A 57013-nucleotide genomic window follows, 5' to 3' on the forward strand; every position below is an offset into this window, starting at 1 on the left:
GGAGGGCACCGTCATCCGTTCCTGGCTGCTCGACCTCGCGGTCAACGCCCTGGACGACGACGAGCACCTCGACAAGCTGCGCGGCTTCGCCGAGGACTCCGGCGAGGGCCGCTGGACCGTGGAAGCGGCCATCGACAACGCCGTGCCGCTGCCCGCGATCACCGCGTCGCTGTTCGCGCGCTTCGCCTCCCGCCAGGACGACTCGCCGCAGATGAAGATGATCGCGGCACTGCGCAACCAGTTCGGCGGCCACGCCGTCGAGTCGGCGAAGTAACGGCCATGGGCGACCTCCTCCTGGTCCGCCACGGTGAGACGGAGTGGAGCGTGTCGGGACAGCACACCAGCTGGACCGACCTGCCCCTCACCCATCACGGCGAGCAGCAGGCCAAGTCCCTGGCCCCGCTGCTCGCCGGGCAGACCTTCGCCCGTGTGCTGACCAGCCCCCTCGAACGGGCCGTGCGCACCGCGGAACTCGCCGGTCTGACCGACTCCGTGGTCCACCCCGACCTGCACGAATGGGACTACGGCGGCTACGAGGGCGTGACGACGCGTGAGATCCATCGCACCCGCCCCGACTGGTACCTGTGGACCGACGGCGTGCCGCCGGGCCCGGAGGGCCACCCGGGCGAGTCGCCCGAGGAGGTGGGGCTGCGCGCCGACCGCGTGCTGTCGTGCGTGGACGCGGCGCTCGGCAACCGCAGCGGTGACGTGGTCCTGGTGGCCCACGCCCACTTCCTGCGGGTGCTGGCGGCCCGCCGTCTCGGGCTCCCCGCGGGCGACGGACGCCTGTTCCAGCTTGCGACGGGCACGGTCAGCCGGCTCTCCACCGAGCACGGCCGCCCGGTGATCGCCCAGTGGAACGCCTCGGGGACCTCCGTGTAGGTTCCCCGGTCCGCAGCGGCCACCGCGGCCTTCGGCCCGGGCTACAACACGTCACCGAACTCGCTCAACACCCCGGGTGGTGCAAGTGCGTTGACGTAGTGGCCCGGGCCGTGGTCGTCGAAGGAGTACTTGAACGGGATGGTGCGGGTGAGCGCGAGCCGGGTGGCGAAGAAGGCCAGCGGGGCCACCACGGCGAGCCCCGCGAGGCTGTCCATCTGGGGGTAGTGCAGACCCGGTTCGGTGTTCTCGCTCCAGCCGTGCTGCCGGGTCCGCAGCAGCGGGCCCACCGACCGCCGTATCCCGTCGGCCGTACGCAGTGTCAACTCGCCCAGACGGGCGCCGGGTTGGCGTATCGGGTTGTTCATCAGGGTGCGCAGCAGATCGCCGGGGAGCGAGACCGCCTCGATCGCCAGGTCGGCGGCGAAGGTGAGGGAGGCGTCCATCGGGCCGCGCGGCCTGCGGTAGTGGAACTCCCGGCCGAACGGCGCGTAGGGGCCGACCGGCCGCGGGGGCAGCGCCGGGACGACGTCACGGTCGAAGATGTAGCGGAGCATGCGGTCCCGGAGCAGATGCCCGCCGTGCGGGACGACCGCCTCCTCGCAGGCCTGGGCGAACTCCGGTCCGCCCACCATGGGTTGTCCGAAGGTGTAGACGGCCCTGAGCTTCTCGGCGATGGGCCGGTAGCGCGGTTCGTGGGTGAGGACCACGCCCATCAGGGCGGCCATCGCGCCGCCCAGGCTGTGTCCGGTGATGTAGAGCGCCTCCAGGCCGTCCCCGCGTGCGCCCTCCACGCCGGGGACGACCGACTCGCCGCGCAGCGCCCGGCGCAGCGCCTCGACGACCAGATGGCGGGTGGCGCGGATGTTGCGGTAGAAGCCGGCGTGGACGTCGTAGCGCCGGTTGTTCATTTCCACGGAGAGCATCTCCGGCCGTACGTCGGCGTCGGTCAGGATGCTGATGATGTCCTCGGGCTGGGTGCCGCGGTAGCAGAGGATCGCCACCCGGCGGTCCCTGTCCTGGACGAGGTAGGCGGCCGAGGCGATGTACATGGCGTCCACGCGCTGCTCGAACACCTGGCAGTGGTTCTCCTCCAGGCCCAGCCGCGACATGATCATGGCCATGGTGCCCGGGTCGCCGCGCTGCGCGAATCCCGCGTACGAGTAGGCGGCGCAGGTCGCGAGGGTGTGCGGCACGATGCCGTCGGGGTCGGGCTGGTCCTTGTCCTGGAGCAGCCGTTCCACCAGGTCGGGATGGACCGGGAAGCCGCTCCGGTCCGGCTCGGCATCGGTGTCGTGCTTGTACGGGCGCAGCTCGGCGAAGCTCGGCCCCTTGGCGGACTGGTCGTCCCGCATGATCGTCCTCCCCCGGATCATCGCGGACGCCGCCGGCGGCTAGCCACGCGGCGGCGGGTGGTGAGCACACCACCACCGGATGCCACCGTCAACCGGCGTCGCGGCCCGCACCCGGCGCTCCCCGGCCAGTCCGCCGGCAGCCGGATGGGGCTCCTGTGGAGCGGGGTCGCTCGCGGGGCGCACGCCGGATCGCAACGGATGTTCCAATCCCGCGTTGACGTGCCCGCATGCCGCTGTTCGCAGGGTTGTCCGTGGAACGCGCGGAGGGTGCGCACATCGGCGGGAACCACCGCTGTCCGCGTTCCGGGGCGCCGACTAGCGTGCTGCCCCCTGTCCCGTACGCATCCGTACGAAGGAAACGACCGATGGCCGAGACCGGGCAGCACGAACAACAGTACGAGCGGTATGAAGGCGGCAGCCCCGAGGCGGAGCGGCTGGTCTTCGATCGGCTCGCCCGCGAACTGATGGAGGTGCAGGTCAAGAACCGGCGGGCTGGGGGCGGCGGGGTCAGCCGCGCCTTCCACGCCAAGGCGCCGGTGGGCGTGGAGAACGCGCGGCTGCGCTTCCACGACGATCTGCCCGCGGCCCTGCGGGTGGGGTTCGCGCAGCCGGGCGCGGAGTATCCGGCGACGGTACGGCTGTCCAACGCGAGCGGCATCCGGCAGGGTGACGGCTCGCCCGATCTGCGTGGCGCGGCGGTGCGCGTGCAGGTGTCGGACGGCGAGAGCCACGACCTCCTCGCGACCAGCTATCCGGTCTCGCACGCCCGCAACGCGCGGGAGTTCGTCGCCTTCGCCAAGGCGATGGCGGGCGCAAGCAGCCCGCTCCAGAAGGCCTTCGGGCTCCTGGTGAAACTGCCGCTGGCCGTGGGCCTCGGCACCGCGACCCGGATGCGCCGCAATGTGCAGGCCGCGACCCGGCACACCGTCAATTCCCTTGCCAACGAGACCTTCTGGAGCCGCGGCGCGATCCTGTGGGGCGAGGCCGGCCCCGTGCGCTATCTGCTCCGCCCGACGCCCGGCACCCCGGTGGCGCCCGCGCAGGATCGCAAGGACCCGGAGTTCCTGCACCACGAGATGGCCCGGCGGCTGGCCAAGGCGGATGTGTCCTACGACCTGTGCGTGCAGCGCTTCGTGGACGAACGGCGTACGCCCGTCGAGGACGCCTCGATGGAGTGGCAGGACGGCGTCGCCCCCGCGGTGCCGATCGCCCGGCTCACCCTGCCCGCCCAGGACCTGGACTCGGCGGACGCCCGCGCGGTCGCCCGGCGGATCGAGGACCTCACCTTCAACCCCTGGTACACGACGGAGGACTTCCGCCCGCTCGGCAACATCAACCGGGCGCGCAAGGCCGGCTACCAGGCGGGCAGCGCGCACCGGCTCGGGCTGCGCTTCGTCACCCAGGAGCCGTTGCAGAACCGGCTGCTGGGCCCGCCGGTGGGCGCCGCTCTCACGCTGCTGAACCGCTATGTGCCCTGGCACAGGCTGCCGTTGCAGCTGAGCCTGCTGAACCTGGTGTTCCTGCGCAAGGTGCTGCGCCGGCTGAACCTGATCGACACCGAACCGCGCGAGGCGCCGCCGAAGGCCCAGCCGGTGCCGGAGCCCGTCCCGGAGCGGCTGCGCTCGGAACGCTCCTTCGACGGGACGTACAACGACCTGTCCGACCCGGGGATGGGCGCCGTCGGCGCGGCCTTCGGACGCAACCTGAAGCCGCAGTACCGTCCCGACCTCTTCGACACACCCAGCCCGGTGACGGTCAGCCGCCAGCTCCTGTACCGCGAGAGCTTCGTGCCCGCGACCTCCCTCAATGTTCTGGCGGCCGCCTGGATCCAGTTCCAGGTGCACGACTGGGTCAACCACCGCCGCCACAAGCCCGGTGAGCGCAGCGTCGAGGTGCCGCTGCCCCCGGGCAGCGGCCAGTGGCACAACACACCCGGCGGCCCCGCCGAGAACGTGATGCGCTTCGCCGAGAACGAGGGCATCGAACTGCCCGGCGACCGCCCGCCGATCCTCTTCGGCAACACCGCCTCGCACTGGTGGGACGGTTCCGAGGTGTACGGCGAGGACGAGCAGACCGCGCGGTTCCTGCGGGAGCCGGACGGCGGCGCCCGACTCCGGCTGGAGGACGGCTTCCTGCCCGGCGGCCAGAACGGCATTCCGCTCACCGGCTTCAACGACAGTTGGTGGATGGGCCTGAGCGCCATGCACTCGCTGTTCGCGCGCGAGCACAACGCCGTCTGCGACGCGCTGCGCGAGGAGTACTCCTCGATGAGCGAGGAGCGGATCTACCACACGGCCCGGCTGGTCGTGTCCGCCCTCATCGCGAAGATCCACACGGTGGAGTGGACCCCGGCGATCCTCGCCACCGAGGCCATCGACATCGGACTGCACACCAACTGGCAGGGCCCGCCGCAGAACTGGATCAACAAGCTGGGGCTGTGGCTCCTCGACGCCCACTCGCTGACCGGCATCCCGAAGACGCTGCCGGACCACCAGGCCGCGCCGTACTCGCTGACCGAGGACTTCGTCACCGTCTACCGGATGCACCCGCTGATCCCGGACGACTTCGAGCTGCGTGAGCACCACTTCGGGCAGCGCACCGAGACCGTCGGCTTCCTGGACATCCAGGGCGGCACGGCGGAGGCACAGATCCGCAAGACGGGCCTCGCCAACACGCTGTACTCGTTCGGCATCGCCCACCCGGGAGCCATCACCCTGCACAACTACCCGCGCTCACTGCAGCACTTCGAGCGCGACGGCGAGATCATCGATCTGTCGGTCGTGGACCTCGTACGGACCAGGCGGCGTGGTGTCCCGCGCTACAACGACTTCCGCGAAGGCCTGCACAAGCAGCGCATCCGGTCCTTCGAGGAGTTGACGGAGAACGCGGAGACGGTCGCCCGGCTCAAGGAGGTCTACGGCTCGGTCGACGAGATCGACACCGTGGTCGGGCTGTTCGCGGAGAACCCGCCGACCGGCTTCGGCTTCAGCGACACCGCGTTCCGTATCTTCATCCTGATGGCCAGCCGCCGACTGCAGAGCGACCGCTTCCTGACCGTCGACTACCGGCCCGAGGTCTACACCCCGCTCGGCATCGACTGGGTCGAGAAGGGCGGCATGAACTCGGTCGTTCTGCGGCACTGCCCGGAGCTCGCGGCCCTGCTGCCGCGCGGTGCGAGCGCCTTCGCGCCGTGGCGGACGGTGCGGCCGAGCACCAATGGAGGCTCGGATGCCGTCAGTTGACGGCTCGTCAGGCAGCCCCGGTCTCGACGACCTGCTGACGCGCCCCCTTCTGGAGACCCTCTGGCACCGCCGTACGCACCGGGTCAGCCGGGGTGCGTCGGTGCCCGCCGGGTCGATGAGCTACCGGTCCCCGCACGAGCACCAGCCCCTGTCGGAACTCGAGGAGGCGGTGCTGATCGCGCTGACCGGCTCCACGGGGCTGACGATGCCCGACCGGCCCTTCGAGGACCCGCGCAACGGCAAGCCCATCATGGCCAAGCCCAACCTGACCATGACGGGCCGCACCGCGGGCAGTCCGGACAACGCGCAGGGCACGCACTTCTTCGTCATCAACGACAGCGGCACGTACTTCCTGCGCAAGCTCCCGCCCGCGCCGCACGAGCCCTTCGACGCCGAGACCCTCCTCGCCCGGGCCCGCGAGTCGAAGGTGCGGGTCCTGGATCACCGGCTGGACGTCGCCGAGGGGCTGCGCGACTTCCCCGCGTACCTCGACTCCAACCGGTTCCTGTCCAACCTGCCCGGCACCACGGTGTTCCTGCCGGTGGTCGACCTCTCGCACCAGTACATCAACGCGCTGATGTACCTGCTCACCCAGCCGGACGGCGCGCGGCCCACGCTCGTCGACGACCGCAACCTCTACCGTCCGGCCGGCGTGAAGAAGTGGGTCAGGAACGGCTTCCTGAACGGGGACCTGAAGCTCCCCCTCGGGGCGCTCGGACCCATGCGCACCCAGATCGAGGCGGACCTGCTGCTGCAGAACCTGATGCTCACGGCCGAAGCGATGGGCCTGGGCGCCTGGATCCATGCCTCGATCAACCCGCAAATCGCCCTGGGCGACCCGAAGTTCACCCGCGTCTACGGCAGGATGCTCGGCTTCACCTTCGTCACCCCACGCTGGCGCCTCGCCGACCTGTGGCGCTGGCACGTCCCGCTGCCGCGGTACGCGACGCTGCGCTCGCACCCGGTGGGGCTCACCTCGCCCGAGGGTGAGGCGCTGATCGCGGCGGCCTGTCCGCCCGCGCACCGGTCGATGTCGGAAGCGGTGGACGCGGTCATCTCGGCCAAGTTCGACACCGGTGGCACCTACGCGGACAAGGACGTCTTCGCGCGGATCTACAAGGAGGACTACGGACAGCGCTTCCTCGCCGAGGCCGGCGAGTACGACGAGCGCGTCATCGACTGCGCCCGGGACATCTGCGAGTACGTCATCCGCACGCACCGCCGCTTCCCGGCGCACACGGACGCCATCCACGTCCCCGGCATCTGGCTCCAGGCCCACCATGTCGAGGACGAGTACTACGACCGCTTCTTCCTCAACGGCCGGACCGGCGCGCAGCGCAGGCACGCCGAGCTCTGGGATCAACAGGGGCGGTGATCAGAACAGCGGCGGCACCAGGCAGTCGATGAGGTAGGGGCCGGGTTCGGCAAGAGCCCGGCCCAGCAGGTGGCTGAACTCCTCGGCCGTGGTGGCCTGTTCGGCCGGTACACCGAGGCCGCGGGCGATGCCGACGAAGCCCAGGTCGGGCTGGGACAGGTCCAGCAGTTCGCCGGCGCGTGTCCCGCCGGATGCGGCGCCGACGGACTGCAGCTCCAGGTTGAGGACCGAGTACGCGCGGTTGTCGAACAGGACTACGGTGACGTCGAGTTCCTCACGGGCCATGGTCCACAGCGCCTGGATCGTGTACATCGCGCTGCCGTCCGCCTCCAGCGCGAGCACCGGCCTGTCCGGTGCGGCGAGGGCCGCGCCGACGGCCGCGGGCAGGCCCTGCCCGATGGCGCCGCCGGTGAGGGTCAGCCAGTCGTGCGGTGGTGCGCCCGCGGTGGCGCCGGGCAGCCACAGCCCGGAGGTGTTCGCCTCGTCGACGACCACCGCTCCTTCGGGGAGCAGCGTGCCGATCGCCGCGGCGGCGGACTCGGCGGTGAGCGCACCCGTAGGCAGCTCGGGCCTGATCGGCGCCTGCGGGATCGGGGTGATGGCGTCGTACGTCGCCGCCAGTGCCTCCAGCGCGGCCGTCACGTCCTCCGATCCGGCTGCCAGCGACCGCACCGCGCAGCCGTCCGGCACCAGCCGGCTCGGCTGCCCGGGGTAGGCGAAGAAGGAGACCGGTTCGGCGGCGCCGGCCAGCAACAGGTGCCGTACGCCGGAGAGTTGGGCGGCGGCGTCGGATCCGCGATAGGCGAGCCGTTCGACCGGCGGCAGCCCGGCGCCGCGCTCCAGGCGGGCCGGGAAGGTCTCGCACAGGAGCCGGGCGCCGGTGGCCGCGGCGACGCGGGCGGCTGCCATCAGCCCGGCGCCGCGGGTGGCCGCGCCACCGAGGAGAAGGGCGGCGGGCTCCCGGGAGCGCAGCGCCCGGGCGGCCCCGCTCACCGCGTCCGGGGACACGGCTCCGGTGCGCGGTGCGATCGGCCCGGCCCCGCCCTTGCCGGCCTCCGACCAGGAGACGTCGGCGGGAACCACCAGCGTGGACACGCAGCCCGGCAGGCCGTACGCCGCGGCCACCGCCTCCGCGAGGTCGCCCGCCAGGTCACCGGCACGACAGGTGCGCCGGGTCCAGCCGGAGACCGTGCGCGCGAGCGCGGTGATGTCGGACTCCAGGGGCGCGTCGAGGCGTTTGTGGTGCAGGGCGTGGTCGCCGACGATGTTGAGGACGGGGGTGCGGGCGCGGCGCGCGTTGTGCAGGTTGGGCAGGCCGCCCGCGAGTCCTGGGCCGAGGTGCAGAAGGGTACAGGCAGGCTTCTCCGCCATACGCCCGTAGCCGTCGGCGGCGCCGGTGGCCACGCCCTCGAAGAGGCAGAGCACGGGCCGCAGCCGTGGCGCGCCGTCGAGTGCGGACACGAAGTGCATCTCGGAGGTGCCCGGGTTGGCGAAGCACACGTCGACGCCCGCGTCCACGAGGCCTTCGACGAGGATCTGCGCTCCGTTGGGCATGACGGTCCGCCTCTGCGCTCGGTTGCTGTGCTCTTCGGCTGCGCTCGGGCTGCCAGTCTCACGGGTTCGGGAAGGGGCGTCAGCCGGGATTTCGGACAGCCGGACGGGTTTTCCGGTCGAGATCCATTGACATGAACCTGCGCGCACGGCCACCCTTCCTGATTGAACGTGCACGATCCGACGTCATTTCGAGCACTTGCAAACACCACACTGCCGGTTTGAGTGGAGATGCGTACCGTGCGAAGACTCCGACACCGTTCCTGGGCCATGGCGGGGCTGGCGACCGCCCTGGCCGTGACCGTGCTCAGCGCTCCGGCCCGGCCGGCCCTCGCGGCGACCCCGCCGAGCGCCGTCCTCGACGACACCCACCAGAGCGTCACCTGGCAGAGCCCCCAGTACGCGAAGGGCACGCTGGGCGGCACCGAGAGCTGTCCGTCGGCGGCCGACGATCCGGAGAACAAGGTCTGCGACCGCTTCGACGTGAACGTCTCGGTACCGCAGGGGTACTGGGCGGACAATCCCGAGGGCGGCGTACCGATCTCGATCGAGTGGCAGACCCCCACCGACGACTTCGACCTGTACGTCTACGACGCCGCCGGCAAGCAGGTCGCCGACAGCGCGGGAACCGCCGACCCGGAGGCCACGGTGATCCCGCGGGCGTCCGGGACCTACCACGTGCTGGTGGTGCCGTACGACGTGCACGACAGCGCGTACACGGGGAAGGTGTATCTGCCGCAGACCACCGACGCGGGCGACCTGACGTCCTTCGCCGGCAAGGACGGCAGCTACACGATCACCGCCGGGCAGCTCAAGGCCAGGGCCGACTTCCTGACGGATGGTCAACTACGGCTCCAGGCAGATCCGTCCGGCTCCTTCACCGATCCGGCGGGCTCGGCGATCGTCCGCGGGCAGCCCGCGCCGCAGACGCACACGACGTCCTTCGACGCGGGCGCCTACTACGGAATCCGCTCCCCCGGCGCAGTGCTGCGCGTGTACAAGAAGCCGCTGCGCTTCGGCCTCTACCGGGCGGACAACCGCACACCGGTCTGGCAGGAGGACAAGCCCCTGCGCTGGTCCACCAACGGTATGCGGCAGAGCCTGGCGCGCGGCGCGGACGAGCAGTTCTTCGGCGGCGGCGAGCAGAACGGCAGCTTCTCGCACCGGGACCGGACCATGTACGTGGCGAACAACTTCAACTGGAACGAGGGCGGTTACAACAACTCGCAGCCCTTCTACCTCTCCAGCGCGGGCTACGGCGTCTTCCGCAACACCTTCGCGCCCGGCGTGTACGACTTCGGCGCCCCGGTGCGGACCGGTCAGCAGGAACGGCGGCTGGACGCGTACTACTTCACCGGCGACGCGAAGAAGGTGATCGGCAAGTACACCGCACTGGTGGGCAAGCCGTTCATGCCGCCGGTGTACGGCCTCGAACCGGGTGACTCCGACTGCTACCTGCACAACGCCAACCGCGGCGAACGGCACACCCTCGACGCGCTGAAGATCGCCGACGGCTACACCGAGCACGACATGCCGCTCGGCTGGATGCTGGTCAACGACGGCTACGGCTGCGGCTACGAGAACCTGGAACAGACCGCCAAGGGCCTCCAGGACCACCACGCCCAGCTCGGCCTGTGGACCCAGGACGGCATCGACAAGCTCGCCGACCAGGTGAAGGCCGGCCAGCGCGTGGCCAAGCTGGACGTGGCCTGGGTCGGCAACGGCTACAAGTTCGCGCTCGACGCCTGCGACAAGGCCAAGGCGGGCATCGAGGACAACAGCGACGCACGCGGATTCGTCTGGCTGCCGGTGTCCTGGGCGGGCGCCCAGCGCTGCGGCGTCCTGTGGAGCGGCGACCAGAAGCTGTCGTGGGACTACATCCGCTGGCAGATCCCGACGTACGCCGGAGCCACCATGTCCGGCATCGCCTACAACACCGGCGACGTGGGCTCGATCTACCGCCACGACCCCAAGATGTACGCCCGTGACCTCCAGTGGAAGGCGTTCCTGCCGGCCATCATGACGATGGACGGCTGGGCCTCCGACATCACCACGGGCAAGCCCGCCGACCAGCAGCCCTGGCTGGACGGCGACCCCTACACCGGCATCAACCGCAAGTACCTTCAGCTCAAGGAGCGCCTGCTCCCGTACATGTACACGCTGTCCGCCGAGGCGGCGAAGACCGGGGTCGGCGCGGTGCGCCCGCTGTGGCTGGAGTACCCGGACGACCCGAACACCCTTGGTGCGCAAGCGAAGTACGAGTTCCTCACGGGCTCCGACTTCCTCGTCGCCCCCGTGTACCAGGACTCCGACACCCGTGACGGCATCTACCTCCCGAAGGGCACCTGGACCGACTACTGGACGGGCCGCACGTACACCGGTCCGACGACGGTCAACGGCTACCACGCCCCGCTCGACACCCTCCCCCTCTTCGTGAGGTCCGGAGCGATCGTCCCCATGTGGCCCAAGGGAACGACCAGTTGGCAGACCCGCGACCGCCACGAGCTGGACTGGGACCTGTACCCGCAGGGCGACAGCGACTACACGCTGTACGAGGACGACGGGGTGACCCGGCAGTTCACGGCGGGCGCGTCGGCGACGCAGCGCGTGACCGTGCACGCGGCCTCGACCGCCACCGAGGTGAACGTGGGGGCGAGCAAGGGCAGTTACCAGGGCAAGCCCACCGAGCGGGCGTACCGCTTCACCGTGCACGGCGAGACTGCGCCACGCCAGGTGCTTCTCGACGGGCGACCCCTGCCGAGCTCCGCGTGGTCCTACGACGCGGACAGCAAGGTCACGACGGTCTCGACACCGAGCCTGGGGCTCGACCGGGCGTTCAGCCTGCGGCTCATGCGGTAATGCCTGGTGGGGGGGGGCAGTTGGGCTGCCCGCCCCCACTGGTTGACAGCGCGTACGGCGTCACGTCAGAGTCCGACGTGATGGAGATCAACGACCTGACGCCGGCCGAGCGACGTGTGTGGGAGGCCTTCCCGCGGAGCGAGTCCGTGGACTTCCGTGCGTCCGACGACGAGGACGCGGCACAGGCCGGCGACTGGGGACCGGAACGGACCCTGCGTGCCACGGCGTTGCGGGCGATCCTCCTCAACGCACCGCACGAGGACGGGGAGATCCCGGGCCTCAAGGTCGCGGGCGCCCGGATCTCCGGGGACCTGAACCTCATGTACGCGGTGATCGACAGCCCCATCCGGCTGAGCCACTGCTTCTTCCACGAGGCTCCCAATTTCTACGGCTCACGGCTGCGCCAGCTCAACCTGAGCAAATCCGTGCTGCCGGGGCTGCACTTCGGCAGCGCGCGGATCGACGGCGTGCTGAGGATGACGGACTGCCGGATGCGGGGGCCTGTTCGGCTCGGGGGTACGCAGATAGCCGGGGCGTTGTTCATGGACCGGGCGGCGTTCGCCTCGCCCTCCGGGCCCGACGAGGAGCCCGCTCTCCAGCTCAACCAGGCCGCCATCGGCGACGATCTCTGGGCTCCCGGCATGCGTTCACAGGGCCAGGTGCGCCTCGACGGTGCCACTGTTGCGGGATCCATGAATCTCGAAGGCACGGAGTTCCGCAATCCCGCGGGTGATGCGTTCAGTGCGGAAACACTCAGCGTGGGTGCCGATGTACGAGCGCGAGAGCTACGGGCACACGGGCGGGTCGATCTGCGGGGCGCCCGCATACCGGGCCGGCTCGATCTCATGCGCGCGCACCTGTCGAACCCGGGCGGCACCGCGCTGCGGGCGAGCAGCTGCACCATCGGGGAGCTCTGGCTGCCCCAGGCCGATCCCATCGTCGGTTCGGTCAATCTGCGCCGTGCGCACATGGAACGCGTACATGTGGCACCGGAGACCCTGCCCGACAGGCTGCGCATCGACGGCTTCACGTACACCGTGCTGGCCCCGCACGAACCCGCCGAACGCCGACTGCCCATGTTGGAGCGGGATGGCAACACCTACGCCCCCTATGCCTACGAGCAGTTGACCGCCGCCTACCGCAGGATCGGCGACGACGACGCCGCCCGCAAGGTGCAACTCGCCAAGCAGCGCCGCCACCGCGCCACCCTGACCTGGTACGCCCGTGCCTGGGGCCACCTCCAGGACGCCACCGTCGGCTACGGCTTCCGCCCGCTGCGTGCGGCCGTCTGGCTGCTGTCCCTGCTCGCGGTCGGGTCGATCGCGTACGGACTGCACCACCCGCCCCCGGTCAAGGCGGACGAGGCCCCGGACTTCAGCCCCGTCTTCTACACCCTCGACCTGCTGTTGCCGATCATCGACTTCGGCCAGGAGCACGCCTTCTCGCCGGAAGGCTGGTACCAGGGACTCTCGTACGTCCTGATCATCACGGGCTGGGTGCTGGCCTCGACGATCGTGGCCGGTGTGACCCGCGCCGTCAGCCGCCAGTAAGTCCCGTCAGCGGCGGGGCCGTTGCGCGTGCTGGGCAGCCAGCCGCACCGGCGCGTTCTGTGCTCCGTAGCCGCGGTAGCCGCCGTCGCGCTGGACCAGTTCGAAGAAGAGCCGGCCGACGGTCTCCGTATAGCAGTGGCGGAACTCGCCGTCCGTGTCGCGGTCGTAGAGGATGCCGAGGTCGCGGTACGTCTCCAACTCACCGTCGGCGAACTCGAAACGGGCGGCGAGGTCGTCGTAGTAGTTCGCGGGCACCGGCAGGAGGCGGCCCCCGGACGCACGGAAACTGCGGGCGGCGGCGACCACGTCGTGCGTGGCGAGGGCGATGTGCTGGGCGCGGGCACCGTCGTCGGTGGGGGCCGGGCCGACGCCGAGGGCGATGCGGACACTGCCGTCGACGTTGGTGACTGCGCGGCTGCGGTGCAGGCCGTACGGGTCGGCGACGTCCACGCTCTCCTGGGCGCTCAGGCCGAGCACGCTGTGGTGGAAGAGGGCGGCCTCGTCGAACTGGTGCCAGGGCTGGGTGAGCGCCAGGTGGTCGATGCGGTGCACGGTGGCATGCAGGTCCGGCCGGGGTGTCACCGACTCGAAGTCGCCTGTCCAGCCGGGGAGTTCGGGATGTTCACCGGCGCAGAAGAAGAGCTCGGTGCCGTCGGGCGCGGCCACCGCGTCGAGCGGCGCGTCCTCGGGGGCGCGGCGCCGGGGCAGGACCGGAGCGAGCAGCGACTCGGCGCGGCGGGCCGCACCCGCCGGGTCGGGTGACTCCAGGCCGACGGCGGCGAGCGCGGTGCCGTCGCGCCGGGCGGCGGGCCCGGTGTTGAGGAGGATGCGCGCCTCGCCCTGCTGCCACAGGTCGACCGGCTTGCTGCGGTGGCGGGCGGTGCGGGTGAAGCCGAGCGCGCCGAGGAGCGCGGAGACGGGTTCGACGTCGGGGGTGACGAGTTCGGCGAAGGCGACGCCGGTGGGCACGACGGGAGCGGGCAGCGCGGCGAGCCCTGTCTCCTCCTGGAGCACGAGGAGGGAGCGCCGGGCGTCGACGGCGGTCGGGCCGGCCTCGGCCTGCCGGAACACGTCGTTGAAGACCTCAAGGGAGAGGGGTCCTTGATATCCGGCGCGCACCACGTGCCCGAGGAGCCCGGCGAGGTCGAAGCCGCCCTGGCCGGGGAAACAACGGTAGTGGCGGCTCCACTGGAGGACGTCCATCGCCATCAGGGGGGCGTCGGCCAGCTGCAGGAAGAAGATCTTCTCGCCGGGGATGTCCTCGATGCCCTTGGGGTCCGAGCCGCGCGCGAGGATGTGGAAGCTGTCCAGACAGGTGCCGAGCGCGGGATGGTCCGCTGCCTCGACGATGCTCCACGCATGGTCGTACGTGCTCACATGACGCCCCCAGGCGAGCGCCTCGTAGGCTATGCGGATGCCGAAGTCCTGGGCCAGTTCGGCCAGTTGGCGGAGTTGCCCGGCGGCCAGGGCGTCGTCGTCGACGGCGAGCGGCGAGACGCTGGAGCAGACGAGGACGGTGTCGGCGCCGAGGCGTCCCATCAGCTCGAACTTGTGCCGCGCGCGCCGCAGGTTGTGGGCGAACACGTCGTCGGGGACGGCCTCGATGTCGCGCATCGGCTGGTAGAGGTCGATGGTCAGACCGAGGTCGGCGGTGCGGGCGCGGATGTCCTCGGGCGTGAGGGGGCTGGCGAGCAGATCGTTCTCGAAGATCTCGACGCCGTCGAAGCCGGCCCGTGCCGCGGCCGTGAGCTTCTCGGTCAGGGATCCACTGAGCGAGACGGTGGCGATGGACGTACGCACGTCGGTACCTCTCTCTGCTGCGAAAGCCGATTCGAGGCCTGCCCCGAAGGCTGCTGCGAAAGCTGACTCAAGGGCTGCTTCGAGGCCTGCTTCGATGAGTTCTTCAAGGGCTACTTGGCCGCTACGGCACCGGCCAGCTCGGCGATGTCCCTGAGCATCCACGCGCTGTCGGGCTCCCGGCCGGTGAAGAGCCGGAACGCGTCGGCGGCCTGGAAGACAGCCATGCCGCCGCCGTCGAGGGTCGCGCAGCCGAGCGCGCGGGCGGTGCTCAGCAGTGCGGTCTCCAGCGGGCGGTAGACCACCTCGGCGATCCACAGGCCGGGGTGCAGCAGCTCGGCCGGGAACGGGAGCCCGGGATGGGCTGCCATTCCCGTGGGCGTGGCGTGCACAAGACCGTCGGCGCGGGCCAGCAGGGCGGGAAGGGCGTCCGGTGTCGCCGCGGCGGCGCGGCCCTCGCCGAAGTGCCGGTTCAGGGATGCGGCGAGGTCGGCCGCGCGGTCGGGCATCGCGTCGACGACGGTGACCTGCCCGGCGCCGAGGGTGAGGGTGGCGTGGGCGACGGCCGCGCCCGCACCGCCCGCGCCCAACTGCACGACCCGCTCCAGCGGGGCGTCGGGCAGGCCTCGCGCGAAGGAGGCCGCGAACCCGGTGACGTCCGTGTTGTGACCGATGGCGCGGCCGCCCTCGAAGACGACGGTGTTGACCGCACCGAGCGCCTCGGCCCCCGGGGCAAGCTCGTCCAGGTGGCCGATGACCAGCTGCTTGCAGGGATGCGTGATGTTCAGTCCGTCGAACCCCAGGTCACGGGCGGCGCGCACAAGATCGCCCACCGCCTCGGGGCCGACGCCGAGCGCGTCGATGTCGATCAGCCGGTACACATAGCGCACGCCCTGCCGGTCCGCCTCCCGCTCGTGCAGGGCGGGACTCAGCGAGGGTCCGATGCCGGAGCCGATGAGCCCGACGAGATACGAGTCCTTGGCCACGGAGGACCTCCTGAACGGCCTGGCGGCCTGAGCGGCTGACTAATGTACGAACTAGTACGTTAGCTATATCAGCACCTCTGGCCTCACGGGAAGCCCCCACCGGCCTCCCCGCGACCCGGCGAACCGCCGGCCGGGCCTGCTTCTACAATCGCGGCACTGCCCCCTCCCGCTCGAAGGAACCCGATGACCAGCGTCGAAGAACCGGCACGACCAGGCGGGCGCATCCGTGACGCCGTCCGCACCAAGGCCGAGATCCTCGACGTGGCCACCAAGGAGTTCGCACGCGCCGGGTACACCGGGGCCCGCGTCGACGAGATCGCCGCCCTCACCAGCACCACGAAGCGGATGATCTATTACTACTTCGGCGGCAAGGAGCAGCTGTTCACGGCTGTCCTGGAGCGCGCGTACTCCGTGATCCGGGAGGCCGAGCAGGAGCTTGACGTCGAGCACCTGGACCCGGTGGCGGCCATCCGCCGGCTCGCCGAGCTCACCTTCGACCACCACGAGGCGCACCCCGACTTCATCCGCCTGGTGAGCATCGAGAACATCCACGGGGCCGAGCACATCGCCTCCTCGGAGGAGCTCGGCAGGATCGGCTCGCCGGCGATCGAGGTGATCCGCCGGATCCTGGAGACAGGCCGCGCCTCGGGCCTGTTCACGGCCGACGTCGATGCCGTGGACCTGCACGCGATGATCAGCGCCTTCTGCTTCTTCCGGGTCTCCAACCGGCACACCTTCGGCGCCCTGTTCGGCCGCGACCTGACGGCCACCGACCAGCGCGAGCACTACCGGAACATGCTCGGCGACATGGTCATCGCCTATCTGACGGCCGACCGCGCGACGGACTGAGCACACACCGCGGACCGCGCCGGGGGACTCGGCGGACGCCGCACGGCCGCCTCGCGGCCGCGCGCGGCACGGTCGAGATCGTTCAGCGCGACCTCTTGACACCCGGGAAACGTGGGCGCAACATCCGTACCCAGCGCTACTAACTATCCAGTGCGTTAATTAGCCGGGCACCACCCGGCGCGGCCGTCCCGTCACCCCCAGGGATCCGGCACTTCTCCCCCGCCGCTCACTCCACTTATGTTGGAGTTCCCCCGTAGGAGCAACGCCGTGTCTGTCCCCTCCTCCCCGCTCGACGCGCCACCCGGCCAGCCCAGAAAGGCCGCGACGGCTGCCTGGATCGGCAGCGCCCTGGAGTACTACGACTTCTTCATCTACGGCAGCGCCGCGGCCCTGATCTTCCCGAAGGTCTTCTTCGACGAGTCGGACCCGGCCACCGCGACCCTGCTGTCGCTGGCCACCTTCGGTGTCGCCTACGCCGCCCGGCCGGTCGGCGCGCTGTTCCTCGGCCACTTCGGTGACCGGCTCGGCCGCAAGAAGATCATGGTCTTCACGCTGATACTGATGGGCCTGTCGACGTTCCTCATCGGCTGTCTGCCGACCCGCGCGCAGGTCGGCGGCCTCGCCCCGGTGCTGCTGGTCATCTGCCGCGTCCTGCAGGGCATCTCGGCCGCCGGCGAGCAGGCCAGCGCCAACTCGATGACGCTGGAGCACGCACCGCCGAACCGGCGCGGCTACTTCACCAGCTTCACCCTCAGCGGCACCCAGGGCGGCCAGCTCCTGGCGACCCTGGTCTTCCTGGCCGTCGCACAGCTGCCCGACGACCAGCTGCTCTCCTGGGGCTGGCGCGTCCCGTTCTGGGCGAGCATCGCGGTCACCGTCGTCGGCTTCGTCATCCGCCGCACCCTCCAGGAGACCCCGGCCTTCACCCAGCAGGCCGCGACCGAGGGCGTGCCCCGGCTGCCGCTCGCCACCCTGATGCGCGACCACTGGGCGGACGTACTGCGGGTCGTCGCGGGCGCCCTCATCGCCTCCGTCAGCACGATCTTCACCGTGTGGGCGCTGGCGTACGGCACCAGTGACTCGGTCGGCATGTCCCGCAGCCAGATGCTGTGGGTCGGCGCCCTCGCCAACCTCGTCGCGCTCGCCGCGATCCCGCTGTGGGCCTCGCTGTCGGACCGCATCGGCCGCCGCCCGGTCTACCTGATCGGCGCCGCGGGCAGCGCGCTCGCGATGTTCCTCTACCTGTGGGCCGTCTCCACGGGCTCGTACGCGCTGACCCTCCCGCTCGGCATCCTCGCCTTCGGCATCGTCTACAGCGCGGCGAACGGTGTCTGGCCCTCCTTCTACGGCGAGATGTTCTCCACCCGCGTCCGCCTCTCGGGCATGGCGATCGGCACGCAGATCGGCTTCGCCGTCGCCGGGTTCGCGGTCACCTTCGCCGCGCAGATCGCCGGCTCGGACGGCACCGGCTGGTCGGCGGTCGCCCTGTTCACCGCGGCCCTGTGCGTCCCGCCGGTCATCGCCGTCCTCTCGGCCCGCGAGACCCACAAGATGCCGACGGAGCAGCTCGGCGAGCGGATCGTGCCGGAGGCGTCGCAGCCGGAGACGGTGACGGCCTGATCGCGTAGTTCCGTAGACCCGTAGACCTTTGGGTTTACGGGTCTACGGCTGCTGCTGGTCCGCGGGTGCTGCTGGTCTACGGCTGAGGGTGGCGCGGTTGGTACAGCGCGACCTCGCCGCCGCCCGGCAGCCGGAAGCCGGTCACCCGGCCCCACCGGGCCTCCTCGACGGGACGGGTGAACTCCACGCCCTTGCCGGTGAGTTCGGCGGTCGTCGCGTCGAGGTCGTCGCACATCAGCATCAGCTCGTGCGTCGGCTCGCCCTCTGTCGGATGGCAGGCGACCTCCGTCGGCGGCGCCTTGAAGATGAGCCAGCCGTGTCCGGCATCGACGTGCGGCCACTCCAGAACGTCCCGGAGGAAGGCGCGGTCCGCCTCGGTGTCGCGGGAGTAGATCACGATGTGTGCGCCATTGATCACGCGCGGAGGCTAGTGCGGGACGGGGCGGTCGGCAAGCACCGACCGCCCCGCGTGGCACGCACCCACGCCCGGCACACCGCCATACGACGGGTCAGCGGGCAGGATCGAGAAGGATCTTGCGGACGCCGTCGGCGCGGTTGTTGAAGAGCTCGTACGCCGCCGGGCCCTCGGAGAGGCCGAAGCGGTGCGAGACCACGGACTCCGGGGTGATCCGGCCCGCCTGGGCGAGGGCGATCAGGGCGGGGAGTTCGTAGTGGACCGAGCACAGTCCGATGGCGAACTCCAGCTCCTTGATCTGGGCCAGTCCCATGTGGAAGGGGAAGTCCTTCGTCTGGCTGACGCCGATGACACTGACCCGCCCGGCCTGCCGGACGGACTTGAGGGCGAGTTGGATGGTGGCGTCCGCCCCCACGGCCTCGACCACGGCGTCCGGCCCCCGGCCGCCGGTCATCTCGCGGATGGCCGTACGCGCGTCCTCGCCCTCGACCGGCTCGACGCCCAGACCCGCGGCGAAGGCCCGGCGCTCCGCGACCAGGTCCGCGCCCAGCACCCGGGCGGCGCCCATCGCGAACGCGGACTGGGCGGCCATGAGTCCGACCGGGCCGAGGCCGATGACCAGGACGGTCTCACCGGGCTGGATACGGGCGCGGCGGCAGCCGTACCAGGCCGTGGGCGCGTTGTCCGTGAGGACCACGGCCGCCTCGTCGGAGATGCCCTCGGGCAGGTGCACCAGGTTGATGTCGGCGTAGGGCACCGCGAGGGCCTGGGCCTGGCTGCCCGGGAGCCCGGGGCTCACGCCGTAGCAGAGGTCCGTGCTGGACTTGGCGCGCTCGCACCGGGCGGTGTACCCGGCCGCGCAGGACCGGCACAGGGTGCAGCCCGCCGAGGCGGGCACGAGCACCCGGTCGCCGGGCTTGAAGCGGGTGACCTGGCCGCCCGTCTCGACGACCACGCCGACGCATTCGTGCCCCGGGGTGTAGCCCACCTCGGGGCTGAACGGATTGCCACCGTAGATGTGCAGGTCACTGCCGCAGATACCGGCGGTGGTGACCTGGATGACCGCGTCCGTCGGGTGGGTGACGGCCGGGTCGGGGACGTCGCCGTAGCGGACGTCGTGACGGCCGTGGTAAGTCAGCGCCTTCACTGGATTCCTCGCCTCCCCGCTGCTCTACGCGTCCGCGATCCGGAGCACGAGCTTGCCGTGGTTCTCCCCGCGGAACAGTCGCATCAGGGTGTCGGGGAAATCCGTCACCGAACCGGACACCACGTCCTCCAGTGACGTCAGACGGCCCTCCGTCAGCCACGTGGCGAGCTGGGCAACGCCCTCGGGGTAGCGGTCGGCGTAGTCGAAGACCACCATGCCCGTCATGGTGGCGCGGTTGACCAGCAGCGAGAGGTAGTTGGCGGGGCCCTTCGGCTCGGTGCTGTTGTACTGGGAGATGGCCCCGCAGATCACGACGCGGGCGCCGCGCGCCAGTCGGCCCAGCACCGCGTCCAGGACGTCGCCGCCGACGTTGTCGAAGTACACGTCGACCCCGTCGGGGGCGTGCTCGCGCAGCGCCTTGCGGATGTCCTGGCTCCGGTAGTCGATCGCGGCGTCGAACCCGAACTCCTCGACCACCATGCGGCACTTGCGCTCGCCGCCGGCGATGCCGATGACGCGGCAGCCCAGGATCTTGGCGATCTGGCCGACGATGCTGCCGACGGCTCCGGCCGCCCCGGAGACGACGACGGTCTGGCCGGGCTCGGGTCGCCCGATGTCGATCAGCCCGAAGTAGGCCGTCATTCCCGACATGCCGAGTGTGCCGAGATACGTCGGCAGCGGCGCCCTCTCCGGGTCGACCTTGGTGACTCCGCGCCCGTCGGAGACGCAGTACTCCTGCACTCCGAACGTGCCCGACACCTGGTCGCCGACCTCGAAGCCGGGGTGCCGGGAGGCGATCACCTCGCCCACGGCGCCGGCCCGCATGACCTCGCCGATCTCCACCGGGCGGATGTAGGACCTGCCCGCGTTCATCCAGCCGCGCATCGCCGGGTCGATCGACAGGTAGCGCACCCGCACCAGGAACTCGCCGTCACCCGGCTCGCCGACCGGCTCCTCGACGTGCTCCCAGTCGGTGGGGCGCGGCTCGCCCACGGGACGTGCGGCCAGGCGCACCTGGCGGTTGGCAGTGGTCATGTCCGGCGGCTCCTGCGGTCGGCGGTGGATCGGGGCGGCGGGACCGCCCGGCGGGCTGCCCGTCGCCGCGTACCGACGCGGCATCCGGCATACCGGCCAGTCGGTACGACGCCGTGAGCGTACGGCGCCGCCCTGTCCGGGGCAAGAGGGTCGGACTCTTCGGCCGCGCGCGACATTCACCTCACGGCCGGTTGGTGGTACGACGTCATCGGGCCACGCTCCGCGCACACCGGCCGGGTCAGGGGCGGCCGACGTGCGCGGAGCACTCCCCGACCCGGGCGATCAGCGCCGCGCGAGGCCGTACGCGCGCTCCACGTGGAGGCGCAGCACGAGGCGCTTGTCGCGGACCATCGCGGCCCGGTAGTCGTCCCAGTCGGGGTGCTCGCCCCTGACGTCACGGTAGAGCCGGATCAGCGCCTCGACGGTCGCGTCGTAGGGGTCCGCGGCGACCGGCGTGAGCTCGGCGGTGCCCTCCGCGACCGTGTAGGCCCACCGGTCCTCGCTGGTCACGTGGTACGACGCCCGTGCGTCCCGGCGCAGATTGCGGGTCTTGGCGCGGTCGTCCGTGAGCGAGACCCGGATGATCCGCCCGTCGGGGTAGTAGGCGTGGTTGACGTTCGACAGCTGAGGCCGTCCGTCCTGCTTGAGGGTGACGAGCACTCCGCCGTCGTACTCGGAGAGCAGCTTGAGCAGTGCGTCCTGTGTCACGTCATCAGCCATGCCATGGCAACGCGCAGGGGTGGCGAGGCATTCCGAAGACGGCCCGTAGACAGTGTCTACTGCCACCTGGTAGACAGTGTCTATGACTGAAGAGGAGGCGGGACTGCGGTCCCGTCTGATCGAGGCCGGTGTGGACCTGGTGGCCCAGGAGGGCGCGCAGGCGCTGTCCCTGCGGGAGATCGCCCGGCGGGCCGGGGTGTCCCACGGGGCGCCGCGCCGCTACTTCCCCACGCACCTGGAGCTGCTGTCCGCCATCGCACGCAGGGGCTTCGCCGACCTGGGCGCCCGAGCGGCGCAGGCGATCGGCGACGGCGCTGCAAGCCCCCGCGCCCAGCTCACCGCGCTGGCCGGGGTCTACCTGGACTTCGCACGCACCCAGCGCGGAATGTACGAGCTGATGTTCCGTCATGATCTGCTGGAGAGCGGTCAGTTGGGCCTGCGGGAGACGAGTCTGCCGCTCTTCGGGGTATTGGTGGACCTGGTCGGCCGGACCCGGCCCCGGGCCGACGCCCCGCTCGTGGCGGGTGCCCTGTGGGCGAACCTGCACGGGATCGCCCAGCTGTGGGGCTGGGGCAGCCTCCAACTCGCCACCGGAGTCGACGACTTCGCACCCCTGCTGCGTTCCGTGCTGGACGCGCACCTCGGACCGGAGGAACGGTGAAAGTACGGATACATCGCCCCGTGACCCTCGCGAGCAGCGTCGTCGGCGCCATGGTCGTCGCACTGGACGGGACCGTGCTGACCGTCGCGCAGCCCACGTTGCAACGGGATCTGCACGCCTCGTTCGCGCAGGTCCAGTGGACGAGCACCGCCTATCTCATCGCAGTGGCAAGCCTGTTGGTGTTCGCGGGCCGACTCGGTGACCGGTACGGCCATCATCAGCTCTTCGCCGTGGGCATGCTGGGCTTCGGCGCCACGTCGGCCGGCATCGGGGTGGCGCCCGGCATCGGCTGGGTGATCGGACTGCGGGTCGCCCAGGGCGTGTTCGGGGCGCTGCTGCAACCGGCCACCCTCGGTATGCTGCGCGCCGCGTTCCCGCCCGACAGGCTGGGAATGCCCATCGCACTGCGCACCAGCGCCATCGGTCTCGCGGCGGCCACCGGGCCCGTCGTCGGCGGGGTCCTGGTCACCCAACTCGGCTGGCGGGCCGTGTTCTTCCTCAACGTCTTGCCCGCGCTCGTCATGGGCGTCCTGGCGCTCGCCGTGCGCACCCCGCCACCCGGCACGTCCTCGGGAGCCGGGAGCCGGCTCGACGTGCCCGGGGCCTGTCTGCTCGCGCTGGCCCTCGTCTGCCTGGTGCACACGCTGGTCGAGGCGCCGCGGACGGGCTGGACGGCGGCGACCGCGTGGGGCCTGGCCGGTTTCGCCGCCGCGGGAGCGGTCTTCGTCCGTCACGAACGGCGTACCGCCCAGCCGCTCGTGCCGCCCGACGTGCTCGGATCGCGGGCCGTCGGCGCGGCGCTCGCCGTCCTGGTGACCGCCTCGGCGTCCTTGTCCGGCGCCCTGTTCGTCGGCGTGTACTACCTCCAGGACGTCCGTGGGCTGGATCCCTTCGGCAGCAGCTTGCGGGCGCTGCCGCTGGCCGTCGCGATGGTCGCGGCCGCTCCGCTCGCCGCCGTGCTGATGCGCCGCTTCGGGCCGCGCCGGACGACCGGGGCGGCGATGTCGCACCTCGTCGTCGGCATGCTGGTGCTGTCCCGACTGGACCGGGCGTCCTCGGACGCGGCGGTCGGCGGCGGATTCCTGCTCCTGGGCGCCGGTTTCGGCACCGCCATGGTCACCGCGACGGCCGTCGTCGTACGACAGGTGTCCGCGGCATCGGCCGGGGTGGCGGGTGGCCTCCAGCAGACCGCGATGAATGTCGGACCGACGCTGGGCGTGGCAGTGGCGACCACCTTGATGACGTTCACGAGCGTCACCATGGGCCCCGCGCTGACGGTGCTCGCGGCGGTGTCCGCGATCGGCGCTGTGTTCACCCTGCGGCTGCCGGGGCACTCCGAGGTCGTACCCGCTCCTCACCTTCCGAGCGGGGCCGAATCACGCGTGCGTACGGGAGCATGAAGGGCAAGATCGTCACGACCGGGACGGCGAGATCCGAGATCGCCGCGACGGTCCTGTCCAGGAGCCGCAGTCCGGAGGAGAGCCATGGGACATCTGCGACAAGAGGTCGAGCCGGGCGAGGCAGGTCTTGATCCTAAGGCGCTCGCCCGCCTCGACGCGCACTTCGCTCATCTGGTCGACGACGGCCGGCTGCCCGGCTACCTCGTGGCTCTCTCCCGTCACGGCCGCGTCGCCCACCTCACCACGTACGGCCGGCGCGATCGCGAGGCGGGACTCCCCGTCGAGATCGACACGCTGTGGCGGATGTACTCGATGACCAAGCCGGTGACGTCGGTCGCCGCGCTGATGCTCCTCGAAGAGGGCCACTTCCGTCTGACGGACCCCGTCGCGCGCTTCCTCCCCGCGTTCGCCGACCCGCGGGTCTACGTCAGCGGGTCGGGCCGGGACACGAGGACCCGTCCGGCCGCCCAACCCCTTCTGATACAGCACCTGTTGACCCATACGGCGGGTCTGACCTTCGGCTTCTACCACTCCCACCCGGTGGACGCCCTCTACCGGGACGCCGGCCTGGAGTCGTCGGTGCCGGAGGGCGCGAACCTCGCCGAGACCTGCGAGGTGTACGCGTCGCTGCCGTTGCAGTTCGAGCCGGGCACCGAGTGGAACTACTCGGTCGCCACCAACGTCCTCGGCCGTCTCGTGGAGGTGGTCTCGGGGCGTGATCTCGACGAGTTCCTCGCCGAACGGATCTTCCGCCCGCTCGGGATGGACGACGCCGGGTTCTGCGTCACGGCCGAGCAGACGGGCCGGCTCGCTGAGCTGTACGGCGAGACCGAGGAGGGCGGGATCGCCCCGATCGCCGGGCTGCCGCTGCGCGGACGGCCCCGCTTCCTGTCCGGGAGCGGCGGAATGGTGGCCGGCGCCCACGACTACCACCGCTTCATGGAGATGCTGCGCCGCCGCGGCGAACTCGACGGAACCCGGCTGCTGAGCCCCGCCGCCGTCGACCTGATGACCTCCAACCACCTCCCCGGCGGCGCCGACATCCGCGCCTTCGGCAGCCCGGTCCAGCGCGAACCCGGCAAGGCGGGCCTCGGCTTCGGCCTCGGCGTGTCCGTCGTGATCGACCCCGACGTCACCCAGTCCCCCTCCAGCCTGGGCACGTTCAGCTGGAGCGGCGTCGCGACCACGACGTTCTGGGTCGACCCGCGTCATGACCTGACCGTGCAGTTCCTCACCCAGGTACGGCCGACGGGAACGCACACGGTCGGGCCCGACCTCAGGCGGCTCGTGCACGAGGCGATCGTGGAGTGAGCCCCCGCACCCACCCACTCAGGCGGTGCCCAGCAGCGCCGTGCCGAGGTCGCTCGCCGTGTAGTGCACCTCGCGCCGGTAGCGGTGGCTCGTCACCAGCCCGGCGTCCCGCAGCACGGCGAGGTGCTGGGAGACCGCGCCCGTGCTCAGCCCCGTCCGCGCGGCCAGCTGGGTCGTGGTGCTGGGTGAGCTGGTGTGCGCGAGCAGCCTGGCCCGGCTGCGGCCCATCAGCCGGGCGAGCCCGTCACCGGCGCGGTCGCGCCGCTCCCACAGGGTGCCGAGGGCCCGCGCGGGGTAGACGAGGGCCGGTGGCGTCGTGCCCTCGGCGGCGAGGAGACGGCACTCGGGTGCGAACACGGTCGGCGCCAGCGTGATCCCCGCGCCGCCGAGGTCGAGCACGACGTCGTCGCGGCCGGGCCTCGGCGACGGCAGATACGGGGAGACCAGCCGGTCGCCCTCCCAGCTCAGCGTCGAGTGGAGATGGGCGAACACCTCCTGGATGCCGTCCTCGGCGAGCTGCCGTGTCCGGTGTGCGATGTCCGCCTCCAACAGGGCCCGCATGCACGGCCAGTGCGGCTCGACCGCCGCCCGCCACCAGGCACGTACGGCATCGGCCGGCTCGGCTCCGATCGCCGCCAGGGCGAGTTCCTCCTCGATCTCGGACAGCGGGCAGCGCGGCGGCGGGGTCAGGGCGTCGGCGACGGGCGTGCGGCGCACCAAGTCCGCCAGCGGCGCCGTGCGTTGTGCGAGCTCACGGTCCCCGAGCAGGCGTACGGCCGCCCGAAGCCAGGGCAGGTGGACGGCGTGACGGCCGGGGTCGAGAGCGGCCCGGAAGGAGGCCACGGTCTCGCCCAACGGCGACACCGCGAACCTGATGTTCACCACGTCGTGCACACCGAACCGCACCGCGCCCATACCGGCCCCCGCCCCCTGAGGATTTCGCCCAGTCTAAATCAATGGCGGCCCCGGCCCGCCGGTGATGATGCTGCCCGCCATGTCCCTCCTCTCTTCCGGCCTGTTCCGGCATGCCGACTTCCGCAGGTTCTGGGCGGCCGACGCGACGAGCCAGACCGGTGCCGCCGTGACACTCGTGGCACTCCCGCTCATCGCCATCGGCCCGCTGCACGCCACCCCCTTCGAGGCCGGACTGCTCGTCGTCTTCGAGTACCTGGCCTTCCTGGTGATCGGGCTGCCCGCCGGCGCCTGGGTGGACCGGATGCGCCGTCGCCCCGTGATGATCACGGGATCGCTGTGCCGCGCCGCGCTCCTCGGATCGGTCCCGGTGGCGTACGGACTCGGCGCACTGACACTCCCTCAGTTGTACGGCGTGGCCTTCGGCGTGTCCGTGTGCACGGTCTTCTTCGACGTGGCGCATCAGAGCTACCTGCCCCAACTCGTCGACGACGCCGCGCTGGTGGAGGCGAACGTCAAGCTGGAAGCCACCCGCAGCATCGCGCAGGTGGGCGGGCCGGGCGCGGGCGGAGCGCTGGTGGGGGCCCTGTCGGCGCCCGTCGCGGTGGTCGTCGACGCCGTCGGCTTCGTGGGCTCGGCGCTCTTCCTGTCCTGCATCCGCCAGACGGAGACCAAGCCCCCGGCCCGTCCGGACGCGAGCCTGCGGGCCGAGATCGGCGAGGGGCTGCGCTTCGTCTTCGGCAACCCGCTGCTGCGTGCACTCACGCTCACCGGCGCGATCTCCAACATGTGCGGGACGATCGGCGCCTCCATGCTGCTGGTGCTGCTCAACGGTCAGCTCGGGCTCTCGCCCTTCCTCTGCGGGCTGGTCTTCACCGCGGAGGCGGCGGGCGGACTGCTCGGCAGTCTGCTCACGGTGCGGGTCGCCGACCGGATCGGCCAGGGCCCCGCGATGTGCGCCTCGGTGGTCACCAGCGGCGTCCTGTGGATGCTGGCGCTGCCGATGTACCAGGCGGACGGGCGGTTCGCGGTGGCCGTCGCCCTCCAGGGCCTGGGCTGGGTCTGCTTCATGACCTTCAAGATCAATTCGGTGTCCGTGCGGCAGCAGCTGTGCCCGAAGCCGCTGCTGGGCCGGATGACGGCCACGAACCGGTTCGTGGTGTGGGGCTCCATGCCGATCGGCGCGCTCCTCGGCAGCACGCTCGGCGGGACCGTCGGCGTCCGCCAGGCCATGTGGGTCGGCGTCCTCGGCGAACTGCTCGCCGTACTCCCGGTGTTCTTCTCCCCTCTGCGCACCATGCGGCGCCTTCCGGGTGCGCCGCCCGGCGCGGGAGAACCGGGAGGCGCGGAGCCTGCCGCGCAGGCAAGCGCGGCTACTGCTCCGCCCGCAGCGTGAAGTCGACGCCGTCCCGCCCGAGTTCGGCCAGCCACTCCCTCGCGCGCGGCGCCGTCTCTGCGGCACGACTGAGGCCCGGCGGCAGCGAACCGTCCAGGACATGGCGTACGCCGAGGGCGAGCGTGCGTGAGACGCAGCGGGCCATCGCGCTCTCGTCGGCGGTTCCTTCGAGGTCCAGGAGGTAGCGGCCCGCCCAGGTCTCGCCCGAGCCGCCGCGCACGTCGAGGGAGACGGCGAGGACGACGCGGTCGCGGTCGGCGTCGGTCGTGGGGTACCGCGCCGCCAACTCCCGTGCCAGGGCACCGATACGTCGGTCGTCGCCGGCCTTCAGCTCCTCGAAGACGGCGGACCAGGCGCGGAGCCAGCCGTCGAGACGGAGGGTGCCGCGCACGAACGTCCGCGGTTTCCATGTGGACGCAAGGCCGTACTGGTCGACGAAGGGCACGCTGTCGCGGTTGGGATAGACCTCGAAGGTCTCGCCGTCGATCACCTGGGGCCGGGTGGCCTCCCAGGGGCGGGCCGCGGTGGTCTCCGCGCCGTCCTCGATGTAGCGGGCGGGCGAGCGCAGGGCGCCCAGGACTCCGGCGGGCGCCCAGCTGAAGCGGTACCTGAACTCGTTCGGCACCGCGGGGATGCCGCCGCAGTAGGAGGTGAGGCTGTACGAAGCCGCCGACCCGTCGCCGATCGCGTCGCGTGCGCGGGCGATCAGGTCCAGCGCGAAGAGGTGGTCGATGCCCGGGTCTAGCCCGGCCTCGGTCAGCACCACCACCCCGGCCGCAGCCGCCGCGGGCACCTGGTCCAGGACCGCGTCCGACACATAACTGGAGCAGGCGAAGTGGGTGCCGCGGCCGATGCAGGCGGCGAGCAGCGGGGCGTGCTCGGGCGCCGGGAGCATCGACACGACGACGTCGCCGGGGGCGAGTTCGGCGGTGAGCCTCGCGAGAGTGAACGCGCGGGGCTCTGCGCGACCGGTCAGGCCCAGCGCCGCCAGGCTCTGTCCGGCGCGTTCCTCGGTGCGATGCCACAGCCGTACGCGGTCGGCGGCGTCGCACAGCGCGGCGAGCCCGCTGCCCGTGGACAGCCCCGCACCGACCCAGTGGACGGTCCCGCTCGCGGGAACCGCAAAAGCAGCGGGAACGGTGGTCTCAGACATCACGGAACTCCCCTTCCTCGGAGCCGAGTTCACGGCTCGCCTCACGGAACCGTTCCAGACAGCGGCCCCACGCACCGCCCGCCCCGAAGTCCGGCAACAGCGCCACCAGAGCCGCCGAGAAGTCGGTACTCGCCTCCCGGGGAAGGAGCGAGGGCAGGTTGTCGATGGCGATGAGGTCGAAGACGGGGTCCTCGCGCAGCCGGCGGGCCGGTCGCTCCCACTGCGTCGTCGCGTCGTAGATCGGCAGCACGTTCCACGGCGACCCGACGTCGCAGGTCACGTCGCACAGCGTGCGCAGCCGCCGGCCGGGCTCGTCGAGGTCCTTGTCCGTGAGGAACGGCGGGATGGGCCGGGTGGTGAGCACCGTGTTGACCATCAACTCGTGCTCCAGCAGGGCCTTTCGGTCCAGGTCGCGGGTCTCGGCGAGATCCCAGCACGTGGGCTCGGTCCCGGCGACAGCCAGGGCGTCCCGCGCACCCCGGCCGCTGCGCCCCAGCGCGCCGACGACCAGGGCCTTCAACTCCGCTCCTGCACCGGCGAGTTCCGCGTCCAGCTCCTGCTTCGACGTCGGCCGCAGCGGAGCCCGCAGCGCGCCCCGGTGCTGCAGCACGGCCAGAGCCGCACCCAGGTACCCGGCCCAGTAGCCGAAGGCGGCGAGCCGGCGCCCGTCGTCGTCCACCAGGTACTCCAGGTCCAGCAGGGCGCCGCCTCCGGCGAGGAACCTGCGCAGCAGCGCCGCGGCGCCGGGCTGCCCCTTGTAGGCGTGCCCGAAGAAGATGTGGCGGTGCCTCAACTCACCTGGCTCATGCGGGAGTTCCTTGAGGCCTACGACGACCGCGTCCGGCGGCGCCGAGACCCACGAGCCCGTCCCGGCGACACGGCACCCGGCCTCCTCGTACGCCTCGATCGGGAACACCCGCTGCGGCGACCGCTCGACCGTGAGCGTCACCCCGCTCTCGACGAGCCGCCGGGCGTCGGACGGCACGATCGGGGTGCGCCGCTCGGTCGTGCGGGTCTCGTGGCGCAGCCACAAGTGGAGTTCGCTCATACGGTGTTGACCTCCGGGCGCAGGGCGTCGGCGGCGAAGCGCTCGGCGCTCAGGGGGCTGATGTCGACGAAGGGTTCGTGGCCCAGGTACAGGTCGCGGACGACCTCGCCCACGGCGGGTCCCTGCAGGAATCCATGGCCGGAGAACCCGGTGGCGTACAGGAAGCGGGAGCACGAACCGGCCTCGCCGATCAGCGCGTTGTGGTCCGGCGTGATCTCGTACAGGCCCGCCCAGCCACCCGTCCGGCGCAGGTCGAGCAGGGCCGGGGCGCGCCGCTGCATCGCCTCGTACAGCCGTGGTATCCAGCGGTCGTGCGTCTCGGTGGAGAAGCCGGGGCTCTCGTCGGGGTCCGACATGCCGAGAAGGAGCCCGGGGCCCTCCGTGTGGAAGTAGAGGCTGCTGGTGAAGTCGATGGTCATGGGGAGGTCCGGCGGCAGTCCCGGGACGGGTTCGGTGACCGCGATCTGGCGGCGCAGCGGGGACACCGGGAGGTCGACCCCCGCCATGGCGCCGACGGCCCGCGACCAGGCGCCCGCCGCACACACGACGGTGTCGGTGGCGATCCGGCCCTGGCGTGTGACCACGGCCGTGATGTCGTCGCCGTCGCGCTCGATGCCGGTGACCTCGCAGTGCCGCAGCACGGTCGCACCGTGGCGCCGGGCCCCGGCCGCGTAGCCGTGCACGACCGACTCGGGCGTGCAGTGCCCGTCGTCCGGGGAGAAGGCCGCGGCCAGCAGCCCGTCGGTGCTGATCAGCGGTGACAGACGGTGCGCCTCGGCCGGGTCGATGAGCCGGCTGGGCACGCCGAGCGCGTTCTGCAGCCGTACACCCGCCTCGAACGCGGCGACCTCCTGCGCGGTGGAGAGCAGGAACAGATAGCCGACCCGGTGCAGTCCGATGTCGTGGCCCGGCTCGTCACCGAAACGGGCGAACGCCTCCAGGCTGCGGGCGCCGAGCTGGATGTTGAGCTCGTCGGAGAACTGCGCCCGGACACCGCCCGCGGCCCGGGAGGTCGACCCGGCGGCGAGTTCGTCGCGCTCGACGAGCACCACGTCGGGCACGCCCGCGCGGGCCAGGTGGTAGGCGATGCTCGTGCCCATGACGCCGCCGCCGATGACGACGACACCGGCCCGGGTGATCACGGGCGGGCCTCCCCTCGCCGGGCGGCGTCGATCACGGCCCAGGCCGCGGCGGCGTCCTGGACGCCGAGCCCGACGCTGTTGTAGAAGACGATGTCGTCGGGGTGCGTCCGCGCGGTGCGCCGCCCGGTGAGCACCTCGCCGAGCGGGATCAGCTGCTCAGGGCTGAGCCGTCCGGCCCGCAACGCCTCGACCACGGGCCCGGCGTGCTCCGCCGCGGTCGCCGGATCGTCGACGACGACGGCCGCGGCCCGCCGTACGACCTCGGCGTCGACCTCGCTGCGGGTGGGTTCGAAGGAGCCGACGCTGACGACCGTGCAGCCGGGCGCCAGCCACTCGCCCCGTACGACCGGAGTGCTGCTGAGCGTGCACGCCGCGACCATCGGCAACCCGGCCACCGCTTCCTCGGCGGAGTCGACGGCCTTGGTGGCGACACCGAGTTCAGCAGCGAGCTGCTGGGCCGCGAGGGCACGGCGCCCGGCGTGCGGACTCCAGACCCGCACGGACCGCAGCTCCCGTACGCGGGCCACGGCCCGGGCGTGCGCCAGCGCCTGCGTGCCGGAACCGAGGAGCCCCAGTTCCGTGCTGTCGGCGGTGGCCAGCGCGTCGAAGGCGACGGCGCTCGCCGCGGCGGTGCGCAGCGTCGTGACCGCAGTACCGTCCATGACGGCGGCGAGCTGCCCGGTGACCGGGTCGAGCGCGGTGATCACCGCGTGGACGGTCGGCAGGCCCGCCGCCGCGTTGCCCGGGTTGACGCTGCCGAACTTGGCGACGGCACCGGTGTCCGCGGAGAGCCGCGAGACGTAGGAGAAGAAGACGCTGTCGTCGAAACGACTGGGATGCATGATCTTCCCGGGCAGCTCCGCGGTGCCGTCACCGAGCGCGGTGAACGCGGCGCGCTGCGAGGCGATCGCCGCGTCGGTGGTCAGCAGCTCCCGGACCCGGCCGCGGGAGAGGTACAGCGGACCGGGGTCGTCTTCTTCGCTCATGCACTCAGTGATAGCCGTCTTCGACGATCCGCAAAAGATCGCCTCCGTCCAGGTGGCCGCCGTCCAGACGGGTCACCGTCGGCCGGGGGCTGTTGAGCAGGGCGGCGTCCAGGTGCGGGAGGTAGTGGTCGAGACGCTCCCGCTTGGTCAGCAGGTAGGTGAGGTTCTCCTCGCACGGCGGTATCAGCAGCGGCACCTGTTCGGCGACCTTGATGCCGCCCTGCTGCAGTGCCTCGCGCTTGCGCGGGTTGTTCGAGAGCAGCCGCACCGAACGTACGCCGAGGTCGTGCAGGATCTCCGCCGCCACCCGGTAGTCGCGGGCGTCCACCGGGAGTCCTTGGGCGAGGTTCGCCTCCACGGTGTCGAGGCCCTCCGCCTGGAGCTTCATCGCGCGCAGCTTGGCCAGCAGACCGATGCCGCGGCCCTCGTGGCCGCGGAGATAGACAAGAATTCCGCGCCCTTCGGCCGCGATCTCCCGCAGGGCGGTGGAGAGTTGGGGTCCGCATTCGCAGTGTGTGGACCCGAAGGCGTCTCCGGTCAGGCATTCCGAATGCAGCCGGGTGAGGACGCCCTCTTCGCCGCCCCCGTCGGGGACTTGATCACCGACCTCGCCGTGGACGAGTGCGACCTGCTCCTCCCCGCGATCGTGGTCGAGGTAGCCGACGGCCTGGAAATCGCCGTACACGGTGGGCAAAGGGGCAATCACGACGCGTTCGACACCTGAGAGCTGGGCAGTCCCGCCGAGTACGCCATAGTTTTCTGTCATGATCTGGTTCCTAAGCAGAGTCGAAAGGCCGTGAAAACATGAGTAGTTCGGGAACGCACCCGACGGTATCCGGTCTGTTGCCGACGGACACCACACAGGACGTACGAGAGCGGGCGTCAGGTGTCGCCCGCGAGGTCGCCGTGCTTCCCGTGGGCAGCTTCGAACAGCACGGTCCGTATCTGCCGCTCGCGACCGACACGCTTGTCGCCTGCGCCATCGCGCGGGAGGTCGCCGCCGCGTATCCGGTGCATCTCCTTCCGCCGGTGACGCTCGCCTGCTCGCACGAGCACGCCGCCTGGCCCGGTACGGTCAGCATCTCCTCCGTCACCCTCCATGCGGTGGTACGGGACGTCGCCGAGTCGCTCCGCCGCTCCGGCGTCGACACCCTCGTTCTGGTCAACGGCCACGGCGGGAACTACGTACTCGGCAATGTCGTTCAGGAATCCTTCGGCACCGGGACGCGTATGGCGCTTTTCCCGGCTCCGGAGGACTGGGAGGCCGCGCGTGAACGGGCCGGTGTACAGACCTCGTTGCTCAGTGATATGCACGCGGGAGAAATCGAGACCTCCATTCTGTTGCACGCCCATCCGGAATTCGTCCGGCCCGGATACGAGACCTCCGATTTCATCGCGGACGACCGCAGGCATCTGCTCACGCTCGGCATGTCGGCCTATACGGAATCGGGAGTCATCGGCCGCCCGTCACTCGCCTCCGCCACCAAGGGCAAGGAACTGCTGGCGGGACTGACCGAATCCTTCGGCGCGTACTTCTCTTTGGTCACCTCGGAGACGGAACTGCCCGGGGAGCCCCCGCGCCGCCGGGCCGAGTGACGACGAGAGGTGCGCCCCGCCGGGGGTGAACGGGGGTAGGGAGCGGGGGGCGTGTGGGTGCGGGTGGGGCCGGGGGTGCCGGCGCGGTGGGCGTGCGCAGCGCCCGCCGGCTCCCGCGACTCGTGCGGTTCACGGGCAGCGTGCGGGTGCACGTCGTCCGACGCGTCCGTCTCCTTGCTCTCCTCCACGGCCGCGCGCGGGTTGCGGACCCCCGCGTACCAGCGTGCGACGAGCACGAAGACGCCCGGCAGGCTCGCCACGAAACTGAGCACCCCGTAGACGACGGCCACCGTCAGGCCCGTGGTCGCGCCGAGGCCCGCCGCGCCGAAGGCCCAAGCGGTGACGCCTTCCCGGGGGCCCCAGCCGCCGATGTTCAGCGGCAGCCCCATCGCCAGCAGGGCGAGCAGGGCGAGGGGCAGCAACTGCAGGGCCGACGCGGTGGATTCGGCGACGCGGGCGGCGAGCAGGAACATCGCGAGGTGTCCGGCCAGCACCAGGGTGGACGAGAGGAGCACGGCGGGCCAGCCGGCTCGGGAGAGCAGCGCCTGCCGTGCTTCGGTGAGCGCGGCGCGCACGGCCCGGCCCCGCCGGGAGGTGCCGCGTGCCCGGCCCATCCGGACGGCGGCGACGACCGCGAGTCCGCCGAGCACGGCGAGGGCGAGCAGTCCGGACAGGCGGCGGGTCTCGGAGAGGACCGGGGACGGCTGCGTCAGCAGGACCGTTACGCCAACTGCGACCAGCACCACCTGTCCGGCGGTCCGTTCCAGGACCACCGCGCGGACGCCGCGTCCGATATCGCCGGCGCTCTGTCCGTGCCGTACCGCCCGGTGCACATCGCCGAGGACGCCGCCGGGCAGTGCCGCGTTGAGGAAGAGCGCCCGGTAGTAGTCCGCGACGGCCGCGCCGAGCGGCAGCCGCAGGCCCAGTGCGCGGGCCACCACGCGCCAGCGCCAGGCGCTCAGGGCGGTGGTGAGCAGGCCCAGCCCGAGGGCGGCCAGCAGCGTCGGCCCGTCGATGCGCCGCAGCCCGTCCAGGAAGACGCCGGTGCCGAGCCGCCACAGCAGTACGCCGAGGATGAGGGCGCCGGCGGCCGTGCCGAGGTGGGTGCGCAGGGCGCTCGCGCCGACGCGGGAGCGGGGCGCCCGTGCCTTCGCGGCCTTCTCGCGCGGGGCGGCGGCCGGCGGCCGCACATGCACACCGGCATCGGCCGCGGAGACGCTCAGGGCGGCGCCGCCCGCCGGCGCGCTCACCTGGCACCGCCCTTCGGCCGCGGCAGTGCCAGTACGTCGCTGTGGTGCACCACCACGCGCAGTGTGCCCGCGGCGGCCGCCGCCAGCCGGTCCCGTAGATAGGCGTCGGCCCGGCCTGCCAGCTCCGGCCGCTGCTCGACGGCCGCGCCGACCCAGCCGCGCAGCCACTCCGCCGTGAGGTCGGCGTCGTCGGAGCCCAGCCGCCACGGACTCGGATGCACCTGGACCGTCGCCCCGTGCCGGGCGAAGGCCGCGCAGGCCTCCGTGATCGCGTCGGGGCCGAGCAGTTCACCGCGCCGCTGGTGGGTGTTGAACGCCTCGCCGATCTCGGCGTCCAGCGGATGGGCCGGGCTGAGCTCGACCCGGCCCACCACCGAGAGGGTCAGCAGGGCCGGGCAGCCGGCGCCCGCACAGGCGGCCGCGAGCTGCTCGATCTCCTCGGCGGTGAGCACGTCCAGCAGGGCGGACGCGGTCACGAGCGCGGCCCCGTCCAGGACGTCCGCGGTGAGCCGCCCTATGTCGCCACGGTGCGTCGTGACCGTCACCCGGCTGCCGTCGGCGGCCACCCGGGGCGCCCCGGCGCTGGCGAAGTGGAGCAGGTAGGGGTCGCGGTCGTGCAGAATCCAGTGCTGCGCTCCGTCGAGCCGGGCGGCGAGCCAGCGCCCCATCGACCCGGTTCCACAGCCGAGGTCGTGGATCACCGACTCGGTGGGCCGCCCCGGCCGGTTCGCCAGCCGGATCCGGAGCGGGTCGAGCAGCGCGGACGCCCGCGCCGAGGCGTCGGCGCCCTCGCGCAGTTCGAGCCACTGGGGTGCGAAGCGGGGCACGTCGGACTCGTCCGGGCCGGGCTGCGGGTTCGCGGCCGAGGACGTGTCGTCCAGGGCACCTTGTGCGGTCGTCCTCGTGGTCATGCCGCCCTCCGGGGTTTCTGGGACAGCCGGGCCAGCACGCCGGCCAGGCTGCGGGCCGTGGTCGCCCAGCCGTCGAGGGCGGCCCGGCGGCCACGCGCGGCGGCCTTCAGGCGGCGCCGTACGTCGGCCTCACCGAACCAGCCGCGCAGTTCCGCGGCAAGCGCGGCCGGGTCCTCCGGCGGCACGAGGATGCCGGGCACCCCGCCGTCGGGAGCGCGCCCGACCGCTTCGGGCAGACCGCCGACGTCGGTGGCGAGGACGGGGATGCCGCGCGCGAGGGCCTCGGTCACCGCCATGCCGTATGTCTCGGCGTACGAGGTGAGGACCATCAGGTCGGCCGCGGCGTAGCTCGCGTCGAGTGCGGCACCGGCCTGCGCTCCGACGAGGTGCAGCCGGTCGCCGAGGCCGAACTTCTCGATCAGGGCCCGCAGTTCGGCGACGTACGCCGGATCCTGCGTCAGTGCGCCGACGCAGACGCAGCTCCAGGGCAGGTCGGTGACGGCGGCCAGGGCCTCGACCAGCCGGTGCTGCCCCTTGCGCGGGGTCACCGCGGCCACGCACAACAGCCGCGAGACACCGTCGGTGCCGGGAGCGAGCGGCGCGATGTCGGCGCCGGGGGCGGCGACATGGACCCGCTCCGGAGCGAGCCCGTGGTGCGCCACGAGTCTGCGGACCGCCCAGTCGCTGGTGGCGACGACCGCCGGCACTGCGCGCAGGGTCGTGCGTTCCAGGGCGTCCAACTCGGCCGCGACGGCGGGCGCGAGCCCTCTCTCGTCGCCGAGCGGGAGGTGCACCAGCACGGCCAGGCTGAGCCGTTCGGCCTCGGGGACGATGACCTCGGGGACGCCGCAGGCGACGAGCCCGTCCAGCAGGACGACCGTGCCGTCGGGCAGATCCCGCAGCGTACGGGCGAGTTCCGTACGGGCGGCGGCGCCGGGCCGGGGCCATTCGCCCGCGACGGGGAGCCTGCGGACCTGCCAGCCGAAGCCGGGCAGGTCCAGGCAGAGCCGCCGGTCGTAGGCGTTGCCGCCGCTCGGGGCGGCGAGGTCGTCGACGCCGGCGGGCATCACGAAGTGGACGGTGCGCAGGGACATGGGGATGATGTCCGCGTTCTTGAGGGCGGCGTGCTGAACGGGCACGTACGACAGGGACGGCTGCTCGACGCCCCTACGGGTCAGGTGCGTCATGTCGGTCACAGCGCACGCTCGTAACTCGCCCAGGCGATGTGCGACTCGTGCAGGGTGACCGTGATGCCCGTGAGCCCGCGGGCGCCCTCGCCGAGCCTGCCTTCGTGGACGCGGTCGGCGAGCCGGTCGGCGATGACCTTGGCCAGGAACTCCGTGGAGGTGTTCGTGCCCTTGAAGACCGGCTCGTCGTCGAGGTTGCGGTAGTTCAGGTCGCTCACCACGGCGCCGAGTTCCTGCGTGGCCAGTCCGATGTCGACGACGATGTTGTCGTCGTCCAGCTCGGCGCGCCGGAAGGTGGCGTCCACGAGAAACGTGGCCCCGTGCAGGCGTTGCGCGGGCCCGAAGACCTCTCCGCGGAAGCTGTGGGCGATCATCAGGTGATCGCGGACAGTGATGCTGAACAACGGACGACCCTCCAGGTGCGGTACGTCAGATCCCCTGCCGGGGCATGCCGTGTCGTGTAGTACGGCTCCCAGCTTCTCCTTGTTCAGCTGCCGGTTCTCCTAATTTCGGAGGTCAGGCAGGGTGGTGCGGGAGGTCAGGCGGGGGCGTACAGCACGCGGTGACACAAGCCGGGTATCTCGCCCGCGGTGAGCCGCGCCATCGCCTCCGGGAGCTCCTCGAAGCGGCACTCGCCGGTGACCAGTGCGTCGAACGCGGGTTCGGCGAGCAGTTCGAGGGCGAGGGCGAGCCGGTCGGCGTAGGTGCGGCTGTCGCGCCGGGCCGGGGAGACGGCGCCCACCTGGCTGCTGCGGACGACCAGGCGCCGGGAGTGGAAGGCCTCGCCGAGCGGCAGGCTGACGCGCCGGTCGCCGTACCAGCTCAGTTCCAGGACGGTGCCCTCGGGGCGCAGCAGCTCCAGCGACCGGGCGAGCCCGGCCTCGGTGGCGCTGGCGTGCACGACGAGGTCGCAGTCGCCGAGGGCCTCCTCGGGCAGGGCGAAGTCGATGCCGAGCGCCCGCGCGATGTCGCGTCGCGAGGGGTCCGCGTCGACGAGCTGGACGCGCACCCCGGGGAACCGCCCGAGCAGGGCGGCGACGGAGCATCCGACCATTCCGCCCCCCACCACGGCGATGCGGTCGCCGATGAGCGGCGCCGCGTCCCACAGGGCATTGACGGCGGTCTCCACGGTCCCGGCGAGCACGGCACGCGCGGCGGGCACGCTGTCGGGCACCACGGTCACGGCGCTGACCGGGACGACGTAACGCGTCTGATGCGGGTAGAGGCAGAAGACGGTCCGTCCGACGAGTTCGGCGGGTCCTTCCTCCACTCGGCCGACGCTGAGATAGCCGTATTTCACGGGCGCCGGGAAATCGCCGTCCTGGAACGGTGCACGCATCACAGCATGCTGGCTCTCCGGTACGCCGCCGCGGAAGACCAGGGTCTCCGTGCCGCGGCTCACCCCGGAGCAGAGCGCGCGCACGAGCACCTCTCCGTCGGCGGGCCGCGGAATCACGACGTCCCGGATCTCACCGTGGCCGGGCGACCGGAGCCAGAAGGCTCGGGCGGTGCGCTCCATGGGCGTCCTCCTGAACGATCGGGGATTTCTGCACGTACGGAGCTATGAAGCTTTGACGAGCCGCGCACACGGTACGCGGCGATGATCGAATTTGTCATACGGCCGGAGGATGTTCGGTGGCCCTGCACAACACGTACGACGCGCGGCTCTTCCACCAGGAAACGGCAGCGGGCGCGGGCGCGCAGCTTCTGCTCCTCGCCCTGCTGGGCACGGCGATCGGGATGGGACCCGCGGGCTGGCTCACGGGCGTGGCCTTCGCCCTGGCCACCTGGGCGGTCCTGAACCGCGCCCTGCGCCGCTCGCAGCCGCGCTCCTTCGGCCCCGCCAACCGTGTCACCCTCGGCCGCTCGATCCTCGTCGGGGCCGTCACCGCCCTGGTGGCGGACTCCTTCGAGAGCTCACCGCCCATCACGCTCTTCGTCGGTCTGACCGCCGTCGCCCTCATCCTCGACGGCGTCGACGGCAAGGTGGCCCGCCGCACCGGCACCGCCTCGGCCCTCGGCGCGCGCTTCGACATGGAGGTCGACGCCTTCCTGATCCTGGTCCTCAGCGTCTACGTCTCGATGTCGCTGGGCCCCTGGGTCCTCGCCATCGGCCTGATGCGCTATGCCTTCGTGGCCGCGGCCCGTGTGCTGCCGTGGCTGAACGGCGAGTTGCCGCCGAGCATGGCCCGCAAGACGGTGGCCGCGTTCCAGGGGATCCTGCTGCTGGTGGCGGCGTCCGGGCTCTTCCCGTACGCGGTGACGCTCGGGGCGGTGACCCTGGCGCTGGGTTCGCTCGCGTGGTCGTTCGGCCGGGACGTGCGGTGGCTGTGGACGGTACGCGGCAGCGAGCAGCCGGTGCCCTCCGAGGACAGGCCGAGGGAGCAGATCAGGCATATGGCGAACGCCCGCTGAACACCCGTCAGGGCAGTTGCCCGGTGCCTGCCGTGCGGGGACTGATCACATGCCACTCCAGGTCCACGCCGCTGGTGTCGGCCGTCCCCCGGTCCCCCGTGAACCGGTACAGCGGGGAGCCGTCGTAGGTGACCTGGTGGCCGCCGTCCGGGCGGGTGACTTCGCCCAGGGTGCCGGCGATGCCGTCCGGCAGTCGCAGCTCCGTGCCGGGTGGGACGAGGAGCGGCTTGCGGGTGATCGTGCAGTAGCCGAGGCAGGCCACGGTCGCGTTGGTCTCCGCGTCGTAGCGGTAGAGGGTGTGGCCGTCCGGGTCGGTGAGGACGCGGCCCATGGTGTCGGTGTCGGCGACCATGACGGTCGGCGGTGGGGGTGCGGGAGCCGCCGTCGCCGCGGGTCCGCTGCCGGACGCGGCGACGACCGTCAGCAGGAATGCGGACAGCCGACGCTTGATCATGGTGTTCTCCTCCGTCTGGTCCGTCCGGCGGACCTCAGTAAGTGATCTTCACGGCGCTCACGGTGTGGTTGTCCGTCGCGCCCCCGGTGGCTCCGCCGAAGCCGACCAGCAGGTTCGGGGGGAGGGTGACCGCCGTGTCGATGACCTGGGTCCCGTCGATGGCGACGAGCAGGTGCCCGGTGGTCGTCACGGTCACGTCGACGGTGTGGGTGCCGGTGCGCAGGGCGGGGACGGCGGTCGAGGTGGCGGCGTAGCGCAGGCTCGCGCCGGTGCCGCCGGTGGCGACGGCGACGAAGTTCGACGACGGGTCGCCGGTGTTGCGGTGGGTGTCCAGCGTGACGGCGAGGCCGGGCAGACCCGAGTAGCCGAGGCCGCCGCCGCCCGAACCGAGTGACTTGGGGGTGGCCTTGGAGGCGTCGAGCAGGAGCAGGGCCAGGCCGTCGGCGCCGGTGCCGCCGCCGATCGCGGCGGTGAACGTGGCCTTCAGACGGGCCGAGGGGACAGCGGTGCCCTGGACGGCGGACCCCCTGGTGTTCGTGACGGCCTTGGTGAGCGACAGGTCCGTGCCGGACAGGGCGGCGGAACCGTTGTAGCTCCAGCCGTTGGGTCCGGGTGGCGCCACCGCGTACGACGTCGCGGTGATGACGGTGTCGCGGACGGTGTGGATGTCGGTCCTGCCGCCGTTGGCGCCGGTGAAGGCGAGCAGGGCCGTCGGCGGCAGTGCGGCCACCGATGTGCTGAGCAGGCGTGTGCCGTCCATGGAGACGGTGACGGTCTTCCCGGAGACGGAGACGGCGACGGCGTGCGGGCCCGCGCGCAGCGGCGGTACGGCGGTGGTGGTCGCCGCGTACGAGAGGGTGGAGCCGCTTCCCGAGGTGGCGATGCCGACGAAGTTCGACGACGGGTCGGTTCCGTTGCGGAAGGTGTCGAAGGTGACCGCCACCCCCGGCGTGCCCGACCAGCCGAGGCCGCCCCCGTTGGCTCCCAGCGCGCTCGGCGTGGCCTTGGCCGGGTCCAGCAGGGCGAAGGTGAGGCCGTCGGCTCCGCTGCCGCCGCCGATGACGGTGGTGAACGCCGCCTTGAGACCGTCGGTGGCCACCGGGACGGGGAAGACTCCCGAGCCCGCCTGGGAGGCGCTCGTCTGGGTCAACTGAAGGTCGTTGCCCGAGAGTTGGGCGGAGCCGTTGAGCTTCCAGCCGCCCGCTCCGGGTGCGGGGACGGTGACGCGGCCGGGTGCGGTGCCCGTACCGGTGAGCGTCTCGTTCTGCGGGCCCCTGCCGTCGTCGGAGGTGAGCTGGTAGGTGCCGGTGGCCGTACCGACGGCGGTCGGGGAGAAGGTGACGGACTGGTGCACCACGTCCTCGGGGCCGATGACCTGGCCCTCGCTGAGCGGGTTGGTCACATGGAAGGGGGCCGCAGGCGGTGCCGCCTTGGTGACGGTGAGCGGGACGTTGCCGGTGTTGCTGATGTCGAACGTCTTGGTGAGGGACTTCCCGACCGCCACGCTCCCGAAGCCGGTGGATGTCGGCGTGACCGTCAGCCTCGCCTCGCCGACCACCGCCGTGCCGGTCATGCTCACGGAAGCGGTGCCGTTCTGCCCGGTGACCGAGAGGGTCCCGGTGTGGTCGCCCGCGGCCGTCGGCGCGTACCTCACCTGAACGGTGACGGACTGCTGGGGTTCGACGACCGTGCCGTCGGCGGGCGCTCCCACGGCGGCGAAGGGCGCGTTCGGCGGACTGCTCGCCGAGATCGTCTCGGCCTCGGTGCCGGTGTTGGTGAAGCTGACGCCCAGCGTCTTCACGGTGCCGGTGGCGACCGTGCCGAAGGCCAGTGCGGAAGGGAAGGCGGTGAGGCCGGGGCGGGTTCCGTAACCGGTCAGGCCGAGGCCGACCGAGCCCGCGTCGGTGGTGAAGGTCAGGACCGAGCTGTCCGCCCCCGGCGCGGTCGGCGCGTACGACACGGGTACCGCGTAGGTGTCCCCCGCGTGCAGCGTGACCGGCAGACCCGTGGGCGCCGCCGAGAACGCGCTGTCCGCGGGCGCGCTCACCGCGGTGAGCGTCACGTCCTTGGTGGCCGTCACCGTCGCGGTGGCCTGCCCGGTGCCGCCCACGGCGACCTTGCCGACGTCCACCGGGCTGCCGCCGAGCGCGGTGGCGGACGGGCGCCCGAAGGCGAGGATGTGGCCGTCCCGGGTGCCGACGTAGACGCGTCCGCCGTCGGTCGCGGGCACGGCGAACTTGGACGCGGTACCGATCGGGGCGGAGAACCGCAGGTTCAGGATTCCCTTGACCGGTACGGCGTCGTAGGCGCGGAGCTGGGCGCCCGCGCCGTTGGATCCGTCCGCGTAGACCGCCCAGACGAGGGCGGAGCCCGGTGTGCTGCCGGTGGAGGTGACCACGGGCGAGCCCGAGGTGTAGCCGAAGGTCCCGGTGCTGGTACCGGTGTTGGTCAGGGACGGCTGACCCGAGCCGCTCACGCCGTATGCGAAGGCCCGCAGCGGGCCCCGGCTGCCGATCGTGTAGACGTAGCCGCCCTCCGCGCCGTACGCGGCGGGGTGGCCCCAGACGCCCTCGGTCGGTCCGAAGGTGCCGAGCACCCCGTCGGTGCCGCCGGGCCCCTGGCCGCGGCCGCCGAGGTGGTCGCGGTCGAGGAGGAAGAGGCGGCCGTCCTTGCCGATCTGGGCCAGCAGCCGCGGGTGCTGGGCCGTGCCGAAGACCGGGCCGGGCAGGGCCACCGGTCCGCCGGAGCCGAGGTCGGTGTCGTTCTGGTCGAGGGTCGGGGCGTTGGCGGGGCTGAAGAAGTCCTGGGCGGACATCGTGCCGTCGCTGTTGACGCCGAGGCGGACCACCGACTCGGCGAGCTGTCCCGGGGGCTGCGCACCGGGGCCGGGCGCCGGGGAGATGCCGTTGCCCGTGGACAGGAACATCCGGCCGGGGCCGTCGGAGACCAGGCCGCCGCCGCTCATCCATACGCCGGCCATGCCGTTGGCGGAGGAGTTCTCGGTGGCCCACAGGGTGGTCTTGCGGGTCGAGGTGCTGACGCCGAGCACATAGCCGACGTAGGGGCCGATGTCGCAGTGGGAGGCGAAGGCGGCGTAGACCGATCCGCCCATCAGCAGCAGGCCGGGGCGCTGGGCGGCGGTGAACGCGTTGAACGGGCGGCCGGGGTCGTTGACCGGGGCGCCCTGCACCTTCACCGGCCAACCGCTGCGTTCGACGCCGGTGGCCGCGTCGAGCGCGTGGATGTACCAGTTGGGGTGCTTCGCATCCACTCCGTCGTTGATCTTCGCGGTGAGGTAGACGGTCTTGGTGGCCGGGTCGTACACGGGGGTCGAGGTCACGCCGAAGTTCGGCACCAGGTCGCCGCAGCCGATCGCCGAGGCCGGCCAGGGCGCGCCGAGGTTCCTCGTCCAGTTGATCTTTCCGGTCGCCGGATCGAGGCCGTACGCCTTGGCGTTCTCGGTGGCCGCGACGACCGTCCTGTCGGCGACGAGCGGCTGCGCGTACACCTGACCGTCGACGGCGGTGGAGAACTGCTGCCCGAAGTCGGAGCTCGACACCTGGGCGGGCGCGAGACCGGGTTCGTTCGCGTCCCAGCCGGTGCGCAGGGAGTCGACGGAGACGGTCGTCTCGTCCGCCGCGCGGGCGGGGGCCGCCGTGAGCAGCGGCAGCGTGCCGCCCGTGCCGAGCAGCAGACAGCCCGTCAGCAGCGCGGCCACGGAGACGGACGGTCGGCGCTTGGCGCGGGGTCCGTCGTTCACCGGTCTGCGCGGGCTGGCCGTACGGAACGACATCTCCACCTCGGTACGTGAGGGCGCGAGGGCGGAGACCGGCATGGCCCGCCGGCGATCATCGTCGGCGGGCCGATCCGATTTTGGGATGATCCGCGTCCGGGCACCCGGCGTTGTTCATCCCGATGGGCCAAGAGGGGCCGACGGCTGTCAGCGGTACTTCGCGAGGAACGCCTTGACGTCCGCCCAGACAGTCGGCTGCGAATTGAGGATGTCGTTGCCATGGGCGGCACCGGAGACCATCTCCAGCTTCTCGCCCCGGGACTTCTTCGCCAGTTTGTCCATCTCCTTGGCGTCGTCGGCGAACTGGCCGTCGCCGTTCGCCGCCACGAAGAGGACGGGCATGGTCAGCTTCGGTACGGCCTCGGTGGCGTCCATGCTGTCGTAGAGACCCGGACCCGAGATCGACACGACCGCCGCGACCTTGGGCTTGATCGTCGAGGCCGCGACCAGCGAGGAGGTGCCGCCCTTGCTGGCCCCCATCAGAATGACCTTCTTCGCGCCGTGGGCCCGCAGCCGTGCGGTGGCGCCCTCGATCTCCGGCACCTCGGATCCGCTGCTGTCGACGGCGAGCACGCGGTAGCCGTCACCGGCGAGTTCGTCGGCGCCCGGGACCCAGGAGCAGACGTCGGTGCCCCGCATGTGCGACAGGACGACCGCGGTGCTGCCGGTGCCCGTCTCGTAGCCGTCGACATCGTTGCCCTCGGTGTCCTTGAAGGTCACCGAGCCCTTGAGCTGCTTGCCGGCCAGACACCCGAAGTCCTTCACCGTGGAGGACGGCGTCGGCGTCGGCGTCGCGGTCCCGGCGGCCTTGTCCCCGCTGTCGCCGTCACCGCAGGCCCCCAGCAACAGCACTCCGGCGCAGGCCAGTCCCGCCGCGGTCCAGCTCGATCGGTTCATGTGTCCCCCCTGACAAGAACTCGCCGCAAGCTAGCCAGTGGACCGCGCTGCGTCAACAGATGCAGCGGCCCGCCCGGCGGCACACTCAGCTCTGCGCGGCCGAGGCCGCGGGCTTCGCCTGCGCCGCATGTGATGTGTCGTCAAAAGCCTGCGGTGCACCGGTGATACGTCCCGAGCGGCGCGCCGGTACGAGCAGGGACGCCAGCGCCGCGGCGAGGCAGAGCACCGCCATCAGGGCGAACCCGTGGGTGTAGCCGGAGGCGTGGGGCAGGCCGGAGGGCTGGAGCCGGCCGGTCACCAGGACGCTGGTCACCGCGGCTCCGATGGACCCGCCGATGGTACGGATGTTGGCGTTCATCCCGGTGGCGGCCCCGGTCTGCTCGGGCGGGACACTGCCCACGATCAGGTTGGCCATCGAGGCGAAGGCCAGTCCGATGCCGAGGCCGAACACGCCTGCGGCGAAGGCCACTTGCCACTGCTCGTCGTGCCACACGGCCAGGAAGCCGCAGGCGAACGCGCCGAGCGCGGCACCGCTGGTGAGCAGCTTCTTGGCGCCGAGGACGGGCTCCAGGCGGCCGCTGAGGACACCCGAGAAGAACATCGCGACGAGCATCGGCAGCATGAGCAGCCCCGACGCGGTGACGCCGGCGCCGAAGCCGTACCCGGCGGCGCTGGGCGTCTGTACGAAGCCCGGGAGGAAGGACCAGATCGCGTACATGCCGGCGCCGAAGAGCAGCGCGGCGGTGTTGGTGGTCCACACGGCGGGCAGCCGCATGATGCGCAGGTCGATCAGCGGGGTGCGGGAGCGGGCCTCGGCGAGCAGCCACAGCGCGAAGAGCGCGACGGCCGCGGCGAACAGGCCGATCACCCGTCCGGAGCCCCAGCCCCAGCGGCTCGCCTGGCTGAGCGGCAGCAGCAGTGCGACCAGCCAGGCGGACAGCAGGACGGCGCCGGACCAATTGACGTGCCCCTGGGCCCTGTTGGGTGACTCGGGGACGTAGCGCAGGGCGATCAGCGTGGTCGCGGCGACGACGCCCACGGGGAGCCAGAACAGCCATCGGTAGTCCAGCGCGGACACGATGGGGCCGGCCGCGACGATTCCCACACCGCCTCCGGCGGCGATCACGGCGGACAGGTTGCTGATGCTGTGGCTCACCCGGGACGGGGCGAACTCGTCGCGGATGATGCCGAAGGACAGCGGGAAGAGGGCGCCGCCGATGCCCTGGACGACGCGGGCGACGATCAGTACGCCGATGGTCGGTGCGAGCGCGGCGAGCAGGCAGCCGAGCATCACGGTCACCAGTACGGCGACGAGCGTGCGCTTCTTGCCGATCAGGTCGCCGACCCGGCCGAGGATGGGCGTGAAGACGGAGGCGGACAGCAGGTAGGCCGTCATCACCCAGGTCGCGGTGGACTGCGAGGTGTGCAGCGCGTGCTGCACGGTGGGCAGGGCGGGCGCGATCAGCGACTGGAGCATGGAGAACACGCCTGCACCGGTCGCGAGGACCGCGAAGGTGAGGCGGGTGGAGGTGCGGGGCATGGAAAAGCCTCTCCGGATACGAACGGGGTGCGGCCGGGGTCGTGCGGGCCGCGGTCGTACGGGCTGGGCGGAGCGGGCGGCACGGACGGCCGCAGGGCACCCGGCCCGGTGGGCTCGAAGCGGGGGTACGGGCGCGTCGACGTTGCGTGCGGCCGCACGCATCCACGGAGGGACGCACTCCCGACTGGTAAAGTGGAGGTACCCCTCCACTGTAGCGGAGGCATACCTCCGCTTCAACCTCGTTCCGGCCCCGGGAGGCAGCAGTGACGGCTCAGCCGTTCCCCGTCAGTGAGATCGTCGCGTCCCAGCGCCCGCACCGGAAGGACGCCGCCCGCAACTACGACGCCCTGCTGGCCGCCGCGCGCGAGGCGTTCGCGGAGAACGGATCAGAGGCGTCCTTGGAGGACATCGCCCGCCGCGCGGGAGTCGGCATCGGCACCCTTTACCGGAATTTTCCGACCCGCCGCCACCTCTTCGAAAGCGTGTACGCGGACGAGGTGAACGCGCTGTGCCGGTTCGCGCAGGAGGTCGCCGTACAGGAGCCGTGGGAGGCGCTGACCACCTGGCTGCGCCGCTTCACGGAATACATGGTGACCAAGCGGGCCGTGCGCGACGCGCTGAACGACGAGTCGGAGATCTTCCAGGCCTGCCGGGACTCGATGTACCAGGCGGGTGGCCCGCTGTTCGAGCGGGCGCAGCAGGCCGGCCGGGCGCGCGCGGACATGGAGTTCGACGATCTCCTGCGGATGGTCGCCGGCATCACCGCGACGAACTTCCCCACCGACACCCAGCGCGACCGCGTCCTGGCCGTTGCCCTCGACGGAGTACGCACGGCGGGCTGACCAAGCGCCTGTGCCCCGGGCGTAGTTAGTATCGGGACATACGCGCCGTGCCACTACGGAAACGGATAGCGACTCAAGGGGGTCTTGGAACCGGATGCCGGTCAAGGTCAGCGTGATTGTTCCCGTCTACAACCCGGGTCCGTACATCGAGGACTGCGTCGACTCGCTGCTGCGGCAGTCACTGCCTCCTGACGAGTTCGAAGCGGTCTTCGTGGACGACGGCTCGACCGACGGGACGCCGGCCCGGCTGGACGCACTCGCCGCCGAGCACTCCCACTTCCGGGTCATCCACCAGGAGAACTCCGGCTGGTCGGGCAAGCCCCGCAACGTGGGCATCGCCGCCAGCACGGGTGAGTTCGTCATGTTCGTCGACAACGACGACTACCTCGGCGACGAAGCCCTTGAACGGATGTACGACTACGGCGTGGCCAACGGCGCCGACGTCGTCGTGGGCAAGATGGCCGGCAAGGGTCGGCCGGTGCCGGTGGAGCTCTTCCGGCGCAACCATCCGCGCGCCACCGTCGCGAACACGCCACTGATCGACAGCCTCACCCCGCACAAGATGCTCCGCCGTGCCTTCCTCGACCGCATCGGCCTGCGCTTCCCCGAGGGCCGGCGGCGCCTGGAGGACCACGTCTTCGTCACCGAGGCGTACCTGCGCGCGGACAACGTCTCCGTGCTCAGCGACTACGTCTGCTACTACCACCTCAAGCGGGACGACGCCTCGAACGCGGGCTTCCAGCGCTTCGACCCCGTGGGCTACTTCAAGAACCTCCGCGAGGCCCTCGACGTCGTCGAGCGCTACACCGAACCGGGCTTGGTCCGCGACCGCCTCTACCGGCGCTGGCTGCGCGAGGAGATGGTCCAGCGCATGCGCGGCCGCCGCCTGCTCGCCCTGCCCGAGGACTACCGCAAAGAGCTGTTCGACGAGATCCGCGGGGTCGTCGTCGAGCGCTTCGGCCCCGGCGTCACGGCCGGGCTCCAGGCGACGCAGCGGATCGTCGCCGCCCTGATCGCCGCCGACCGGTTCGACGACGTCGTGGCCTACGCCGAGTGGGAGACCGCCGTCGTACCCAAGGCCGTGCCGGGCACCGTGGAGTGGGCCGACGGCGCGCTCCGGGTCGGCTTCACCGCCGAGTACACCTCCGGCGGGGCGCCGATGACGTTCCCCGCCTCCGGTGCTCCCACCGCCTTGGACGGCCCGCCGGAGGACGTCGCACAGGCGGTCGCCCTGGTCGGCGCGGACGCCGTCGCCCGCTTCGGCAAGGCCACCGCCGACCTGGTGATGCGCGAGCGCTCCAGCTCCGCCCAGTTCTTCCAGCCGGTGGAGATCACCCACGAGACGGTCAAGACGCAGGACGGGGGCGAAGGGCGGGTACGGCTGGTGCTGCACGCCACCGCCACCGTCGACCCGGCCGTCGCATCGGGCGGCGCACCGCTCGGCGGCGGCCTCTGGGACGCCTACGTCCGCGTGAAGCTCGGCGGCTGGACCAAGGAATGCCGGCTGGGCCCGGGCTCGCGGCCGGGCCGCACGCTCGCGCACGCCGGAGTCGTCGCGGGCCGCGTGGTCCTGCCGTACTGGACCGCGCACGGCAACTTCTCCCTGGACGTCGACCGGGCGGGCAAGCGCCTCGGCCTCGGCACCCTGGGAGCCGCGGAGATCACGGCTCACGGCGACCGCTTCAGCGCCTCGCTGCCGCTGTACGTCCCCGGCGACACCAAGGCGCTGGTGCGGCTGACCGCCCCCGCCTCCGGGACCTCCGTGGAGGCCACCGGCACGCTGTCCGCCACCGACGGGCCCGGGGCACTCCTGGAGGCCGCCCTGCCCATGGACGTACTCAAGGGCACCACCTGGCGGCCCGCGCTGAGCCTCACGCCGGACGCCGGCGAGCCGCGCTTCCTCACCCTGCCGGTCGCCCTGCGCGGCGAGCCGGACGGCGTGCACCTGGTCCTGCCGCCACGCCCCGGTGTCGTACGGCTGCTGGCCCGCAAGACGCGCCGGACCCTGCGGCGCATGGTCGGCGCGGCGCTCGGGAAGGTGGCCCCCACACTCAAGGCACGACTGCGAAAGAAGGCATGACAGCGTGCGATCACTGGACATCGAAGGCGCCTGGGTACTGGAGCCCAAGGTGTTCCCGGACGACCGGGGCACCTTCCACGAGTGGTACCGCGGCGAGGAGTTCCGCGAGGCCACCGGCTACGACCTGTCGCTGGCCCAGGCCAACTGCTCGGTCTCCCGCCGGGGCGTCCTGCGCGGGGTGCACTTCTCCGACGTGCCGCCCGGGCAGGCCAAGTACGTGACGTGCGTGCGCGGCGCGGTCCTCGACGTGGTGGTCGACATCCGCGTCGGCTCGCCCACCTTCGGGCGCTGGGAGGCGGTGCGGCTGGACGACGACACCCGGCACGCCGTGTTCCTCGCGGAGGGGCTCGGGCACGCGTTCATGGCGCTCACCGACGACGCGACCGTGGCGTACCTGTGCTCGACGGGCTACGCGCCGGGCCGCGAGCACGGGGTGCACCCGCTCGACCCGGAACTGGCGATCGCCTGGCCGGAGGGCATCGAGCCGGTGCTGTCGGAGAAGGACGCGCAGGCGCCGACGCTGGCCGAGGCGGAGCGGTCCGGACTGCTGCCCTCGTACGACGAGTGCTCCGCCTACTACGAGAAGCTGCGCTCCGGACGGCTCGGCGACTGACACCGCACGGAAGGGGCGCCGTCCGACCGGGTACAGGCCGGGCGGCGTCCGACCGCTGAGAGCGGCATCCCGCGCCCCACCACGGCATCCTGGGTCAGGACTTGGCGTATCGCTTCTTCAACGCGCTCCGCTTGTTGGTGCCTTCGGCGTTCCGGCCCTTTTCGATAATCACCAGGTTGTGGTAAAAGTGCACGGCCACGATGTTGAGGTCCGTGTAGCTCGGCTGGTAGTTCTCGTCCACGAATTCCTCGTAATTCAGGCCGTCCGTCAGCCGCTTCAGCATTCCCATGCTGGTGTTCGGGGACTCACGGTCCTCGCTGCCCATCCATTCGGGCCAGTACGACGACTGTGTGTCCTCCACGGCGTAGATGCCACCGTCCTTGAGCCGGGGGAAGAGCGTGGCGAACGTCGTGAGCACGTGCGGGCTGCGGTGGCTGCCGTCGTCGATGATGACGTCGAGGTCGCCGATCTTGTCGGCGACAGCGTTCAGGGACGAGGGGTCGGACTGGTCGCCGATGAACGTCGTGATGCGTTCCTCGTCGACGAATGACTTGTCCTGGATGTCCATTCCGAAGATCTGCGCCTTCGGGAAGAACTGCTTCCACATACGCAGCGATGCCCCACCCTGGCCGGGCCGGTTGTATCCGCCGATCCCGATTTCCAGGAGGTTGAACGAGTCGTTCTTCAAGTGCTGGAGATGACGCTGGTAGTGCTGGGTGTATCGGTGCGCTCCCCACTTGTCCGTCTTGAAATGCACGGCAAGTTTATTGAGATCGTTGGAGATCGCATCGAGTCCGGTCGGCTTGGCCACCTGGACCGGCTTGCCGGAGAGGCGCCTTTTCAGCCGGCGCAGTACCCGCATGTTCTTCTCGCCCAACACGGACTTCACGGTTGCTCGCATCGACATCGCGGGCACGGTTCCTTTCATAGCGACTTACGGTCGGCAGGCCGCAGGCAGCCGGGGCCTGCGCCGGGCGAACGGGAAGGCCTCGTGCGCCCAAGTGGGCCGTCCCGTCGGGCCCTTGACGAAAACCGTCATGCCGCGTTCACCTGCCATGCGCAGCATCGTAGTGACGAAGTCGGGTCCGTGGACAGCGAACTCCACGGCCGACACCCGATCCGTCCGTCTCCCGGCCGATCACGTGAGATCAGCCGGGAGAGGGCGAACGAACGGGCGCGGATTTCACGAAGCAATCGCCTTGCGGATATGGGGCATTGCCTCCTGCAGGGCGGTACGCCAGTCACGCAGCGGCCGCAGACCGATCTCCGACCACCTGTCGTGCCCGAGGACGCTGTACGCGGGTCGGGGCGCGGGGCGCGGGAAGGCCCCGCTGGTGGTGGGGTGCACGCGTCCCGGGTCCGCGTCGAGGAGCCGGAACACCTCCCGGGCCAGCTCGCACCAGGTCGCCTCGCCGGAGCTGGTGGCGTGGAAGACACCGTGCGCGCCCTCGTCCCGGCCGAGCCTCGTACCCAGGTCGGCGACACGGGCGGCGACGTCGGCGCTCCAGGTCGGCTGCCCGCGCTGGTCGTCGACGACGTCAAGGGTGTCACGGCGGGCTTCGAGGTCGATCATCGTGCGGACGAAGTTCCCGCCGTGGACGCCGTACAGCCAGGCGGTGCGCACGACGGCGCTCGCACCGGGGAGTTCCGCGAGCACGGCCCGCTCCCCCGCCAGTTTGGTGCGGCCGTACGCCGTGCGCGGGGCCGGCGGATGGTCCTCCGGGTACGGGGTGCTGCGGGCGTCGCCCGCGAAGACGTAGTCGGTGGAGACATGGACCAGGCGCGCGCCGTGTACGGCACAGGCGCGGGCGACGAGCCGCGGCCCCTCGCCGTTGATCAGCAGCGCCCGCTCCTCGTCGCTCTCGGCGTCGTCGACTGCGGTGTACGCGGCGCAGTTCACGACGAGGTCGGGACGGTGCTCGGTGAATGCCCGGTCGAGTTCCTCCGAACGGGTGATGTCGAGCGCGGTGCGGTCAAGGCCCACGACGTCCTCGCCACGCCCGGCCAGCTCCTCGACGACGTCCCGGCCGAGCATGCCGCCCGCTCCGGTGACGAGCCACCTCATGCGCGCTCCTTGTCCTGCCGCGCGGCGCCACCGTTCTCCTGGTCGACGCGCCGCTTCAGCGGCTCCCACCAGGCCCGGTTGTCCCGGTACCAGGCGACGGTCTCGGCGAGGCCGGCCGTGAAGTCGTGGCGCGGGCGGTAGCCGAGCTCGTCGCGGATCTTGCTCCAGTCGACGGAGTAGCGCAGGTCGTGGCCCTTGCGGTCCTCGACGTGCTCGACGCGGTCCCAGTCCGCCCCGCAGGAGTCGAGGAGCAGGCCGGTGAGTTCCCTGTTGCTCAGCTCGGTGCCGCCGCCGATGTTGTACACCTCGCCGGGGCGGCCCGCGGTGCGCACCAGTTCGACGCCCTGGCAGTGGTCCTCGACGTGCAGCCAGTCGCGGACGTTCAGGCCCTCGCCGTAGAGCGGGACCTTCTTTCCGTCGAGGAGGTTGCTGATGAAGAGCGGGATGACCTTCTCGGGGAACTGGTGCGGGCCGTAGTTGTTGGAGCAGCGGGTGACCCGCACGTCCAGGCCGTGGGTGCGGTGGTAGGCGAGGGCGAGCAGGTCGGAGGAGGCCTTGGACGCGGAGTACGGGGAGTTGGGCTGCAGCGGGTGCTCCTCCGGCCAGGAGCCGGACTCGATGGAGCCGTAGACCTCGTCGGTGGAGATGTGCACGAAGGGGCCCACCCGGTAGCGCAGGGCCGCGTCCAGCAGTGTCTGCGTACCCACGACGTTCGTCTGGACGAAGTCGCTCGCGCCCTCGATGGACCGGTCCACATGGGACTCGGCCGCGAAGTGGACCACCTGGTCCGCCTCGGCCATCAGTTTGTCGACCAGTTCGGCGTCGCGGATGTCGCCGCGGACGAACTCCAGGCGGGGGTGGTCGACGGGCAGGTTGTCCAGGGTGCCCGCGTAGGTGAGCTTGTCGAGCACGGTGATACGCGGCGCGTCGGGCGCGTCCGAGGCGAGCAACGAGCGGACGTATGTGGAGCCGATGAACCCGGCTGCGCCGGTGACGAGAAGATTCATGAACGGATGCGCACCTCGCTGTGGTCTCCGAGAACGAGTCGGTGGGCACTGGGAACACCGGGCGCCGGGGTCACCTCGACATGCCGGCCGATCAGCGAGGACTCGATCCTGCCCACCCCGTCGATCGAGGATTCCCGCAGCACGATGGAGAACTCCAGCTCACTGTCCGTGATCCGGCAGTTCTCCGCGATGGAGGTGAAGGGCCCGACGTAGGAATGGCTGACGACGGTCCCGGCGCCGATGACGACGGGTCCGACGATCCGCGAGTCCGTGATCTTGGCGCCCTCCTCGATCACCACCCGCCCTATGGTCTCGGACGCCTCGTCGACCTCGCCGTCGATGCGGGGCTCCAGGGTCTCCAGGACCGTGCGGTTGACCTCGAGCATGTCGGTGACGTTGCCCGTGTCCTTCCAGTAGCCCTTGATGAGCGTGGAGCGGACGTCGGCGCGGGTGTCGATCAGGTGCTGGATGGCGTGCGTGATCTCCAGCTCGCCGCGCCAGGAGGGCTCGATGGCGCGTACGGCGTCATGGATGACCGGCGTGAACAGATAGACCCCGACGAGGGCGAGGTCGCTCTTGGGGTGCTCCGGCTTCTCCTCCAGGCCGACCACCTGGCCGGACGGGTCGAGCTCGGCGACACCGAAGGCGCGGGGGTCGGGGACGTGCGTGAGCAGGATCTGCGCATCCGGCCGGTGCCGGCGGAAGTCGTCGACGATGGCGGTTATGCCGCCGATGATGAAGTTGTCACCGAGGTACATCACGAAGTCGTCGTCACCCAGGTAGTCCTGGGCGATCAGCACGGCGTGGGCCAGCCCGAGGGGCCGCTCCTGGGGGATGTAGGTGACCTCCAGACCGAACTTCGATCCGTCGCCGACCGCCTCCTGAATCTCGGCGGCGGTGTCACCGACGATCACACCGACTTCGGTGATTCCCGCCGCCGCGATCGATTCGAGTCCGTAGAACAGCACAGCTTTGTTCGCCACGGGTACGAGCTGTTTGGCCGAGGTATGCGTAATCGGCCTCAAGCGCGTACCGGCGCCACCGGAGAGCACGAGAGCCTTCATTTGGCTCACCCTAGCCGTGATCGTCCAGGACGGACATTGATTGCTCTACTTCTGTGCGATCACGGTCCACCTGGGGCTTCGGCGACGAAATCGTACGGCCTGTCCCGCTGCCGGTGCCCGGGCGGCGGAACAGGCCGGGAACGGGCCGGTGGGATCAGACCGCCGGCGCCGGGTACGTCGGGTACTCCACCCCGGAGACGTGCTGGACGACGCGGACGACCTGGCAGGAGTAGCCGAACTCGTTGTCGTACCAGAGGTAGAGGATCGCGTTGTCGCCGTCGACCTTGGTGGCTCCGGCGTCGACGATCGAGGCGTGGCGCGAGCCGATGAAGTCGCTCGACACCGCGTCGGGGGCGGTGGTGAAGTCGATCTGACGCTTCAGCGGCGAGGTCAGCGACACCTCGCGCAGGTGGTCGAGGACCTCCTCGCGGGTGGTCTCGCGCCCGAGGCGCAGGCTGAGGATCGCGATGGAGACGTCCGGCACCGGGACGCGGATCGAGCTGCCGCTGATGGGCGCCTTGAGGTCGGGCAGCGCCTTGGCGACGGCGGAGGCGGCACCGGTCTCCGTCATGACCATGTTGAGCGGCGCCGAGCGGCCGCGGCGGTCGGCGCTGTGGTAATTGTCCAGCAGGTTCTGGTCGTTGGTGAACGAGTGCACCGTCTCCACGTGCCCGCGCAGGACGCCGTACTCGTCCGCCATCGCCTTCAGCGGCGGGACGATCGCGTTGGTCGTGCAGGACGCGCAGGACAGGATCTGCTCGTCCGGCTTGATGGTGTCGTGGTTGACGCCGTGCACGATGTTGGGGACGTCGCCCTTGCCGGGCGCGGTCAGCACGACCTTGTCGATGCCGGGGCGCAGGTGCTGCGAAAGACCCTCGCGGTCACGCCACTTGCCGGTGTTGTCGATGAGGATGGCGTCGTTGATGCCGTACGCGGTGTAGTCGACCTCGGAGGGGTCGTTCGCGTAGATCACCTTGATCTCGTTGCCGTTGGCGACGATCGTGCTGTTCGCCTCGTCGACGGTGATCGTGCCCTGGAACTGGCCGTGGATGGAGTCGCGGCGCAGCAGCGAGGCGCGCTTCACGATGTCCTGGTCGCCGCCCTGGCGGACGACGATGGCGCGCAGCCGCAGGCCGTTGCCGGAGCCGGTCTTCTCGATGAGCAGGCGCGCGACGAGGCGGCCGATGCGGCCGAAGCCGTAGAGGACCACGTCGCGCGGCTCACGCCGCTCGATCTTGTTGGCACCCGTGGCACCGGCGACGGCCCTGGCCGTGAACTCCTCGACCGAGAGGCCGTGGTCGTCGGCCTTGTACGTCGCGGCGAGCATGCCGATGTCGACCTGGGACGGGCCGAGGTCGAGGGTGGTGAGAGCGTTGAGGAACGGCAGCGTCTCGACGACCGAGAGCTCCTCACCGTCGATCTGCCGGGCGAATCGGTGGGTCTTGAGGATGCTGACCACGGACTTGTTCACCAGGGAGCGGCTGTGCAGCAGGACCGTGACGTCCCCCTCCCGGTGCAGCTTCCCGATGATCGGGATCATCGACTCCGCGATCTCCTCGCGGGTCTTCCAGTCGGTGAACGAGTCGTCATTGACAGTCACAGATTTATCTTTCGAGCTAGGCGGCGCTCATATGGTAACCCGGCTTGAATTCGATCCCTCAGGGGGCTCCGAACGGGGGATGCGAGGGGGCTGCGCGCCCGCCCGGGCAGACCCGGCACAGCGGTAGCACCCGTACCGCTTCGCTTCGGTCGCACACATTTTCGCCACAGAATCTTGCAACCTTCTTCACGCGTTCGCTGTCCGCTCTATGTACCCACGCCCACTGAGGAGCAAGAGCGCCACGTGAACCCCTACACCACCCCCGCCCCGTCCCGACCCTGGTGGAGAACCACGCCGGCCGTGCTCGGCCTCCTCGCCCTGGTCGCCGTGCTCGGGGCGTTCAGCTTCGCCCTCGGCTTCTTCGTGATGATCGCCGCCATGGTGGCGGTGTGGATGCTGTCGCCGTGGCGCCGGTTCGCCAAGATCGGCGCGATGGTGGGAGCCTTCGTGCTCCTGACGATCGGCGCGGGCCTCGGCGGACAGCTCGACGACAGCGGCAAGGACAAGCCCGACGCCAAGGCGGGGGCGGAGGACAAGGACCATGTGAGCGCCAAGGTCGCCGCGTCCCCGACCGCCGCCAAGCCCCTCAAGGCCGCCGACTACTCCGGCAAGCCGCTGGACGAGTCGGAGAAGCAGGCGCGGTCCGCCGGATTCACCACGGCTCGCCATGACGCGGCCGAGGACGACCGCACGATCGTCCTGCGGTCCGGATGGACGGTGTGTTTCCAGAAGGCCGACGGCGCCGCGAAGACCATCGACTTCGCGGCCGTCAGGACCGGCGAGCCGTGCCCCGAGAAGGACGGCGGCCCGCTCCCGTGGCCGACGATGCCCGAGGTCGTGGGCGCCACCTACAACACGGCCGTCAAGGACCTGAAGAAGGCGGGCATCGACCTCGACCGCGTCACGCTCGACGATGTCTATCTCGACATGGACGCCCCCAGCGCCAAGGAGGCCGCCGAGGACGGCGACGAGTGGCGGGTGTGCTTCCAGTCCCCGGGCGAGGAAGCGAAGGTCACCTCCAGCACCACGATCCGCCTCGACCTGGGCAAGTGGACCGACGCCGACCTCGTCAAGAAGTGCCCGGCGTCGAAGGACACGACGTACAAGATCCCGGCCAACGATCCCGACTACGACAGCGGCGACAGCAACAGCACGACCGGGGGCGGCAGTTCGACCGGTGGCTCCTCGTCGTCCACCGGGGGCTCCTCCTCGTCCGGCGGCTCCACGGGCGGCAGCAGCGTCGGCACCGTGCACCCCGGCTCGTTCTGCTCTCCGCCGGGAGCGACCGGCGTCACCACGAAGGGAACCCCCATGGTCTGCGGCCCCGGCTCCGACGGCCGCAACCGCTGGCACTCCGCCTGACGCCGCACGTCCCCCATCACACCGGTATCCCGGCGGCGCGCGCGACAGCGCCGCCCCCGGGACGCCGTCCGCTCAGTCCTCGGCCACGAACCCCACGAACCCCGACCATCCTTCGCGCCCGACAGCGAAGTGAGGGCGTGTCACATCCTTGGAGTCCCGTACGTGGACGGCCTGTTCGGTGACGGCGACCTCCACGCAGCTGTCGCCCTGGGTGCCGCTGTAGGTGGACTTGAACCAGGCGAGTTCCGTCGTGCTCATAGCTCTCCTCGCAGTCGCTCCAGCAGACCCCTCGAGTCCTTGGGGTTCAGGGCCTGCGAGCGCAGTGTGTCATAGCACTGATAGAGGAGGCTCACCTCTTTCGCGTCGGAGATCAGGCGGCCGTTCTGCTGCCCTTCGGAGTACGCGAGCCGCCGCCGCTCCGGGGTCTCCAACAACTGCACGGACCCATCCAGGCAGGCGTGGAACTCGGCGTCCAGCGGCATGACTTGGAGCGTCACATTGCGTGGGGCGGTCAGTTCCAGCACGTGGTCGAGCAGTCCCCGAGTCACCTCGCGGCCACCGAGCCCTCGTCGCAGCAGGTGCTCCTCGACGATGAAGCTGAACGGTACGTTCGGCCGCTCGCCGAGCATCCTCTGCCGCTCCAGCCTCGCGGCGACCTGGGCCTCCAACTGCCCGTCCGACAACGGAGGAATGCTGTTGTCGAACACCGCCCGCGCATACTCCTCCGACTGCAGCAGCCCCGGCACCAGCCTGCACTCGTACGTACACAGGCTGACCGCCACCTTCTCCAGCCGGGCCCACCGCCGGAACCAGGCCGCGAGCCCCGGCTCGCCCCGCGTCAGATGGGCCGCCGCCTTCCGCAGCGCACCCGTGTTCCCGAGCGCTTCCTCCGCCCGCTCGACGAACGACTCGTCGGGCATACGGCGCCCCAACTCCACGGACTCCACG

Annotated in this window: 46 protein-coding genes and 2 pseudogenes (1 of these 48 cut by a window edge); 18 read left to right on the plus strand and 30 right to left on the minus strand. The window is 71.2% G+C overall.

The features are described 5' to 3' along the window. Positions 1-274 (plus strand): annotated as a pseudogene (locus ACN6LB_RS27065) (6-phosphogluconate dehydrogenase); the annotation flags it as partial. A 5-nt stretch (positions 275-279) separates the two neighbouring features. Next, a complete protein-coding gene (locus tag ACN6LB_RS27070) occupies positions 280-882 on the plus strand; it encodes a histidine phosphatase family protein (protein ID WP_445028173.1) in 603 nt (200 codons plus the stop codon). A gap of 41 nt (positions 883-923) precedes the next feature. Here ACN6LB_RS27070 and ACN6LB_RS27075 read toward each other — a convergent pair whose 3' ends face one another. Continuing rightward, positions 924-2234, minus strand: coding sequence for a lipase family protein (locus tag ACN6LB_RS27075; RefSeq protein WP_445028174.1), 1311 nt, complete (start codon positions 2232-2234; stop codon positions 924-926). Positions 2235-2599: 365 nt separating this feature from the next. Between ACN6LB_RS27075 and ACN6LB_RS27080 the strand changes: the two genes are divergently transcribed. Both ACN6LB_RS27080 and ACN6LB_RS27085 read left to right on the plus strand, forming a co-directional pair. After that, positions 2600-5476 (plus strand): peroxidase family protein, encoded by a 2877-nt coding sequence (locus ACN6LB_RS27080; RefSeq protein WP_445028175.1) that lies wholly within the window; start codon positions 2600-2602, stop codon positions 5474-5476. Beyond that, entirely contained in the window at positions 5463-6851 is a 1389-nt protein-coding gene (locus ACN6LB_RS27085; RefSeq protein WP_445028176.1) for a hypothetical protein, read from the plus strand. Before ACN6LB_RS27080 ends, ACN6LB_RS27085 begins: the two co-directional genes overlap by 14 nt. Here the strand turns inward: ACN6LB_RS27085 and ACN6LB_RS27090 are convergent, their stop codons facing one another. After that, a complete protein-coding gene (locus ACN6LB_RS27090; protein WP_445028177.1) occupies positions 6852-8405 on the minus strand; it encodes an acetolactate synthase large subunit in 1554 nt (517 codons plus the stop codon). Positions 8406-8642: 237 nt separating this feature from the next. Between ACN6LB_RS27090 and ACN6LB_RS27095 the strand changes: the two genes are divergently transcribed. Both ACN6LB_RS27095 and ACN6LB_RS27100 read left to right on the plus strand, forming a co-directional pair. Continuing rightward, a complete protein-coding gene (locus tag ACN6LB_RS27095; protein WP_445028178.1) occupies positions 8643-11261 on the plus strand; it encodes a TIM-barrel domain-containing protein in 2619 nt (872 codons plus the stop codon). An 80-nt stretch (positions 11262-11341) separates the two neighbouring features. Further along, positions 11342-12811, plus strand: a complete 1470-nt coding sequence (locus ACN6LB_RS27100) for a membrane-associated oxidoreductase (RefSeq protein WP_445028179.1) — start codon at positions 11342-11344, stop codon at positions 12809-12811. Positions 12812-12817: 6 nt separating this feature from the next. Here ACN6LB_RS27100 and ACN6LB_RS27105 read toward each other — a convergent pair whose 3' ends face one another. Together ACN6LB_RS27105 and ACN6LB_RS27110 are read right to left on the minus strand one after the other, a co-directional pair. Next, positions 12818-14611 carry a bifunctional sugar phosphate isomerase/epimerase/4-hydroxyphenylpyruvate dioxygenase family protein gene (locus ACN6LB_RS27105; protein ID WP_445028180.1) on the minus strand — a complete coding sequence of 598 codons (1794 nt, stop codon included), beginning with the start codon at positions 14609-14611 and terminating at the stop codon, positions 12818-12820. A gap of 110 nt (positions 14612-14721) precedes the next feature. After that, entirely contained in the window at positions 14722-15594 is an 873-nt protein-coding gene (locus ACN6LB_RS27110; protein WP_445028181.1) for a shikimate dehydrogenase, read from the minus strand. A gap of 183 nt (positions 15595-15777) precedes the next feature. On the opposite strand from ACN6LB_RS27110, the gene ACN6LB_RS27115 reads away from it, so the two are divergent. Continuing rightward, positions 15778-16443, plus strand: a complete 666-nt coding sequence (locus ACN6LB_RS27115) for a TetR family transcriptional regulator (protein ID WP_356138609.1) — start codon at positions 15778-15780, stop codon at positions 16441-16443. A gap of 237 nt (positions 16444-16680) precedes the next feature. Beyond that, a complete protein-coding gene (locus tag ACN6LB_RS27120; protein ID WP_445028182.1) occupies positions 16681-18063 on the plus strand; it encodes an MFS transporter in 1383 nt (460 codons plus the stop codon). 76 nt (positions 18064-18139) lie between these two features. On the opposite strand, the gene ACN6LB_RS27125 is transcribed toward ACN6LB_RS27120, so the two are convergent. The 4 genes from ACN6LB_RS27125 to ACN6LB_RS27140 all read right to left on the minus strand — a co-directional run bounded on the left by ACN6LB_RS27125 (position 18140) and on the right by ACN6LB_RS27140 (position 21380). Next, complete coding sequence (locus ACN6LB_RS27125) at positions 18140-18481, minus strand: VOC family protein (RefSeq protein ID WP_445028183.1); 342 nt, start codon at positions 18479-18481, stop codon at positions 18140-18142. A gap of 91 nt (positions 18482-18572) precedes the next feature. Further along, positions 18573-19625 carry an alcohol dehydrogenase catalytic domain-containing protein gene (locus tag ACN6LB_RS27130; protein WP_445028184.1) on the minus strand — a complete coding sequence of 351 codons (1053 nt, stop codon included), beginning with the start codon at positions 19623-19625 and terminating at the stop codon, positions 18573-18575. A gap of 24 nt (positions 19626-19649) precedes the next feature. Continuing rightward, the gene (locus ACN6LB_RS27135; protein ID WP_445028185.1) at positions 19650-20660 is read right to left on the minus strand and encodes an NADP-dependent oxidoreductase; all 1011 of its coding nucleotides are present in this window, start codon (positions 20658-20660) and stop codon (positions 19650-19652) included. Between the two features lie 282 nt (positions 20661-20942). Further along, positions 20943-21380 (minus strand): PPOX class F420-dependent oxidoreductase, encoded by a 438-nt coding sequence (locus ACN6LB_RS27140; RefSeq protein ID WP_445028186.1) that lies wholly within the window; start codon positions 21378-21380, stop codon positions 20943-20945. An 82-nt stretch (positions 21381-21462) separates the two neighbouring features. Between ACN6LB_RS27140 and ACN6LB_RS27145 the strand changes: the two genes are divergently transcribed. The 3 genes from ACN6LB_RS27145 to ACN6LB_RS27155 all read left to right on the plus strand — a co-directional run bounded on the left by ACN6LB_RS27145 (position 21463) and on the right by ACN6LB_RS27155 (position 24752). After that, positions 21463-22041 (plus strand): TetR/AcrR family transcriptional regulator, encoded by a 579-nt coding sequence (locus ACN6LB_RS27145; RefSeq protein ID WP_445028187.1) that lies wholly within the window; start codon positions 21463-21465, stop codon positions 22039-22041. Between the two features lie 50 nt (positions 22042-22091). Then, the gene (locus tag ACN6LB_RS27150) at positions 22092-23441 is read left to right on the plus strand and encodes an MFS transporter (protein WP_445028223.1); all 1350 of its coding nucleotides are present in this window, start codon (positions 22092-22094) and stop codon (positions 23439-23441) included. A gap of 84 nt (positions 23442-23525) precedes the next feature. Beyond that, positions 23526-24752, plus strand: a complete 1227-nt coding sequence (locus ACN6LB_RS27155; RefSeq protein ID WP_445028188.1) for a serine hydrolase domain-containing protein — start codon at positions 23526-23528, stop codon at positions 24750-24752. A gap of 18 nt (positions 24753-24770) precedes the next feature. Here ACN6LB_RS27155 and ACN6LB_RS27160 read toward each other — a convergent pair whose 3' ends face one another. Then, positions 24771-25667, minus strand: a complete 897-nt coding sequence (locus ACN6LB_RS27160; protein WP_445028189.1) for an ArsR family transcriptional regulator — start codon at positions 25665-25667, stop codon at positions 24771-24773. A 79-nt stretch (positions 25668-25746) separates the two neighbouring features. Here ACN6LB_RS27160 and ACN6LB_RS27165 point away from each other — a divergent pair, with 79 nt between their 5' ends. Continuing rightward, positions 25747-27060, plus strand: a complete 1314-nt coding sequence (locus tag ACN6LB_RS27165) for an MFS transporter (protein WP_445028190.1) — start codon at positions 25747-25749, stop codon at positions 27058-27060. Here ACN6LB_RS27165 and ACN6LB_RS27170 read toward each other — a convergent pair. Genes ACN6LB_RS27170 through ribA form a run of 5 tightly spaced genes read right to left on the minus strand, consistent with a single transcriptional unit; the run spans position 27038 to position 32155 of the window. Beyond that, entirely contained in the window at positions 27038-28213 is a 1176-nt protein-coding gene (locus ACN6LB_RS27170) for a saccharopine dehydrogenase family protein (protein ID WP_445028191.1), read from the minus strand. The genes ACN6LB_RS27165 and ACN6LB_RS27170 overlap by 23 nt on opposite strands. Then, the gene (locus ACN6LB_RS27175) at positions 28206-29261 is read right to left on the minus strand and encodes a saccharopine dehydrogenase (RefSeq protein ID WP_445028192.1); all 1056 of its coding nucleotides are present in this window, start codon (positions 29259-29261) and stop codon (positions 28206-28208) included. The genes ACN6LB_RS27170 and ACN6LB_RS27175 overlap by 8 nt, the downstream gene beginning before the upstream one ends. After that, the gene (locus tag ACN6LB_RS27180) at positions 29258-30403 is read right to left on the minus strand and encodes an NAD(P)/FAD-dependent oxidoreductase (protein WP_445028193.1); all 1146 of its coding nucleotides are present in this window, start codon (positions 30401-30403) and stop codon (positions 29258-29260) included. Before ACN6LB_RS27180 ends, ACN6LB_RS27175 begins: the two co-directional genes overlap by 4 nt. Next, positions 30400-31389: an ornithine cyclodeaminase family protein gene (locus ACN6LB_RS27185; RefSeq protein WP_445028194.1), complete on the minus strand. Its 990-nt coding sequence runs from the start codon at positions 31387-31389 to the stop codon at positions 30400-30402. Before ACN6LB_RS27185 ends, ACN6LB_RS27180 begins: the two co-directional genes overlap by 4 nt. A gap of 4 nt (positions 31390-31393) precedes the next feature. Then, positions 31394-32155, minus strand: a complete 762-nt coding sequence (gene ribA / locus ACN6LB_RS27190; protein WP_356138645.1) for a GTP cyclohydrolase II — start codon at positions 32153-32155, stop codon at positions 31394-31396. Between the two features lie 38 nt (positions 32156-32193). Between ribA and ACN6LB_RS27195 the strand changes: the two genes are divergently transcribed. After that, a complete protein-coding gene (locus tag ACN6LB_RS27195; RefSeq protein WP_445028195.1) occupies positions 32194-32985 on the plus strand; it encodes a creatininase family protein in 792 nt (263 codons plus the stop codon). 254 nt (positions 32986-33239) lie between these two features. On the opposite strand, the pseudogene ACN6LB_RS27200 reads toward ACN6LB_RS27195, so the two are convergent. The 5 genes and pseudogenes from ACN6LB_RS27200 to ACN6LB_RS27220 form a co-directional block, all read right to left on the minus strand. Next, positions 33240-34235: pseudogene (locus ACN6LB_RS27200) on the minus strand (lysylphosphatidylglycerol synthase transmembrane domain-containing protein); the annotation flags it as partial. Then, complete coding sequence (locus ACN6LB_RS27205) at positions 34232-35146, minus strand: class I SAM-dependent methyltransferase (protein WP_445028196.1); 915 nt, start codon at positions 35144-35146, stop codon at positions 34232-34234. The gene ACN6LB_RS27205 and the pseudogene ACN6LB_RS27200, both read right to left, overlap by 4 nt. Continuing rightward, complete coding sequence (locus tag ACN6LB_RS27210; protein ID WP_445028197.1) at positions 35143-36333, minus strand: glycosyltransferase family 4 protein; 1191 nt, start codon at positions 36331-36333, stop codon at positions 35143-35145. Before ACN6LB_RS27210 ends, ACN6LB_RS27205 begins: the two co-directional genes overlap by 4 nt. Positions 36334-36338: 5 nt before the next feature. Further along, positions 36339-36737 (minus strand): 6-pyruvoyl trahydropterin synthase family protein, encoded by a 399-nt coding sequence (locus ACN6LB_RS27215; protein ID WP_356138651.1) that lies wholly within the window; start codon positions 36735-36737, stop codon positions 36339-36341. A gap of 134 nt (positions 36738-36871) precedes the next feature. Beyond that, positions 36872-37852: a zinc-dependent alcohol dehydrogenase gene (locus ACN6LB_RS27220; protein ID WP_356138653.1), complete on the minus strand. Its 981-nt coding sequence runs from the start codon at positions 37850-37852 to the stop codon at positions 36872-36874. A 116-nt stretch (positions 37853-37968) separates the two neighbouring features. Between ACN6LB_RS27220 and ACN6LB_RS27225 the strand changes: the two genes are divergently transcribed. Beyond that, positions 37969-38748: a CDP-alcohol phosphatidyltransferase family protein gene (locus tag ACN6LB_RS27225; protein WP_445028198.1), complete on the plus strand. Its 780-nt coding sequence runs from the start codon at positions 37969-37971 to the stop codon at positions 38746-38748. Between the two features lie 7 nt (positions 38749-38755). Here ACN6LB_RS27225 and ACN6LB_RS27230 read toward each other — a convergent pair whose 3' ends face one another. The 4 genes from ACN6LB_RS27230 to ACN6LB_RS27245 form a co-directional block, all read right to left on the minus strand. Continuing rightward, complete coding sequence (locus tag ACN6LB_RS27230) at positions 38756-39202, minus strand: COG4315 family predicted lipoprotein (RefSeq protein ID WP_445028199.1); 447 nt, start codon at positions 39200-39202, stop codon at positions 38756-38758. A gap of 34 nt (positions 39203-39236) precedes the next feature. Further along, positions 39237-43037, minus strand: a complete 3801-nt coding sequence (locus tag ACN6LB_RS27235; protein ID WP_445028200.1) for a choice-of-anchor D domain-containing protein — start codon at positions 43035-43037, stop codon at positions 39237-39239. A gap of 105 nt (positions 43038-43142) precedes the next feature. Further along, positions 43143-43892, minus strand: a complete 750-nt coding sequence (locus ACN6LB_RS27240; RefSeq protein ID WP_445028201.1) for an alpha/beta hydrolase — start codon at positions 43890-43892, stop codon at positions 43143-43145. Positions 43893-43977: 85 nt separating this feature from the next. Continuing rightward, positions 43978-45432: an MFS transporter gene (locus tag ACN6LB_RS27245; protein WP_445028202.1), complete on the minus strand. Its 1455-nt coding sequence runs from the start codon at positions 45430-45432 to the stop codon at positions 43978-43980. A gap of 263 nt (positions 45433-45695) precedes the next feature. Here ACN6LB_RS27245 and ACN6LB_RS27250 point away from each other — a divergent pair, with 263 nt between their 5' ends. From ACN6LB_RS27250 to rfbC, 3 genes are all read left to right on the plus strand, one after another. Beyond that, positions 45696-46274 carry a TetR/AcrR family transcriptional regulator gene (locus tag ACN6LB_RS27250; protein ID WP_445028203.1) on the plus strand — a complete coding sequence of 193 codons (579 nt, stop codon included), beginning with the start codon at positions 45696-45698 and terminating at the stop codon, positions 46272-46274. Positions 46275-46368: 94 nt separating this feature from the next. Then, positions 46369-48354, plus strand: coding sequence for a glycosyltransferase family 2 protein (locus ACN6LB_RS27255; protein ID WP_445028204.1), 1986 nt, complete (start codon positions 46369-46371; stop codon positions 48352-48354). Positions 48355-48358: 4 nt separating this feature from the next. After that, complete coding sequence (gene rfbC / locus ACN6LB_RS27260; protein ID WP_356138670.1) at positions 48359-48967, plus strand: dTDP-4-dehydrorhamnose 3,5-epimerase; 609 nt, start codon at positions 48359-48361, stop codon at positions 48965-48967. A gap of 94 nt (positions 48968-49061) precedes the next feature. Here rfbC and ACN6LB_RS27265 read toward each other — a convergent pair whose 3' ends face one another. From ACN6LB_RS27265 to ACN6LB_RS27285, 5 genes are all read right to left on the minus strand, one after another. Beyond that, positions 49062-49874, minus strand: a complete 813-nt coding sequence (locus tag ACN6LB_RS27265; RefSeq protein ID WP_445028205.1) for a hypothetical protein — start codon at positions 49872-49874, stop codon at positions 49062-49064. A gap of 276 nt (positions 49875-50150) precedes the next feature. After that, positions 50151-51032, minus strand: a complete 882-nt coding sequence (gene rfbD / locus ACN6LB_RS27270; RefSeq protein ID WP_445028206.1) for a dTDP-4-dehydrorhamnose reductase — start codon at positions 51030-51032, stop codon at positions 50151-50153. After that, a complete protein-coding gene (gene rfbB / locus ACN6LB_RS27275) occupies positions 51029-52039 on the minus strand; it encodes a dTDP-glucose 4,6-dehydratase (protein ID WP_445028207.1) in 1011 nt (336 codons plus the stop codon). The genes rfbD and rfbB overlap by 4 nt, the downstream gene beginning before the upstream one ends. Further along, positions 52036-53103, minus strand: coding sequence for a glucose-1-phosphate thymidylyltransferase (locus tag ACN6LB_RS27280; protein ID WP_445028208.1), 1068 nt, complete (start codon positions 53101-53103; stop codon positions 52036-52038). The genes rfbB and ACN6LB_RS27280 overlap by 4 nt, the downstream gene beginning before the upstream one ends. Positions 53104-53257: 154 nt before the next feature. Then, a complete protein-coding gene (locus ACN6LB_RS27285) occupies positions 53258-54703 on the minus strand; it encodes a glyceraldehyde-3-phosphate dehydrogenase (RefSeq protein ID WP_356138681.1) in 1446 nt (481 codons plus the stop codon). 243 nt (positions 54704-54946) lie between these two features. Between ACN6LB_RS27285 and ACN6LB_RS27290 the strand changes: the two genes are divergently transcribed. After that, entirely contained in the window at positions 54947-56065 is a 1119-nt protein-coding gene (locus tag ACN6LB_RS27290) for a PASTA domain-containing protein (RefSeq protein WP_445028209.1), read from the plus strand. Positions 56066-56137: 72 nt separating this feature from the next. Here ACN6LB_RS27290 and ACN6LB_RS27295 read toward each other — a convergent pair whose 3' ends face one another. Next, entirely contained in the window at positions 56138-56323 is a 186-nt protein-coding gene (locus ACN6LB_RS27295) for a DUF397 domain-containing protein (protein ID WP_445028210.1), read from the minus strand. Continuing rightward, positions 56320-57013: the 3' portion of a helix-turn-helix domain-containing protein gene (locus ACN6LB_RS27300; protein ID WP_445028211.1), read on the minus strand. Its footprint extends 167 nt past the window's final position; 694 of the gene's 861 nt are visible here — the last part of the coding sequence; its start codon lies beyond the right edge, outside the window; its stop codon occupies positions 56320-56322. The genes ACN6LB_RS27295 and ACN6LB_RS27300 overlap by 4 nt, the downstream gene beginning before the upstream one ends.

Source organism: Streptomyces sp. SAS_270, assembly GCF_052543295.1.

Coding starts and splice junctions, on each gene's coding strand:
- ACN6LB_RS27070 (WP_445028173.1), top strand. CDS start 280: ATGGGCGACCTCCTCCTGGTCCGCCACGGTGAGACGGAGTGGAGCGTG.
- ACN6LB_RS27075 (WP_445028174.1), bottom strand. CDS start 2,234: ATGCGGGACGACCAGTCCGCCAAGGGGCCGAGCTTCGCCGAGCTGCGC.
- ACN6LB_RS27080 (WP_445028175.1), top strand. CDS start 2,600: ATGGCCGAGACCGGGCAGCACGAACAACAGTACGAGCGGTATGAAGGC.
- ACN6LB_RS27085 (WP_445028176.1), top strand. CDS start 5,463: ATGCCGTCAGTTGACGGCTCGTCAGGCAGCCCCGGTCTCGACGACCTG.
- ACN6LB_RS27090 (WP_445028177.1), bottom strand. CDS start 8,405: ATGCCCAACGGAGCGCAGATCCTCGTCGAAGGCCTCGTGGACGCGGGC.
- ACN6LB_RS27100 (WP_445028179.1), top strand. CDS start 11,342: ATGGAGATCAACGACCTGACGCCGGCCGAGCGACGTGTGTGGGAGGCC.
- ACN6LB_RS27115 (WP_356138609.1), top strand. CDS start 15,778: ATGACCAGCGTCGAAGAACCGGCACGACCAGGCGGGCGCATCCGTGAC.
- ACN6LB_RS27120 (WP_445028182.1), top strand. CDS start 16,681: ATGTTGGAGTTCCCCCGTAGGAGCAACGCCGTGTCTGTCCCCTCCTCC.
- ACN6LB_RS27135 (WP_445028185.1), bottom strand. CDS start 20,660: ATGACCACTGCCAACCGCCAGGTGCGCCTGGCCGCACGTCCCGTGGGC.
- ACN6LB_RS27140 (WP_445028186.1), bottom strand. CDS start 21,380: ATGGCTGATGACGTGACACAGGACGCACTGCTCAAGCTGCTCTCCGAG.
- ACN6LB_RS27145 (WP_445028187.1), top strand. CDS start 21,463: ATGACTGAAGAGGAGGCGGGACTGCGGTCCCGTCTGATCGAGGCCGGT.
- ACN6LB_RS27150 (WP_445028223.1), top strand. CDS start 22,092: ATGGTCGTCGCACTGGACGGGACCGTGCTGACCGTCGCGCAGCCCACG.
- ACN6LB_RS27155 (WP_445028188.1), top strand. CDS start 23,526: ATGGGACATCTGCGACAAGAGGTCGAGCCGGGCGAGGCAGGTCTTGAT.
- ACN6LB_RS27160 (WP_445028189.1), bottom strand. CDS start 25,667: ATGGGCGCGGTGCGGTTCGGTGTGCACGACGTGGTGAACATCAGGTTC.
- ACN6LB_RS27165 (WP_445028190.1), top strand. CDS start 25,747: ATGTCCCTCCTCTCTTCCGGCCTGTTCCGGCATGCCGACTTCCGCAGG.
- ACN6LB_RS27170 (WP_445028191.1), bottom strand. CDS start 28,213: ATGTCTGAGACCACCGTTCCCGCTGCTTTTGCGGTTCCCGCGAGCGGG.
- ACN6LB_RS27175 (WP_445028192.1), bottom strand. CDS start 29,261: ATGAGCGAACTCCACTTGTGGCTGCGCCACGAGACCCGCACGACCGAG.
- ACN6LB_RS27185 (WP_445028194.1), bottom strand. CDS start 31,389: ATGAGCGAAGAAGACGACCCCGGTCCGCTGTACCTCTCCCGCGGCCGG.
- ribA (WP_356138645.1), bottom strand. CDS start 32,155: ATGACAGAAAACTATGGCGTACTCGGCGGGACTGCCCAGCTCTCAGGT.
- ACN6LB_RS27195 (WP_445028195.1), top strand. CDS start 32,194: ATGAGTAGTTCGGGAACGCACCCGACGGTATCCGGTCTGTTGCCGACG.
- ACN6LB_RS27205 (WP_445028196.1), bottom strand. CDS start 35,146: ATGACCACGAGGACGACCGCACAAGGTGCCCTGGACGACACGTCCTCG.
- ACN6LB_RS27210 (WP_445028197.1), bottom strand. CDS start 36,333: ATGACGCACCTGACCCGTAGGGGCGTCGAGCAGCCGTCCCTGTCGTAC.
- ACN6LB_RS27220 (WP_356138653.1), bottom strand. CDS start 37,852: ATGGAGCGCACCGCCCGAGCCTTCTGGCTCCGGTCGCCCGGCCACGGT.
- ACN6LB_RS27230 (WP_445028199.1), bottom strand. CDS start 39,202: ATGATCAAGCGTCGGCTGTCCGCATTCCTGCTGACGGTCGTCGCCGCG.
- ACN6LB_RS27235 (WP_445028200.1), bottom strand. CDS start 43,037: ATGCCGGTCTCCGCCCTCGCGCCCTCACGTACCGAGGTGGAGATGTCG.
- ACN6LB_RS27240 (WP_445028201.1), bottom strand. CDS start 43,892: ATGAACCGATCGAGCTGGACCGCGGCGGGACTGGCCTGCGCCGGAGTG.
- ACN6LB_RS27245 (WP_445028202.1), bottom strand. CDS start 45,432: ATGCCCCGCACCTCCACCCGCCTCACCTTCGCGGTCCTCGCGACCGGT.
- ACN6LB_RS27255 (WP_445028204.1), top strand. CDS start 46,369: ATGCCGGTCAAGGTCAGCGTGATTGTTCCCGTCTACAACCCGGGTCCG.
- ACN6LB_RS27265 (WP_445028205.1), bottom strand. CDS start 49,874: ATGTCGATGCGAGCAACCGTGAAGTCCGTGTTGGGCGAGAAGAACATG.
- rfbD (WP_445028206.1), bottom strand. CDS start 51,032: ATGAGGTGGCTCGTCACCGGAGCGGGCGGCATGCTCGGCCGGGACGTC.
- rfbB (WP_445028207.1), bottom strand. CDS start 52,039: ATGAATCTTCTCGTCACCGGCGCAGCCGGGTTCATCGGCTCCACATAC.
- ACN6LB_RS27280 (WP_445028208.1), bottom strand. CDS start 53,103: ATGAAGGCTCTCGTGCTCTCCGGTGGCGCCGGTACGCGCTTGAGGCCG.
- ACN6LB_RS27295 (WP_445028210.1), bottom strand. CDS start 56,323: ATGAGCACGACGGAACTCGCCTGGTTCAAGTCCACCTACAGCGGCACC.